Below are 57,671 nucleotides of genomic sequence, written 5' to 3'. Positions count from 1 at the left end.
AAACCGTTACCGCCGAGGTTGTAATCATTCCTGACCTTGCAGATTCTCTTGCTTTTCAAAAATGGTTACCTTCTGTGAAAGGTAAGTTTGTGATGATCAGTATGAATCAGCCAACAGGGCGCCCGGATTACAACTGGAAAGAATTTGCAACTGAAGAGTCATTTGAAAAAATGAAAAAGAACCGTGACTTGCAGACTGAGGCATGGACAAAACGAATTGCAAAAACAGGACTGAACGGACGTACTTTACCGGGAGCATTGGAGAAAGCGGGGGCGGCTGGTATCGTGATGTCGTATTGGTCTAAGGGATTCGGGGCTAACAAAATTTTTGGTGCCAATACAAAAAAAATCCCGACCGTGGATATTTCGCTTGAAGATTATGGTCTGCTGTATCGTCTGGCCGAATCCGGAAATACGCCTAAAATAAGTGTAAAAGCCGATTCAAAGGAATTGGGAATGGTTCCTACTTTCAATACGATTGCAGAGATTAAAGGGAGTGAAAAACCGGACGAGTACGTAATTCTTTCGGCGCATTTCGATTCGTGGGATGGCGGAACAGGAGCAACGGACAACGGAACCGGAACGATCGTGATGATGGAAGCGATGCGCATTTTAAAGAAAATATACCCCAATCCTAAACGTACTATTCTGGTCGGACACTGGGGGAGTGAAGAACAAGGGCTGAATGGCTCCCGCGCTTTTGTGGAAGATCATCCTGAAATTGTTAATAATATTCAGGCAGTATTCAATCAGGATAATGGAACGGGCCGGGTAGTGAATATGGCCGGACAGGGTTTCCTGAACTCATATGAGTATCTGGGTCGCTGGCTGTCGAAAGTACCTGATGGAATCCGTTCTCAGATCGAAACCAAATTTCCTGGTGCACCGGGTGCCGGAGGTTCTGATTTTGCCTCTTTCGTCGCTGCCGGAGCACCTGCATTTTCACTCAGCTCGCTGAACTGGTCGTATGGAACGTATACCTGGCATACCAACAGAGATACGTATGACAAAATTGTATTCGACGATGTAAGAAGTAATGCAATTCTGGCGGCGATACTGGCTTATCAGGCAAGTGAAGATCCTGCTAAAACCTCTCGTGAGAAGAGTATTTTGCCACTCAATTCAAAAGGAGAGCCGGGAGTATGGCCCCAGCCTCAGAAAGCAACACGAAAAGGTGGTGCAAACTAGATTTTTTCGCACAACTTATGTGACCGGTAACTTTGGGGATAGTCCTGAGGGTACCGGTTTTTTTGTTTTCACCAATTCATAATTTGAAATATCGTATATCTTTATAGGACAAAATCCGATCCACTATGCGCACTATTCTACTGATTTTTAATCTCTTTGTTTACAGTTGTTTATTGGCTCAAAAGGACGCTCACCTGGTTGATCCGGCAATGGCGGACTTATCGACAGAAGATATTTCCCGCATAGAGATGCACCGTCACGAGAAACAGATATCTGCCAGAAGTATGGCATCTCTGGCGTCTTCTAATTTTGATGTGAAATATTACAGAGGGGAATGGGAGGTAGATCCGGAGGTGAACTATATCAAAGGAAAACTGACGGCGTATTACGTGATGACCACTGCGGGGAATTCTATTTCATTTGACCTTTCCGGCGCATTAGCGGTTTCACAAGTAACTCAGCGATCAACAACTTTGTCTTCTATCCAATCTGGTGATGAGCTTCAAATTACATTTCCGTCCAATGTGCCAGCTGGAACACTGGATTCTGTCAGCATTACTTATGAAGGCGCTCCCGTAAGTTCGGGCAATGGGTCTTTTGTCCTTAGAACACATGGTAGTCCGGCTGTTCCGGTGATGTGGACATTAAGCGAGCCATTCGGAAGCCGGGATTGGTGGCCATGCAAAAACGGATTGGATGACAAGGCAGATAACGGGATTGACATATTCATTACACATCCTGCAGCATACAAGGCTGCGGCCAACGGTGTCCTGAAAAGCGAAACAGCAGTTGCCGGGAATAAGGTCGTGACGCATTGGCAGCACAAATATGCCATTGCCAGCTATCTGGTATGTTTCGCAGTAACCAATTACACGGTATTTAATAACAGCGTTACCATAGGTTCAGCCCAGCTCCCGATGCAGACACATTGTTACCCGGAGAGCCTGGCAGCGTTTCAGGCCGGAACCCAAAATACACTGGACGGACTTCAACTGTTCAGCAACTGGTTCGGAACTTATCCTTTTATGAATGAAAAATACGGGCATGTGCAGTTTGGATGGAATGGAGGTATGGAGCATCAAACCAGCTCATTTATGTTTAATCTGAGTGAGAATCTGGTGATGCACGAACTGGCGCATCAGTGGTTTGGAAATAAGATCACTTGTGGAAGTTGGGAAGATATATGGTTGAATGAGGGTTTTGCAACGCATTTAGCCAGTATGTACATGGAGCATAAATATCCGTCAGATACCAGAACAAGAAGACAGGGTGAAATAAATCTGATCACTAATTCTGCTGGTGGTTCTGTTCGTGTAGATGATGTGAGCAATGTGAGCCACATTTTTAGCAGCAGGCTTAGCTATTATAAGGGATCCCATTTGTTATACATGCTTCGCTGGATTCTCGGGGATCAGGTATTTTTCAATGCTGTTCGCAATTACATTGATGATCCGTCGCTCGTTTTTCATTTTGCCCGAACCCAGCACTTGAAAGCACATCTGGAAGCGGCGAGTGGTAAAGACCTGACCTATTTTTTCGACCAGTGGTTTACAGGGCAGGGATATCCGTCTTATCAATTGGAATGGTCACCAACGGGTTCTTCCGTTCAGTTTAAACTCAGCCAAACTACCTCACACAGTTCGGTAAGTTTTTTTCAGCTGCCTGTACCTGTTTTGTTCCGGAACGCAACTACAGGGCAGGAAAAACTTGTCGTTGCCAATCACACTTCAAATGGTCAGACTTTTACTGAAAACCTGGGTTTTGCTGCAGAAACTGCCGTGATTGATCCTGACTATTGGCTGATCACCAGGAATAATACTGTAACTAAAGTGGATACACCGCTTCCTGTGGTATTTACTTATTTAAAAGCAAATTGTGGATTGGAAGGAGTTGCATTGAACTGGGGAACCGCATCCGAGGTGAACGCCGATTATTTTGAAATTGAGAAAAGTAATGATGGGATTTCGTGGGAAGCTATTGGTGTTGTAAAGGCTGCGGGAAGCACCACGCTTGCTCAAAATTATGCTTTTACCAATCTTTATTCTGGTCAGCTCACTTACTACCGTATTGCAGAACATGCCGATGATGGCAAGGTGATGTACAGCCGAATCCTGCAAAGCGATTGCAGGGAAGCATTGCAAGATTTAAATATTTCTCCTAATCCTGTTGCGTATATGGTGAAAGTGAAAAATGGACCTGGAAATGTATCCATCAAATCCTATTACGTTTACGATGTCTCCGGTCAGGTTGTAATGAAAGAGCAAAACATAAAAGACGCTGAGACAAAGAAGGGGAATATATCTGTTTCAAAACTTAAACCCGGTTTATATCTTTTACAAATAGAAACCGGGAAAGGAGAGCTGCCCCGGTCTTTGAAGTTTTTGAAACAATAAGCCATTTGTTCAATTACCATCAGGTTTCACAGCATTCGCTAGTGGGCTTTGCGGGAAATCGAACGTATCGATTGGCGTAGGTGTAGCAGGGTCATAGGCAGGAATTCCGGGCACCAGATAAGACGCAAGCTGACTGTCTGCTTTCCGGATGCCTTCAATGATACAACGTGCCAGCTGATAGGCTCCGTAGTTACTGAAATGCGTATTGTCTGCAATAGGATCCTTTCTGCCGGGGATGGTATTGGCTGCTACATGAACAAAAGCTTTTTTCGATTCTTCTTCACCCAGGGTCTCCCAAAGGATTTTACTCATGGCATTCAGATCAATAAGAGCTACCTGGTGTTCTTTCGCAGTGAGCCTGACCGCCTCAGGAAAGTCTCCCAGCGTATTGATGATATGTCCCGTTGAATCAAAATTGCGTCTGTGCATAGAAGTAACCAGTAGAGGAATTCCGCCTTTAGCCCGTGTTTGTTCAATGAGTCCTTCGAGCAAGGCTTTGTAGCCTACAAAGGGCTGAAGATCTTTCTGTTTCTGGTCGTTATGAGCAAACTCAATAAAAAGGTAATCACCTTTTTTCATTTGAGAGAAAATTTTGGCAGATCTTTTTGCACCGTTAAAACTCCGGAGCGATTCTCCTGATTCAGCATAATTGGCAACCACAACGGAACCTGGCTGGAAAAAACGTGGAATCATTTGTCCCCACGATGCATAGGGCTCATTCGCCTGATCCACCACTGTTGAGTTTCCTGCAAGAAAAATGGTTTTTGCCGTTTCGTTAGGTACGATTTCCAGTGTGCAAATCTTAGGCTGTTTCCCGGTAAACTCAAAAGTGAGCTGATCGTCCCAGTGGAGATAATCCAGTTCGCGTGGTTTAAGCGCTATTTTTTCAGTTTCATTGATTTTGGGAGAACGCAGATTTACCGTAAAATCCGAACTCTTAAATTCGCCTTTGGAAGTCGCAACGCCTTCAATCATTAATCTCCTGCACTCTACCTTCACAGTAGTATGAGAGGTGCCGTTGGCATCACCGGTCAGTAAACGAATATCGTAATTACCCTCAGGTAGTTTTACAGAAAAGAAAAAAGCCGAGTCGGCTGTTATATAATCATTGCGAAGCTGATCCTTCCCTTTTTGACTGATACTTTTAATCTGTATGCCGGAGAGAAATCCATAGCCTTTTTCGCTGGTATAGCTATCCTCAGGTGTGATGCGGGTATATCCTTTTTCAGTTTTACCAGTACCAAAATCAAAACGCAGTGGTTGGGCCACTACGTTCTGAACTATTCCGGTTAGTATAAAACAAATCAGGACATTACTTTTTTTGAAGTAACTGAACAGAGCTGTCATTAATTTCAAAAGATTTGTTGTTCAATAAAGTGATCACTTCGGCACCAGCCATGATAACCGGTCCGTAGCCATGTGCCGCATACGGACTGATAGGACGGTGGTAGTAAAATGCAGGATCAAAGCCCATTCCGGTTCCTACGCAGGTACCTTCAACTTGTCCTTCCTTATTGATTTTGGTCGACACCGCATTCCATGCAAGAAGCGTCATGGGTGCATAGGTCAGCCCATCTATCCAGCCGTTGTTAATAGCCTTAGCAATAGAATAAGCATAAATTGCCGTTGCCGAAGTTTCCAGATAAGAATCATTTCGATCAAGCAATTGGTGCCAGAATCCTGAACCGGACTGGTAAGAAGCCAGCCCTTTGACATGTGCTTTCAATAGTGCCAGTATTTTTGGACGACCCGGATGGTTTGCAGGAAGTACATCCAGTAGTTCCACTTTTGTGAGGATTCCCCAGCCATTCGCGCGCGCCCAGTGAAACTGCGGATGTTCGGTCATGCCTTCTACCCAACCGTGCATGTATACACCCTTCTCTTTATTGAACATTCTGTCAGAAATCTGTAAAACCTGCTTTACAGCTTCATCATAATACTTTTTCTCACCGGTGAGTTTTCCCATTTGAGCCAATGCGGGTACAGCCATAAACAGGTCGTCGAGCCATATCGTATTCGGTTGAGGGCGCATTCTTGCCAGCGATCCGTCTTTCAGCTTATGCTCTTTATTCAAAATGTAATCAATATGGCTATCAATCAGCGGTCGGAAGTTTCCTTTGCTACCATCACGCGTTGCTTTGATCATCGCGGCACACATCGCTCCGCAATCGTCCAGCGCATGCGGGTCTACCAATCCGCGTAACGGACCCGAAGTGGCCCAGTCAGCATGCTCCTGACTCGTTTTTTTGAAATATGGAACGGATTCAGCGATGAACTGCAGTCGTGTATCGGAGTATTCCTTGAATTTGGGATCTCCTGTTACTTTGCTTGCAAGCAGCATGGCAGCGTAAGTCACGCCCCATTCGTAGCTCACAATACGGTAATCTCCTTTTTGTAAAGCTGTATTCTGGTCAATTTTAGTCAGATCTGTCACTGCCTTTCCTGTCTTGGAATCGACAAAAGCGGCGGGAGTAACCTTGCTCAGATAGCCATGAATACGGTTAAGGTCATTAATGATATTTTCCTTTTTTACGATGCCATAAGGAACCGGATAATCAGGTTGCAGCAGGTGCAAAGGTGTGTTGGAATCGTTGGCTTTGGTTTCGTTGCGTTGCGCAAAACAGTTGCTGCCAAATGTAAGTAAACCACATAGTAGGGCACTTGCAGCGACATGATTTTTAGGTAAATAATTGAGCGGCATAAAGGTATAATTTGGGTCTTTGTAAGGTTTACAAATATGCTTAAAAAGAAGTGATGCACAGTCACGTACTCACCTGCTTCCTGAATTATTCTGCTGTACCTGTTGCCTTTGCAAAAAAATAAGCTAAAAATCCCTTCACTATTTTTAGCTTTGGTTTTGTCAGAAACTAAAAGATACACAATGATCATTCGTCAGGTAAATCATACAGAGGAAGATACACTTATAATAAAGGTTTTCAGAGAAGGGCAGGAGCCTTCCAATCAGTCGATGTTCAGGGCTGAAAAAGGTGAAATATGGTGGTATTCCTCTCAGGAGCTTTGGCTGGGATTGGGAAAAGACTTAAAGCTGCCTAACCTGCTGAAGGTATTCCGTTCCTTATTTTTCAAGAGAAAAGACAGGTGGCCCGCTCATATTATCCTGGATGCGAGGATATTTTCAATTGAAGAGATAGAACTTGCGGTCAACGGCATTTTATTGGCAGGTTACAACTTACAGTTGTACAAGTCTGAACCTAAATTACCAAGCCCTTTTTTTGGTGTAAAAGGACAACTTGATATATGGAGCGAACAGGATTCAGAAGAAACAGGTCGTGCCATTGATCTTGCTCAAAAAACAGCCGCTGTACAAGTACGGATTATGGATCTGATGAATGCGCCTGCCAATTACAAGACGCCGCAAACATTAGGGCAATGGGCAGTGGACTCTGGTGAGGCCAATCACTATGGTGTTACAATCCTTGACAAGAAAGATCTGCAACAAATGGGCATGCATGCTTTGCTGGCAGTGAGTAAGGGAAGTGATGTTCCACCTGTGATGATTGTTACGGATTATAAGCCGCCTCATTATGAAAAAACAGTTGCGTTTGTGGGCAAAGGCGTCACATTTGATACTGGCGGTATTTCGATTAAACCGTCGGCCAACATGCATCTGATGAAGAGTGACATGGGAGGGGCTGGTGCCGTATTAGGGATTGTTGAGTTAGTAGCACAGCTTCAGATACCGGTTCGGGTGATTGGCATTATTCCTTCTACTGAGAACAGTGTAGATGGGTCAGCAATGAAGCCGGGAGATGTGATAGGATCGTATGCCGGGAAAACCATTGAAGTAATTGATACCGATGCAGAGGGCAGGTTAATCCTTGCTGATGGCCTGGCTTATGCTGTAAAGCATTTTAGTCCGGATATTTTGATTGACCTCGCAACTTTGACGGGTAGCGTCATCCAGACTTTAGGATATGAGGCAGCAGGTTTGTTTACGCCCAACGATGATCTGGCGCGTGAGCTGACTCTCGCTGGTGAAAAAACAGGTGAAAGGTTGTGGAGACTGCCCGTGTGGGATGAGTACAAAGAGGAAATCTCGTCGGATATAGCTGATCTTAAAAATTACCACGGAAAACCATTGGCAGGAGCTATTGTAGCTGCTAAGTTTCTGGAAGTATTTACGGCTTCACATGGGGCATGGGCCCATCTGGATATAGCGGGAACCGTATTTGGGGATAATGAATTTGCTCCCGGCAGAGCGGGAACTGCTTATGGTGTAAGGTTGCTGAGAGCGTTCCTGTATACGCTGACGGCGAGGAACTAGCTTCAATGTTTTCTGAATATTAATTCAGTATAATATGTGGCTTCTTGCTTGCGTATCTGGTAGTTTTTGTTGAATTTGAGAAAATAAGCATGAGCTGAGAGAAAAAACAGTTGATGTCATTATTCACCGATTCGCAACTATATGAGCCACACTTTGACCTTCCTTTGCATCTCGACATTTTTTAAAGGGAATGACTTCCTGAAAGCCTGTAAAAGTGCCGGTAACACTGTTTTTCTGCTCACTGCTAAAAAACTGGAGCACAAACCCTGGGCAAGAGAAAGTGTCGATGAATTCTTCTACATAGAAGAGCAGGAAAATGGTAGCTACAATATGGATGACATCATTACTGGCCTGGCCTATGTGATGAGAAGCCGGCCTGTAGACAGGATTGTGGCATTGGATGACTTTGATGTTGAAAAAGCAGCTCATCTGAGAGAATATTTCCGGATACCGGGTATGGGGCAAACGACAGCACGGTATTTCAGAGATAAACTGGCTATGCGGACAAAAGCTGCTGAATCGGGTATACTGGTTCCGGGGTTTTCAGCTCTTTTCAACGACGAGCAGATTAATACATTTATTGAAAAATACCCGGGCCCCTGGATGATCAAGCCAAGGTCTGAAGCATCAGCTACAGGTATAAAAAAAATGCATAATGCCGAAGAACTTTGGGAAACTATTCATAGCCTGGGAGATAACCGGCATGCGTATCTTGTAGAGCAATTTAAGCCTGGAGATGTATATCACGTTGACTCCATTTCTTACAATAGCAGAGTTATTTTTCTTTGGAGCAGTAAGTATTTGTCGCCACCCTTTGATGTCGCACATGGCGGAGGAATTTTCAGATCGGTAACCGTACCGTTTGACTCATCAGAAGAACATGCGCTGGAAACATTGGCGGTGGATTTGCTCAAAGCATTTGGACTAAGGCATAGTGCATCGCACACGGAGGTGATCCGTTGCCACGACGATGGTAAATATTATTTTCTGGAAACTTCTTCAAGGGTGGGAGGAGCACATCTTTCTGAAATGGTAGATGCCTCTTCAGGCATTAATCTATGGAGAGAATGGGCTAAGATGGAAACCGCAGAAGCAAGAGGTGAGGGGTATAAACTACCTCCGGTACGAAAGGATTATTCGGGCATTATCATATCACTTACAAAGCAGGAATACCCTGATTTGTCGCCATTCAGTGATCCTGAAATTGTATGGCGGATGGATGAACCTTACCATATAGGTTTGGTGGTGAGGGCGAAAAGCAGGGAAAGGGTGATGGAGTTGCTGGATAACTACGCCGGTATTATTCAGAAGAAGTATCACGCTTCGGCGCCTGCTCAGAAAAAGCCGACACATTAATATTTTACCTGACTCTCGCGGTCAACTCTAATATTTGGAGCATTTTTGTATTGAAACAGCATCCGGCCTCAGAATTGAAAGACTGATCGGGCCGGATGCTGTTCGTTTTTAGTCAAAAAATAGCACGATCCGACAGCAGTTTATGCGTTTTACCAGTCCGTTTCTTTTATTGATTTCTGTTCTTATTTTCTTTAGTGGCTGTAAGAATAAAGATATAGAACCCCGTAACCAGATTCTGAAAGAAGGACTGTCGTATGAGCTGGACAAAGCTGCGCTGGTGGGTTATGGTAAAATGAATGAAGGTGACTCAGGCTATAGCCTGCATCTTTATCTGATGTCTCCGGATGTCTCGATTGCAGGGCGAAATGAAGTTCCCGACTCACTGGTTGGTAAAGGACATTTACTCAGTTTTTCCATGTTCAGCAGTTCGGAGCGGGAGTTGGTACCGGGTACTTATCAGTTTGATGGCTTTGATACTGCCAATCCGGAAACCTTTGGGAATGCTTATACTGTCTTCAATGTAAATTATACCACCAAAACCGGGAATGAAAATAAACTGATTGCCGGAAAAGTGATTGTGAATAGAAATGGCGATACGTACAAAATCGACTTTGACGCTGTAGATGATACAGGTAAAAAGTTGAATGGACACTATACTGGCGTGGTTTCGTATTTTAAAGGGAATTGATTATTTCTACTTCCATATTCCGGAGTATATACAATAGCCTTAATCTCCCTTAACAAACTTCGAAGTAAAATGCCACGTCTTACAGGTTGAATCTGGTGAAGATCGTAATTCGAAGGTATAGGCAAGTGGCGAGTTGCAACGTGTTGTTCCTACGTATCCTACGTAAATGAAACGATAATCCTTTAATATACTATCCGGAATGACAACGCTCCGTGAATCAGAGATAGTCATAAAGGTTTCATATAAAGTATTGTCGAGTGTATCTTTCTGAAATGAAATTGCCCAACTGATACGTCGGTTTTCCCGGGCATGCAGTGCAGTCAGCATCAGCCCCTTTGACGCGTCATAACATTCTGATGAAGTTAAAATCTCCGATAACTGTTCGCAATTATCCTTAAGCTGTAAATTTTCACACCCTGATAAACCAACAAATAAAAGCAAAGACGGTATAGTATATCGTTTCATCATGTAAAGTTCAAAGATAGACCCACGAAAGATAGAGTCACGAAGTGAACAAATGGTTGTATACCTTAACTGTTTTTTTATAAGTTCTGGATTGGATGTAAACAAAACAAACCGGCTCAATGAACCGGTTTGTGAATATAGGTAATCAAATTATTAGGGCAACTTAAATGCCTGACGGCCTACCAGAAGCCAGCTGCCTTTGGTTTTCTGAAATACCAATAAAACTCCAAGCCGTACTGTTCCCGGCTCTTTACCTTTGTTATGCGTTTCACCGATCAGTTTGTGGCGAACTAACGCAACATCGCCTGAGATTGTAATCGTTTGCTCACTCAGGTCAATTTTTGTAAAATTCGATTCATCACTGACAATTGCACGAACAAACTCCTTTTGGTCTTCCAGTAAGCCATTGCTATGTCCGTAGGTCAATTTCGGGGACGTAATTTTATTCAATTCAGCCTCATTGGCCTCCACGATAGCAATCTTCAGTTTCTCTACTGCTGCAGCTACTGCCTTTTCGTCAGCACTCTGGGCAAAAGATACCAGTTGAATTACCGCCAGAAACAGAATAGTCAGAAATGTCTTTTTCATTTTTATAGGTTATGATTGAACGAATGAATTTACAAAAGCCTTTTCTTAACAGCTAACAGCTAACAGCTAACAGCTAACAGCTAACAGCTAACAGCTAACAGCTAACAGCTAACAGCTAACAGCTAGATTTTCACCTGCTCCATCTTCGGTGCAAAGAGATGCATCACCAGCCAGGCAAGTAAATAAGCACAGCCGCAAATGATGAAAATAATATTGTATCCAGCTCCTATATTACCCAAGGCTTTGTAATTGTCAAGAATGATACCAACTGTCAACGGGAACAAAATACCACCCACTGAACCAGCCATGCCACCAATACCTACTACAGAACTCACTGCCTTTTTAGGGAACATATCGGATGCCGTGGTGAAAATATTAGCACTCCACGCCTGGTGAGCCGCCGCCGCCAAACTGATCAGGAATACTGCCTGCCAGATATTTGTGGTGTACTGTGCCAGCATAATCGGCATCACAAGTAGGGCAAATATAAACATTGAAGTTTTTCTTGCACGGAAAATCGGCCATCCTTTGTTAATCAGATATCCGGAAAGATACCCTCCGCCGATGCTACCGATCGTGGTGGCAGTGTAAACGATTACGAGTTCAAGACTTGGCTTTGACAAATCAAGTTTGAAAGCTTCTGCGAAATAAGAAGGCAACCAGTAGAGGAAAAACCACCAGATAGGGTCGGTAAGCATTTTTCCGAAAACGAAAGCCCATGTCTGGCGCACTTTGAAAAGGTCAAGCCATTTTACAGGAGCTTCTTTGCTTGTATCGACTTCGTTATCGCTAAGAATGTACTCAATTTCAGCGGCGTTGGCACGTGGTTGTTTCTGGGGTATCTCGTAATATTTGATCCAGAAAAACAGCCATACAAAACCTACAGCTCCCGTGATCAGAAATGCTTCTTCCCAGCCATAGGCGCCAAGAATCCAGGGAACCATAATGGGCGCTACTACCGCTCCGATATTAGCACCAGAATTGAAAATTCCGGTAGCCAGTGCACGTTCTTTCTTAGGGAACCACTCGGCTGTAGCCTTAATCGCAACCGGAAAGTTACCTGCTTCTCCAAGTCCCAGCAAAGCACGCATGAAACCAAAACTGAATGTACCGGTGGCAAAGGCGTGGAGCACCGCGGCTATACTCCATACCACCACCGAAATAATGTATCCTAATTTTGTACCGATTCTGTCAATAATTGCTCCAAAACCGATCAGAGAGATAGCGTACGCAGCTTGGAAAGCCATTACGATATGACTGAAATCAGACTCTGTCCAGGCAAATTCTGCTTCAAGAGTCGGTTTTAACAAGCCGAGTACCTGCCGGTCGAGATAATTGATTGTTGTTGCAGCGAAAAGAAGCGCCACAACTCGCCAGCGGTATTTCGTCATTTGGGTTTCCATGTAATGCAATTGAGATTAAAGAATGAGTAATAGATTTTAAACCCTGTCCGGAAAGGCAGGATGGTTAATTCGGGTCTTGTAAATATGAGTTCGGAATGATCTCAAAGCCTCCATAGCTCCCTGCTCACGTATCCATTCCAGATAGAGGACGACACTCTCTTTGGTTGCCCCTGCTTTTGAAAGATCTTTTCCCCAGATGGCGGCATCCTTCAGAATAACATCGACCATATCAGGCAGTGATTTGATTTGCCATTTCTGGTGAAAGTAAGCAGCCTTAGGATCCTGAATAAGATAGGGTTTTCCATTGCTCAACCCGTAAAAATTATCTCCGTCCTTTCGGGTAGGTTTCATGAAATAGATATAAGCTGCCAGTCCGAACGTGATGTATTCAGGATTTTTGCCAAAAAGTTGTTGAAAACTTTCAAAAGATGGCATTACCCGTGAAAGCAGTTTGGCAGAATAATTCGATGTGATATTCAGCCATTTGTGGTCGATATGAGGATTTCTGAAACGATCTATTACCAATTTGCTGAATGCCGGTGCGGTTTCTGGGTCGGTAGGATAGGAGAGAGAAGGTGAAATTTCGTTCTCTAGCAAAGTGCTCAGGAAATCTGAAAAATAAGGATCTTCCATCGCTTCGAGTACCGAAGTGAAACCACACAAATGTGCCAGTCCGCCGCCAAGTGTATGAGCTCCGTTCAGAATCCTGAGTTTCATTTCCCGATATACACTGATATCCGGCTGGATTACAACGCCTTCATCTGCCAGTGCAAAGGAAAGTACTTCTTTCACTCGTTCGTCGCCTTCAATAGCCCAAAGATTATACATTTCTGTGGTGATCAAAAGCTCATCCTGATAACCCAGTTCTTCTTCAATTTCTTTTCTGGTTACAGCATCAGGCTTTCCGGGTACGATGCGGTCTACCAGGGAGTTACAGAAAGAATTATGCTGTTCCAGCCAGTCGATAAAGTTACTTTCGAGGCCGTTGCGATGCGCCAGTTCAAGCACAATCGACTCTAATTTGGAGCCATTTTCTGATATCAGCTCGGTTGGTACGATCACCAGTCCATGATCCGGACTACCGCTGAATGCTACGAAACGGGCATACAAAAATGCCAGCAGTTTTCCCGGGTAGGAGAGTGGAGGCCATTGGTAAATATCGTCCGGCGAAAGCTGTATACCCAGTTCGGTAGTATTGGAAATAACGACACTGATTGCAGGGTTTCGTGCGAGATCAAGTACAAGCGACCATTGTGTTCGGGCAGAAAGCACCCTGCTAATCGCAGAACAAATGACGTTTTCTTCAGCCAGCCTGCCATCTTTAATTCCACGACTACAAATCGTGTAAAGGTTATCCTGTCTGTCGAAGGCTTTGAGATCGCCTTCATCTGTAGACTTAACGATCACAATTCGTCCGTTAAACAAACCTTCACGATTTGCTTTATCGATGTAATAGTCGGACAAGCCTCTTAAGAATGCACCCGTACCAAACTGGAGCACTTTTTCAGGCAGTTTAAATACGTCGTCCGTCGGTACTTCTACCGAGGGATGTCCTCTGAGTTGTCGCAGGTTTTCACGGAAAAGATTGCTCATACGCACATCCGGTCATAGGTGTATATTTTGATTTATTTGGGCTGCCATTCTCCCTGTTTTTTGGATAGCAGTTTGGCGGGCCAGGTTCCGTAATAAGCGTAACCAACCCGTCTTTCATTTTCAATCTCACTTAATTTCTCCCGCTTGATACCATCCCGCCCGCAGAAGAAAGGTTTCCCGGTTTCCAGGTCATAGAATCTCGCCCAGATGCGCTCGCCTGGAGCCTCCATCAACACCACATCCTGCCCTTTAGGCTGTGCAGCGTCTTTTATTCTTTTTGTCTGGTAACCTTCAATAGCTGCGGCATCCAGCCATGTTAGTGCTCCAACTATTGCTTCTTTGATTTCCGGAGTAGGATTTGGAATTTCCATCAGAAACCGGGTGATATCCACACTCTCTCCGGCACTGAACGAAGCCAGTTCAAAAGCACGGGCATTGGCTGGCTTGTAGGTGATGTGATCATGCTGCGCGCACCAGACTGTAGGTTTTCCGTTCACACGGATTTGTGTTTTGAGGATGCAGTCAATACCGGCTTTTACTGCAGATGCTGAGGCTGTTTTCAGTTCTTTATTAATAATCCCGTATTCTGCCTTACCTGCTGCTACTGACTCTAATACCCGAAGTGCGTTGAGCATGGCGTCGTCATTGTATGTAATATGTTTACGGTAGCCGCTCGTATCAGGGAAGAACTGAGGAAAACCTCCGTTTTTATACTGCATTTTTAACAAATAGCGGATACCGGTTTCGGCAGCATTCAGGTATTTGGTATTTCCCGTTTGTTCGTATGCTTTTACCAAATGCCGGATTTCTCTGCTTGTTGCATGATTGTCAATCGTGGCATCCTTATGGTTGTAGCTGATTTTAATTCTTTCAGTAAATTCAGGACTCCATGCATAATTGTAATTGAATGCTTTTGTGTCAATTTGCTTCGGCCAGCCGCCGGAAACTCTTTGTGCGATCAACATTTTTTCAGCCGTCGAATCAACAGCATTCTTTGTTATGTCAGACAATGGAACTGACTGACCGGCAAAGGTATTAATGGTGCCAGTCAGTAGAGATATTCCCAGAAAAAATGTTGAAAGCCTGTTCATCGAAGTTCTATTTAGAAGCCTGTTTCAGTAACCATTGTGCCAGATCTTTACCTGCCTCGAAGTTTTCGAAACTGGTGTCGATACGGCGGCCGTCGGTATATTCATTATACAACCATGGATCTCCGACCGCGAATACGGTTCCCTTGCCGTATTTTGAAATACCAAAAATAATGTCGCCCTGATCTGTCAGTCCCGATTTTGCGGGTGCTGTTAAAGTCAAAGGCGAAAGCTCCTTGATATATATTTTGGAAGCAGTTTTAAATATAGGGTCTCCCTTTGGAATCATCAGTCGGCCTTGCTCGAACTGCGTTCCCTGCACCATATTCCGGTTTTTGTTTGAGAACTGTATACCGAATACTTTGGCCAGTTGATTGAAATGCGGGATCTCGCAGTTGGCTGTGTCGTTGGCCATCAATACCAATACACCACCTGCTTTCACCCATTTTTCAATCGCTGCAATATCTTTTGCTTGTACAAAATTTGGCTCAGCTGTTTCCTTTTTTGTATCCGGATCAACGATGATGTAAACGCTCAGATTTTTAAGATTTTCCGCAGTAGGTGCAGCAGGTACTGAAACGGTTTTGGCCCCCAGCTCACGGAATGTATTTCCCCATAGCCAGAAACCGGAATGGAACCTGTCTTCCCATGTATAATGGAACTGCTCCTCCTGACCATTCAGGTTTTTTCTGAACTCACGGTTGAAATGGTAATCCAATCCGACAGTTTTACCTTTCCCAACCGCGTTTTCGGCTGCAATTTCTATTTCAATGCTTGCAAAAATGAAGGGCCCGATTCCTTTCAGATCGTTTTTACGGATCGGTTCGCTCAGGTAGTATTCATAAGTTCCATCACGATAGGGAGTTCCACCCAAGCCGCCCACACTTACAGTTTTGTTCAGGCTCACCAGGCCATCTGCTTCAACTTCCACAAAGTTTTTAAGGATACCATCAAAACCTTTTTTTGCAACAGCAGCATATGTGTCAGGAATGTATCCCAGGCGTGATGCTTTTGCAAGTGCATACACAAACATGCATGAAGCAGAAGCTTCAAAATAGTTGCCCTCTCTGTTGCCCTGATCTACGATCTGGTACCATACGCCGGATGTTTTGTCCTGGTATTTGGCCAGAACCGGCGCCAGTCTTTTGATGTAACTGATGAGCTGAGCACGCTTAGGATGGTTCTCAGGGAAATATTCAAGTACATCCACAATGGCTATAGCATACCAGCCAATAGCACGTCCCCAGAAGTGAGGTGATCGACCTGTTTTTTTATCTGCCCATTGCTGCTCGCGACTTTCGTCATAGGCATGGTAAACCAACCCTGTTTTTTCATCAACCGCATATTTTTCGATTAACTCAAACTGCTTTGCAATGTCGTCGAAATGCTCAGGATGGTTGAAAATTTTGCTATACTCAGCAGCGAACGGCTCTCCCATGAAAAGACCATCCAGCCACATCTGGTACGGATAGCGTTTTTTGTGCCAGAAACCACCTTCTTTGGTTCTCGGTTGTTCTTCCAATTGCTTCCAAAGCAAATCAGCCGCCTTTTTATATTTATCCTTATTAGGCAGCGTTTGCTGATACAAGGTCAGCAAGGCACGTCCCGGAGGAATGTTATCGATATTGAAGTCATCGAATTTATAAGAACGAATGCTTCCGTCATCCTTCACATACTGATCAATGTCCTTACGGATATAATCGAAATATTTGCCTTCGCCGGTGCGGTACCATACCTTCTCGATGGCTTTCAGCATTAATCCCTGTTCATAATCCCATCTGGTTTTTGTGTTTTTACCAACCAGAATGGAGTCCTTGTGGCGGGCAATGAATGAGTCAGTCATACGTCTCGACCAAGTCATATCCTGGGCAAAGGAGCCTGAAGCCAGCAAAATGCCGCAGAGCAGCAAAGTAAAACTTCTGAAGTTCGGGGTATTGATTTTCATTATAAACATTAAAAGACGATGTAAACAGCTGTGTTTGGGATTACGTGTAATGGCTCTCTATTCTTTGACAAAATCTTCACGCATCGGCGTGAAAACATCTATAAGTACACCAGCTTCCAGGCATAACGCACCGTGGACTACATGGGGTGGAATGTAATAGCCGTCACCCGCTTTGAGAACCCCTTTTTTTTCTCCGATGGTCATTTCAAAGGAGCCGGATTCTACATAACTCATCTGGGTGTGGTAGTGACTGTGTAAAGCACCAATTCCTCCGGTTTCAAAAGCTACTTTTACCATCATCACATTTTGGTCATAAGACATCACCTTACGCTTCACGCCATCACCCAGGTCTTCCCAGGGAATATCATTATCGTTGATGAATTGGTTTTCAAACAATTTCATAAGTCAATTTTATGATTGATATATCTTGATGATTCGGTCATAATCTCATTTATTACGGTGCGCTGCACCTTTGTCGTTTGTGGTCGTTATTGCTCTACAAATATTACGGCGCTCTGCGCCTTATACCGGAAGGCGCAGAGCGCCGTAATATTTGTAGAAAAGGTTTCAGTGGATGATTTGTCAGGTGCAGCGCACTGCAATAGACATTTTCCTACGGCACTAAAAGACCACCTTATTTTTAGTATGCTACTTTCGGCTGAAAACCTTCTCGCTGGCGTTGCCTCCAAACTGCACCGCCTTTTTCGCTTTCTTTTCGTCAGTGTTAATCAGTTTGATGGATTTAGATCTGTCGCCGGTTACGTTCAATAGCAGATCACGTCCTTCAGCGTATTGTATACCGTCCATCGTCACATTCGTGCTATTCTGAATCTGCATCACTGTCTTGTCTTTTGTAAGCAACGTTACATTTTTCAGGTTGATATTTTCACCTTCAATACAAACAAAACCCTTGTTACTTTGCAGTACGGCATTTTCGATGGTGATATTCTTGATGCTCATTTCAGGAAGTCCGCGTACCAAAATTCCTGTTTCAGCACCCTTGGCAACCACATTACGGATATTGAAATTCTTGAACTGAGGTGTACCATCATTGACAGGTTCTGACTTCATCACGGGTAATTCGTTTTTCTCTCCTAGTTGCGGAACGGGATCTTTCGCCATATAGTACATGTCGAACAGAATGGCTTCGCCTGGAATGTTGGTCATGTTGATATCAGAAACAAAAATGTCTTCCACCACACCACCACGTCCTCGTGCCGTTTTGAAACGCAGTCCTACATCGGTACCAAGGAAATTACAATTGGTGATAAAAATGTTTTTCACACCTCCCGACATTTCGCTTCCGATCACAAATCCTCCGTGACCGTGAAATACGGTTGAATTTTGTACAATGATATTTTCGGTAGGCACGCCACGTTTACGTCCTTCTTCATCACGTCCCGATTTGATACAAATACCATCGTCACCAACATCAAATGTACAATTGTCGATCACTCCGAATCGGCAGGATTCCAGATCGACGCCGTCACCATTCTGGGCATACCACGGATTGCGTACCGTCAGATTGCGAAGTGTAATATGCTCGCAAAGCATAGGGTGAATATTCCAGGCAGGAGAATTCTGGAAGGTTACGCCATCCAGCAAAATCTTTTTGCAATTGGTGAAACGCACCATGTTCGGGCGAAGAAAATCTTTGAATGGAGCAACGTTCGTTTCATTAAAACCGGCTGCGATATTTCCCGCACCTTTTGTATTATTACCCAATAATGACTTTTCTGAAGGATACCAGATACGCTGGTCCTTGTCGACTAAGCCACCGGAAGCAACCAGTTTTTTCCATTGTCCGTCGGTTAATTTTTCTCTTTTTACAGCGCGCCAAACCTGTCCGGCTCCATCCACAATTCCACCGCCGGTAATGGCGATATTAGTGGCATTGGTAGCGCTGATAGGCGACTGGCAACGAACTGCATCCAGCCCTTCCCAGCTTGTTTTTACCACCGGATAATCGTCGTAGTTGTCGCTGAATTGTAACAATGCACCTTTTGAGATATGCAGATTGACGTTATTTTTTAGAACGATAGGACCGCTCAACCAGAAACCATCCGGAATAAGTACAGTACCGCCGCCTTTCGCTGAGCAGTCGTCAATAGCTTTGTTGATGGCTACCGAATTCAACTGTACGCCGTCGCTTTTGGCACCGTACTGAATGATATTAAAAGTGTCTTTTTTGAATGCCGGAACCAGTACTTTCGGTAATTCATAAACGTATTTGTCGGTCGTGCCGAAATGTTTCAAAGACTTTGCCAGTTCAGGAATCTGGTTTTTGATGCCGTCTGCCACGATGCCTGCCATGACCGAAGCGCCATAACCTGAAAAGTGTGTGTCGTCGATCAAGCCTTTAGGAGCGCGGGCATACACGCCGCCTTCGAGATGCATGAAAAGCTCTTTGGAAGCTTCAGGACCCATGGATTTGATCACTTCACCGCTTTTGGTATGTAAGTCTATTACCGGTACCTTCAATTCCGAAGCAACTGCCTTCACAGCGGCAGGATACTCTCCGTGTGTGTCAGTAAATGCACCTTTCTCATCAAACCTTCTGCGCATCACAGGTGTGATCAATACCGCTTTTCCACCTTTCGCCTGAGTTTCTTTTACAAAGCGGATCAGGTTTTTACGATAGTCTCCATTCGGAGCCGTGAAGCGGGTTGTATCCTTGTCTTTCTGGTCGTTATGTCCAAACTGGATGAATACATAATCACCGGGCTTCAGGTCCTTCAAAACGGCTGTCCATCTTCCTTCATTGATAAAGCTTTTGGTGCTTCTGCCATTCTGTGCATGATTTTGAACACTTACTTTATCTGTCTCGAAATAATCCTGCAACACCATTCCCCAGCCGGTTTCAGGTGCATCGCCAGGCTTTTTGGTTGATAAGGTCGAATCCCCGATCAGAAATACCTGTATCTGTTTTTCCGCAGGCCGGAATGCAAAGAAGATAACAAAAGAAAGTAAGAATAATTTTTTCATGCAATTGACTTATTTCAATACGAGAATGAGAGCTACCTGATTTGTGAATCAGGTGAGTAAGACGAGTTTAGAGGTATTAATTATAATTATCAAACATTAAATTGTGTTTAATTGTGCAATCGTTGTCGGGAACGTTGCCAGAGACAGAAAACGGACTATGAAATGGTCAGAATATCACATTTCACTGATTTGTTTGCGGTTTATTGGTTTTTGAAGACAGGATGTGGTGATCTCAAAACTAGGATTTTACTTAGATAGAGTATTGCCACAGATGCACGAATGTTGAGCTAGAGATGATTGTTATTTTGAAAAACTGCGAATTGAAATGCTTTGCCGTCTGCGACGGTATTGGAAGTTTGATTGGTTTACCGTCACAGACGGTAGTTTATTTGGAGTTCGAAGTCTGGAGACTTGGAAGAACTATAAGAAACGAAGGGTGAACCTCTATTCTCAAAAAAAGCCGGACAAGTCGCAAAACTCATCCGGCTTCCAAAAAAAGGTCAAGAAAACAATCTATCTCAAATCTCCGATCAAGACAGGATCCATATCTGTATAATCCTTATTCTCTCCGGCCATTCCCCAGATGAATGAATAGTTGGAAGTTCCGCACCCTGAGTGGACAGACCATGGTGGTGAAATGATTGCCTGGCGGTTGGCTACCCATAAGTGGCGTGTTTCGGATGGTTCGCCCATCAGGTGGAGTACACGTTGTTCTGCAGGTACGTCAAAATAGCAATACGCTTCCATACGGCGGTCGTGCACGTGTGATGGCATTGTGTTCCACACGCTTCCTGTTTGCAATACGGTTAATCCCATTACCAGCTGGCAACTTTGGATGCCATCCAGGTGAATGTATTTATAGATCGTACGATGGTTGGATGTCTCCATACTTCCAACGGTTACCGGAGTTGCATCTTCTTTGGAGAAGTGGCGGGTAGGGTGGGTGTGGTGTGCTGGCGATGAAAGCAAGTAAAATGCAGCCGGGTTTGCGGAATCTATACTTGTAAATGTTACCTCTTTCGTTCCTTTTCCTACATATACACAACCCAGTTTGCTAATATTGATGGTCTCGCCATCCGCAATAACCTGACCGTCTCCACCGATATTGATGATGCCAATTTCGCGTCGTTCCAGGAAATACTCTGCGCGTAGCGAGGCAAATGTTTCCAGTTTCAGCGGACCATTCGCTGGAATTGCTCCGCCGATCATTACACGATCGTAATGGGAATACACAAATGAGATTTTATCAGTCTCAAAAATGTTTTCTATCAAAAAATTCTCACGTAAGCTTGCGGTATCCATCTGGGAAACCTCCTTACGACTGCTTTCAAATCTTATTTGCATGTTGTTAGCTATGAGCGGTTGGCTATTAGCTTTTAGCCGAACCTGTTTTTGTTTATCTATTTTGAGAGGTAAAGCTATTTGAGACTTTACATCTGAAGGACTCTAACTCCTATAACTTCTTGTTTTTGACTTCTCGCTATATCCGTTCAGCCCGCCTTTGGGCGTGCAGACCGGATCTATCTCCCCATCCAGCCTCCGTCTACGGTCAGCGTTACGCCGTTTACGTAGCTGGCAGCATCTGAGGCGAGGAATACCGTCGGTCCTTTAAAGTCTTCCGGCAATCCCCATCTTCCGGCAGGGATGCGATCCAGGATTGATTTGCTTCTTACAGGGTCGTTTCTTAATGCTTCGGTATTGTCGGTGTTGATATAACCCGGCGCAATGGCATTTACGTTCACACCTTTTCCGGCCCATTCATTTGCTAAAGCTTTCACAAGCCCGCCGATTGCACTTTTGGAAGCGGTATATCCGGGAACATTAATGCCTCCCTGGAACGTAAGCAACGAAGCAGTGAAAATGATTTTACCATAACCACGCGCGACCATTTCTTTACCCAATTCACGGGATAGTATAAATGGTGCATCCAGATTGATGTTCAGTACCTGATCCCAATATTCGTCGGAGTGCTCTGCTGCAGGCTGGCGCAGGATAATGCCGGCGTTGTTGACAAGGATATCAATCTTTGGATGATCCTGTTTTACCTGTGCAATAAATGAATAGAGTTTTTCGCGACTGTTGAGGTCAACCTGGTAGGCGTAAAACTTACGTCCCGCAGCGATCACTGCTTTTTGGATGTCACTTTCTCCGGTGGGTAACGATGACGATATGCCGATTACATCCGCGCCTGCCTCGGCCAGCGCTTCAGCCATGGCTTTTCCGATACCTTTGTTGCAGCCTGTTACGAGTGCAGTTTTTCCCGTAAGGTTGAATTGATCAGTAATGCTCATTAATTGTAGTTTGAAATGGTTTTAATGAAGTAAAAACGAGTTAATTAAAACGCGTCTCAACTGGTAAGTCTGCTTCATCGGCGGCGATTTTAGAGCTAATTATTATAAATATCAAATAAAAAATTGGCTTTTTATTTGCACACGTTACCGGGAACGTTGCCGGGTTTTTATTTTCTGGTCAGGATTTTATGTCCACAAGGCAGATTCAAATCGGGGTGAATGCTTACAGAAGCCGTCTTGGTAAAGCAGAGCTTCGGTTTTGAGTGTGTTTTCCTTGTACAATTGCTGCGAATGTACATAATTGACATCTGTTTAGTGAAAAATGTAGTATATTCCATATCAGTATAGAAATATGATATTTTTATACGTTTGATTTGGATTAATTCGACTTCCATTGGAGACAATAACAATAAAAGATATAGCCCGGGCGCTCAATTTGTCTACATCTACGGTTTCGCGTGCGTTGAGAAACAGCTATGAGATCAACGCTGAGACGAAGAAGCTGGTGATGGAGTATGCCGAAAAAATGCACTATCGGCCCAATCCTATCGCTTTGAGTCTTCGGGACAGCAAGAGTAAATCAATCGGGGTTATTATTCCTGAAATTGCCAACAACTTTTTCTCCCAACTCATCAATGGTATTGAGTCCATTGCTTACAGTTTGGGTTATCACACCGTTATTTTTCAGAGTCACGAGTCGTATGAGCGGGAGGTAGCGAATACCAATTATTTGGTTTCAAGGAAAGTGGACGGTTTGCTGGTTTCACTATCCAGTCTTACCACTGATCTTGTTCATTTTGAAGAACTGATTGAAAAAGGGATGCCTATTGTGTTTTTCGACAGGGTTCCTAATGATATTGAAACGCACAAAGTGGTGGTAGATAATTTCCTTGGAAGTTATGAAGCAACCGAACACCTGATCCAGTCGGGAAGAAGACGCATTGCCCACCTCACCAGCCCGATTTATCTTTCCATAGCTACAGAAAGACTTGCCGGCTACAAGAAAGCACTGGAGGATAATGGCATTGCTTTCGATGAGTCATATGTAAAATATTGCCATCATGGCGGAAAGTTAACTACGGAAAACGAAGCTGCTATGCAGGAACTGCTGAGTATGCCTGAACCTCCTGATGCAATTCTGGCGGCCAGCGACAGGCTTACATCGGGTTGCCTTTCTGTTCTTCACAAAAATCACATCCGCATTCCTGAGGAGATTGCATTGGTTGGTTTTACCAATATTGGTGTAGCTGATTTGCTTAATCCGCCACTCACTGCAGTAGTTCAACCCGCCATGGAAATGGGGCAACAGGCAGTAGAGCTATTGATCCGACTGATTGAAAATCCTAAAAAAATCAGCAAGTTCGAAACCCGCTCATTCAAAACTTCACTCATGGTCCGGGAGTCTTCTGCTGGTAGTCGTAGTTAATACATCCGATAAATTTCTGTTCTTATGAATGGTCCTAAAACCATCAGTTTACCGCTGGATGGTGGTTTATTCAATTTTCGTGTGGCAGGTGCTGCCATTTGGAATGATAAGATTCTTCTGCATAAAACACCTTCGGATAATTTCTGGAGCCTGCCTGGCGGACGGGTTGATATGTTTGAGTTTACGAGGGATACGTTACTTCGTGAAATGATGGAAGAAACAGGAATTGCAGCGGAAGTGACGGATCTCATGTGGGTGGTTGAGAATTTCTTTGCTTACGACGGAAGGCAGTATCACGAGGTAGGATTCTACTATAGAATGATTTTACCGGAATCGGAAAGTCAGGAAGATTTCTCTGCCGTAGAGGCAGATACGGATTTACTCTTCCACTGGCATCCAATCGATAAGCTCCATGAGATAATGGTATATCCTGATTTCATTACAGCTGATATGATCCGGAATTCTGAATCAACAAGACATATTTCGCTAAGCTTTAAAGATCTTCACATCATTTGATGCACTCCCCGCATGCTGGTAATACCGTTCAATCATTTTTAATAAAAATTATTATCCTATTAACTTTGTAGATTAAGTAGTCTTATTTATATTTGCCCTATATCTAATTCAACCCTGGCAAGTATGTATTACGAAATTGAAGACGAAGTAGGAAACATTTCTACGCTGCAACTGAGAGAGAGACAAGAAGAGGAAGAGATTGAGGTGCACAAATCGGGTGATATTGCACCGTTGTTTTATCTGAAACCTGATGAGGGTTTTCAGATCACTTCCATATCAGGCTCCAACGAATCCAGGTCGTTGATAGAATTATTGAGATCGCGTCCGGTGGTTTTGAGCTTTTACTGCACTTGCTGGGGAAGCTATGCGCCGAAGCATTTGCGGATGTTGCAGGAAATAGCACCAAAGATCGAGGCTTTGGGTGGGCAATTGGTGGTATTATCTAATGAGTCGCCCAAACATATTGAACGTCTGTCCAAAAAACTTGATACAGAGTTAGCTATATATCATGACCGCGACCGCAATGTAGCCCGGACTTATGGTGTATATTCGGAAACGTCGCCGATTTGGGATCGTATTGCCGGGATATCGGAAGAGGTATTTACGCCTTCTCTGTTTGTAATTGGTAAAGACAGACGTATTTCTTACGCCTTTGTAGACGAGAATTTTGACCATTCACCTGATGTAAAAACGATCCTGAAAGAGGTATATACATGGAGGAATAAAAAGTAGTATCACTTTATCCTATTCATACCCGTATCATGCTCGCTGCTATCAATTATATTTGAAGCAGGGCAAAAGCTGATACGGGTTTTTTGTGCCCGCCTAATCAATTTTATTATATCAGAAAATGAGTGCTTCAGACACAGGAGTAGTCCTGAAATCAAAGCTTCCCAAGGTAGGGACAACTATTTTTACCAGAATGTCCAAACTGGCTGAGGAATATAAAGCCATTAATTTATCTCAGGGCTTTCCCGAATTCGATTGTTCACCAGAGCTTCAGCATTTATTAGGCAAATATGTTGGTTCAGGTAAAAATCAATATGCACCCATGGCGGGCATTTTACCCTTGCGGGAAGCCATTTCTGAAAAGGTATACAATGCATCTGCACTGACTTACCATCCTGAAACTGAAATCACAATTACCAGCGGTGCTACCGAAGCGCTTTATGTAGCAATAAGTACGGTGGTGCATCTGGGTGATGAGGTGATCGTATTTGAACCTGCGTACGACAGTTATGTGCCTGCAATTGAAATGAATGGTGGCATTCCCGTTTTCGTGACGTTAAGCCCACTTTATGACGAGATTGACTGGAACCAGGTAGCTTCTCGTTTCTCTGAAAAGACCAGAGCCGTAATTATCAATACACCTCACAATCCTACCGGAAAGGTATGGTCAAAGGAGGATTTGAAAGCACTTGGCGAACTGGCACAAAAGCATGATGTGATCGTGATCAGTGATGAAGTGTACGAACATATCATTTTTGATGAGCATCTACATGTCTCAGCTTCATCCATTCCTGCTTTAGCGGAGAGAACATTTATTTGTGGGTCTTTCGGTAAAACCTTTCATATTACGGGATGGAAGGTGGGTTATTGCCTTGCGCCGAAATTGTTGACTGAGGAGTTCAGAAAGATCCATCAGTACGTCGTTTTTAGTGTGAACACGCCGGCGCAGTTTGCCATTTCCGAGTATTTGTCGGAGCCTGCACATTACCTGGAACTGTCAGCATTCTATGAAGCCAAACGGGATTTATTTGTACAGGCTATCGAAGGAACCGGGTTGGTGGTGAAACCATCTGAAGGGAGTTTTTTCCAGAATGTGTATTATGGAGATTTATCGGAAGAGCACGATTTAGCCTTAGCTGAGAGATTGACCCGTGAGGCTGGAGTCGCTTCGATCCCGCTATCCTCATTTTATTATTCCAATTCAGATTACAGAGTACTCCGGTTTTGCTTTGCCAAAAATGATGATACGCTCTACAAAGGCGCAGAATTACTACGGCAGGTCAAATGGTAGAGTAAGGTTTTCATAATGAGGTATTTGTATGTTAGTAAAAGTGTCGTATATTTATGTGACAAAATTCGGTCATCATGAAAACGATCAACTATAGGAAGCCGGAAAGTACCCCATTGCAAGTGGCAGCAGAGCCAGCGGTTCTATATCTTACCAAACATCAGGCAGCCACATTTGCGATTGAGGATTTTAATACTTTGTCAGAGAAGCTGCCATTTACACAAGCCGAATGGGCTGCTATCCTGCACATAAGCGACAGAACGTTACAACGTTATCTTAAAGAACAGAAGCCATTTGAGGGGCTGTATGCGGAGCATTTGTATCAGCTGGAAAACATGGCGGTTCTGGGGATTCAGGTATTTGGAAATGAAGTGAATTTAATTGAATGGTTGCGTAGTGAGAAGGTTGTTCTTGACGAAACCATTGGTTTTTCTACTCTTCATTCCTTCTGGGGTGTGAAGCTGATCTGTAATGAACTGGGGCGTATCGAATACGGGGTATATATATGATGGTGTATCGGTTGGCTGCACTGGAATATATTCAGGACCAGTCTGGTACAGGGGCTAAATTATTCGGAGGGAGATGGAACCCGGTTGGTTTGCCGTGTTTATATACAAGTGCCCACGTTTCCCTGGCCTTTCTGGAAAAGTATGTTCATGCGAAAGCAAAGGAAAACATGAGCCGGATAGGATTGCTGAAGCTCGAACTACCCAACGATACAGATTCTATTTTCCACCTGGATGAAACTCAGCTGAAACCCGGCTGGCATAAAGATACTGAATACTCCCAGTGGCTTGGTGGCCAGGTGTTGGGAGATTCGTCAATTCTGGCATTTTCAGTTCCTTCGGTAATCATTCCAACAGAAAGAAATTACATATTGAATCCGCTTGCTTCGGATTTTAACATGGTTAAATTTCATCCTGTCACATCGTTTTCAACAGATTTCAGGTTGCTGAACCGATTACTTTCCTGAGTTATTTTTTGAAAAGTAGTGCTTTAATTGGCTGAATTCGAGTGATAATCAGCGTTGGAATCAGGAGAATCAGCGCTGAAACCACAATGGTTACAATATTCACAAGTGCAAATACGGGCCAGTCGAATACGATGGGCACGGTGTCCATATAATAATTGACGGGATCCAGTCTGATCAGATTAAACTCGTGTTGCAGCCAGCAGAACAACAATCCAACTGCATTTCCAATCAGAAGTCCTTTTCTTACCATGTGTAATCCCACCTGGAAAAAAACCATACGGATTTGGCCGTTAGGGCTGCCAAGCGTTTTGAGCAAACCTATAAGAGGCGTTCTTTCCATGATCATTACCAGCAGAATAGAGATCATATTGAAACATGCCACAAAGAGAATCAGTCCGAGAAATACTGCTGTATTACGATCCAATAGAATAAGCCAGTCGAAAATCTGTGGAAAACTGGTAGTTACTTTTTGAAGATAAACCGCGGGAGGTAGTATTTTTCTCAGTCTGTTGGAAACCTCGTCCAGTTTCTCAAAATCCTTTACATATATCTCATAAGTACCCACAGAATCCGGTCCCCAATTGTTGAGTCGCTGTACCAGTCCAATATCGCCGATCATCAGAATATCATCAAATTCTTCCATCTGCGTATTGTAAATTCCTGCTATGGTAAGTTTGCGCGGACGTGGCGGATTCTGAAGAGAATACATGATTACATCGTCGCCGGATTTGAGCCTGAGCTGAGATGCTATTTTCTGACTGATGATTACCTCGGAGGAATAGCCGTAATTGATTGATGATGAATCTTTATAGGTGAGAAGATGCCCATCTACAAGGTTTTTTTCGAATGTTTTCCAATCATAATCTTTACCTACTCCTTTCAATATAACCCCTTTAATCTCATCTGGCGTTTTGAGTATACCTGATTTTTTTGCCACCATCTGCCAGTGCGCTATTTCAGGAATTTTGGGAAGTTCTTCGGCTATAGGATTGTTAATATTGAGGGGACCTTCCTCGTAAGTATTGCCCATTACGAATGCACTGATGTTGATGTGTGCACCGAAGAGGAATATTTTTTGCTGTATGGTTTGCTTGAATCCGAAAAGTACCGCAAAAGCAATGATTCCGACTGTTACGCCTATGGCAATACTAGCTGTTCCGATACGGGAAACTGTTGCAGAAAATGAGCCTGCCTCATTATGGCGAATTCGTTTGGCGATGAATGAGGGAAATTGCAAGGATAGTGAGTCGGTTAAGTTTTTACGATTGGCAAAAATAGGAAAAAAAATTCCGGCACAGATGGTTTTTAGTATACACAATGCTTTGAAATGAAACCAGAAGGCTGGCAGCAGTGCGGTTGGTTACAAGTCCTTCTCCTTATTTTTTGTTAAGTTGCAGACGGATTCTATCAGACTTTTTACACAATTCTACAACAGATCGCATAGCATATGCCACAAATTAAAGTTGCTTCGGGTGTGGTGAATCAGACGCCAATGGCATGGGGCACCAACACAAAAAATATTATATCTTCGATTGAAGAAGCCAGAAGACAGCATGTAAGTATATTATGTTTGCCGGAGCTCAGCATTACAGGATATGGATGTGAAGACTATTTCTTTGCGCCGGATCTGGTGGAGCAAGCGGAAAGATGTCTTTTGGATATTGTGCAGGAGACAACCGGAATAATTGTGGCAGTGGGATTGCCTGTCAGGCACAACAACAGCTTGTATAATGCGGCCTGCCTTATTTCCAATAAACAGATTGTCGGGTTTTACTGTAAACAGAACCTGGCCAATAACGGGATTCATTACGAGGCCCGATGGTTTCGTCCCTGGCAGCCTGGAGTTGTAGATGCTATAGAGATCAATCAGATGACCTATCCAATCGGAGATGTTATTTTTGATCTGAGCCGTAGTCCGTTACAGGGGGGATCAAAAGGTGTCAGAATTGGATTTGAAATATGTGAAGACGGGTGGGTAGCCAACCGTCCGGCTCGCAGACATTATGAGCGCGGGGTGGACATTATTCTCAATCCAAGTGCTAGTCATTTCGCTTTTAATAAGTTCATGACCAGGGAACGGCTGGTTGTGGATGCTTCCCGTACATTTGCCTGTACTTATATTTACACCAATTTGCTTGGAAATGAGGCAGGTAGGGCGATTTATGATGGTGATGCAATGGTGGCCTCTAACGGAGAATTGCTTGTGAGCAGCCCACGTTTCAGCTACGAAGATTTTCTGGTTACTACGGCTGTGATTGATACGGAATATACCAGGTTGAGTCAGATTCAGAGTATTATAGCGCCACCGACAAAAGATAAAAGCTGGTTGGCGACGGGCCGTTTTGAATTCCCGGATATAGAGCCTGTATTGCCGCAAGTGGCAGATATGGAGCCGTTTGAAAAAGGTGGAGCTATTAAAGAAGAGGAATTTGCAAGAGCAGTTTGTCTGGGCTTGTTTGATTATTTAAGAAAGAGCCGCTCAAACGGTTTTACAATTTCACTGTCAGGAGGTGCTGATTCTTGTGCCTGTACTGCCTTGTGCGGACTAATGATCCGTTTGGCTGATGAGAGTATCGGGATTGATAGGGTGAAAGAGAAATTGTCCTACATCAAAGCTATTCAGTCGGCTAAGACAGAAGAGGATCTGGCATTGGTTTTAATTCAGAATATTTATCAGGGTACGGAAAACAGTTCAGAAGATACGCTCGAATCTGCCCGATCTCTGGCACTTTCTATAGGCTCAAAGTTCTATAATATCAATATCAATGGTTTGGTAGAAACCTACAAAGGACTGATAGAAGAGCAGATAGACAGAAAGCTGAGTTGGGATCAGGACGATATTGCACTTCAGAATATTCAGGCGAGGGTACGTGCTCCGGGTGTATGGCTGCTTACCAATCTTACCAATCATTTACTTCTGGCGACATCGAACCGTTCGGAGGTTGCAGTGGGCTATGCAACAATGGATGGAGATACTTCCGGTAGTATCAGTCCGCTGGCCGGGATTGACAAGCATTATCTGAGACATTGGTTGCGCTGGCTGGAAAAAGTGGGCTGCGAGGTAAAAGGGAAGCACATTCGTATAGAAGGACTGCAGAAAGTAAATAGTTTGCAACCAACAGCGGAATTACGTCCTCTGGATAAAAATCAAACAGACGAGGCAGATTTAATGCCTTACGATTTTCTGGATGCATTGGAAAAACTGGCCATTCGTGATAAGAAGTCGCCGGTAGAGTCTTTCAAAGGGGTAGTAGTTCGATATAAAGATGTATATGAAATTGAGCGGATTCATTATTGGACGGAGCGGTTCTTCAGGTTATGGAGCCGTAATCAATGGAAACGCGAACGTTATGCACCTTCCTTTCATCTGGACGATCTGAATCTTGATCCGCGTTCCTGGTGCCGATTCCCTATTTTATCTGGTGGATTTGAAAAAGAATTGGCGGAACTGAATGAGTATGTGAAAGGGAATGTAAATGTGGGAAACAGGAAGAGGATTGGATTTTAGAGTAAAACAGGAAAACAATAAACTATAACAGCATGTGGCTGGCGGGAAATTCGTCAGCCACATCTTTTTTACATCTTATTACAAAACCGAATCCCAGCCTGAATACCGACCCAACCAAAACTTTTAGCATAATTATCTGGCTTTTTACCGAGCCAGGTTGGGCGGAGCAGATGATCGGAGATATCAATATGGCCAGGTTCCGATGCGCTATACCAGTTCAGTGAAGGGCCGGCAAAGAAGGCAAATCGGGATCCAAGCTTTTTTTCAGCACTCATTGAAAGACGGAATAACCCCGCCGGCACATCATCTATTTCCTGACCTTTGAATAAAACTGCATTCGCGGTGAGATCTATATTGAGTCCCCAGCCTTTACCAAGGTTTTGAGCAGTACCCAATCCATAACCTATGGTTCCCATTTGTTGCTGATCCGAGAAACCGTTGATGCCGAGTGCGAACACATTGTAAAAGCGGGATACACCCGTTTTGAAATTAAAGGAAAAACGGTCAAATTCATTAGAACCGAATTCGTACCGTCGGTAACCTCCGTATCTGACAAAGCTGAAAAATCCGAACGGGACTGTTTGTGAATAATTGGCATAGTTAACTGCACCGATCTGATGTCCTGATTCAACAGTATGAGCATAGTTGTATATCCCTCCAAGCTGATAACCCCTGAGGGTCCCGACAACCACATTCCCAACACCTGCAACCTGGAATCCTCTGAAATTACGTCCTGTATAATTGATCAGGTTAGAACCCTGAAATCCTGTGAAATTACCCAGCGTAAGATTGATCATAGTGCCGTACTGGAATCCCGTTACGTTATTCCCAACCACATTGCCAATACCTGCCAGCTGAAATCCGGTTACATTTCCTCTCACTACGTTAAGGAAAGCGCCCAGCTCAAATACGTTCACACCAAGAGAATAACCTGCGAGAAAGTTAAGGGAAATATCATTCACCACATTGCCACTCAGTTGACCATTGGTTCCCAAAAACGGTAAAACCGAAGCCTGGAAAGGTCGGTGGAGGGTATCTGTGATGTTACGAATGTTGATAGCTTGTCGGGCAGAAGCAAAGGCATTTTGTACCTCTGTTTGTAGCGTAATGTACGTTTTCTTCAGGTTTTCATAACGGAGTGCGTCCGTTCTGCGCGCCTCGGCAATCTGGGTGGAATCCAACTTCGGATAGCTGTATTGTGGAATCGTCACCAACTGATGAAGGGAATCCGCCCGCTGATTTATTCTGAGAGATTGAATTTCGAGCGGTCTGAGCGTATCGGGATTCATGCCAATGGGCATATAGGCATCCTTTCTGCCCGGTAATGGGATAGATCTGGCGATATAATCCTCTTTTCTTACTTCAAGGCGTAAAGAAGTTTTGGAAACAGGAAGCCTTATTTTGTAAAAACCGTATTGATTACTGATTGTCGATGCAAGGGTGACGGATTCATAAATACTGGCGTTCGCCAATTTCTCTCCTGTTTTTTCATCAATCACATATCCGTTCAGGTTGAAGTTTTCAGGTAACGCATCTTCCTTCTCCGCAGGGGCACTTTGCAGGATAATGTATTTGCGGCGTTCCTTATAAACCACTTTTCCTTTGAATATCTCATTCAGTATTTCTCTTACACTCTGATTGTTTGCTGTGATCGATACGGTTTTTCTTACATCTACGGCATCGGGACTGTACGAAAAGCTGAAACCGCCCAAATCTCCGATTCGCTGGAGAACCTGGTCTATCGGCTGATTGCTAATGCGTATGGAAATTTTTTTCTCCAGGAAATCCTGCGCATATAAAGCTTTAACGCTCAGAAAAAAGCCGAAAAGGAAGAAAATAAAAAGGTATTTGTTCTTCAAAACAGGAATTGTTTGTGATGGTAGCAGAAAGATTACTGGCAACTGTTTCCGTCGAGCCAATAGATATTTCCTTCCTTTCTGATTTTGAGATTCATGGTTTCGGCAATTACTCCCAAAGTAGCATCTACAGGCTCTTTTTCGAACCGTATCGTCAGTCGGCATTGTGCAGTTTTTTCATCAGACAAACGCAAATCTATATGATAGCCATTTCGGATAGAAGAGACAACGTCCTCCAGATCGGTGGCAACAAAGTCGTAAACCTGAGTCCGGTATCCCATTTTGTTTAGATCAGGCAAAATACTTCTTACAGTGTCTTTGGCAACAATAGCACTTTCACCTTCGCTTAATTTGATATTTGTCTCGCCTTTTGTAACTGAAACTTTGCCCGTTTCCACATCCACGCGCACAGGCTCTTTGGCGTAGGCTTTTACGTTGAAAGAAGTCCCCAATACTTTCACTTCCGTACCATTGGCATCAATTACAAACGGATGTGCTGCATCGGGCCGTACATCGAAAAAAGCTTCTCCCTTTAATACTACTTTTCTTTCTGTCCCTTCAAAATGCTCAGGATAAGTGAGAGAAGAATTGTAATTCAAGAAGACTTTTGAACCATCAGGCAATATTTCTTCCCGGGTGTTTTCAATCGTGGCGACTTGCAATGACTTGTTCGCGGCCGGCTGCATCATGTACCAGCCATACGACATCATCAATGCCGCAATGACCGCTGCCGCCCAGAATATTACAGGTTTTCTTTTATTAGTAATTACAGGTGATGCGTTGTTTAAATTTCTTATTTTGATGCTCGCGTCTGATCCGCTGGGAATCGCGTCCATCTTGCTCTTCACCTTCTTCCACGCCAGATCGGTATTCACAGGGAATTTGCCCTGCTGCATTTTTTCGGTTTGCTGCCAGATAATTTTATATCCCTCAAATTCCTGTACATGCGTTTCCGATATCGCAAGCCAGTCTTCAACCTGCTGTATTTCCGCCTCGGATGCTGTTCGGGCAAGATAGCGTGCCAACAACTCTTCCGGTATTTGATCATGAATATTCATGGTTACGGTTCGATTAGTTGTTGGATAAATAAATAAAAAGAAACGAACATCGAAGGCAGGTAAGCAGCCAATTCAATGCGTAGGATTTTCAATGCTTTTCCGATCTGATTTTCTACAGTTTTGATAGAAATCCCCAATTTGTCAGCAATTTCCTGGTATTTAAGCTCTTCAAACCGACTCATCCGAAATGCTTTCTGGCATTGTTCCGGTAGGGTGCTCACGGCTATTTCAATCCGTTCTTCCAGTTCATTGGCGTGAATAGCTTCTGTTACAGGATCATAGGATTGTGTTGAAAAATGAAGACTGTGATCGCGGTGTGCTTCTCGTACCGTAGCATGCTTGAACCGGTTGAGGCAATGATTGTGTACTGCTCTGTACAAATACGATTTCAGTGAAAGCGTGATTTCCAGTTCGGAGTGTTTCTCCCAAATCGTAAAAAAAACGTGTTGCACCACTTCTTCTGCCTCGTCCTGGTCTTTCAGTAAAGAACAGGCATACTGGCATAACCTTTCGTAATACTTGCGAAAAGTTTGCTCAAATGCCTTCTCATCACCCTGCCTGATTGCAGTGACGACATCCGGGTCGGTTGGGTGCAATGTTTTGTACTTTTGGTTTGGCGCCAAAAATATGAAATCTCTTTCGATTACAGTGTTTCTAAATACAAGAGCGGTCGCAGACACGGTTATAATCTCTTTTTGACCCTATGACAATTCATTGAGGTTGAACCCCTATCGTTGGAAGGGGCACAAGAAGAAAATTACAGGCAATAGAGCTGTCGGCAATCTGCTTTTTGGCTACATACGTTGTTTGAAATAGAATAGCACGGGCCGGCAGATTATTTAATCATGCCATATTTCGCGCGGGCAGCTTTTTTGGACATGCCGTCATAATGCCACCATTCCGTCGTATTTTGCGTAAAGCCGGATTGTGTCATGGCTGCGCGAAGAATTTTTCTGTTAGCTATCTGTTTGGACGTGAGTTTGCCTTGTCGCAGCATTTCAGCTTCTGAACGAGGATAGGCAAGAGGTCCGAAGAAATCATATTTTGTTCCCATATCCAGCGGCACACCTTTCTCATCGGCGACTGTAAGATCAATAGCACAACCAAAATTATGATTGGATCCGATTTTAGGATCTGCCACGTATTGAGTCTTACTAGCTTCCGGTATTTTCAATAAGTCCAGCGCTTTCCAAAGTTCGTATTGGACCGAATTTGGCCGGGCAGCATCGTATACAAGAAATTTATAGCCGGGGTTGGCTTTTTGTAATAGTTTGTGTGCCTGCACAAGGCGTGCTCCCATTTCGGGTTGCAGGTAGGCACGGGTAAGGTCACCATATACATCTTTTCCCACAAAATTATCTGTTGTAGAATATTTCAGATCAACGAGAATTGCCGGATCCAGTTCCTGAATATTCACCAGACCCTGGCTGATCATCCGTTGTTCTACTTCGGGCAATTTTACGGTTGAGCGCACTTTACTATCCTTCTGCCCAAAGCTGCTCAGGAAACCCATACTGCAAACGAGCAGCAGTGCAGGGCGCATAAAAAAATGAATACCTTTTACCATAGCCGGCAAAGATATTCATTTGTGTAAAAGGACAAAACAGATCCTGTCCGGTAGTATCAGTATCTTTTCAATTTGAAACTGGTAAGGCCACCTTCGTAATTGATCGTTATTTTATTTATAGCCTTATCGTATCCATTGGTTCTGTACAGGCCATCACTAATTTTTTCCAGTCCATCCAATTCTTTCGAATTGAGCGCGCCATCTATCCGCATTTCACATCCGCTTGTCTTTGGGATTTCAAGTTTTACGGAGGCAACACCTGCTTCAATATCTACTGCTGTTCTGGAGTATTTATCGCCCAACTTTATGTCCATGTCCGCTACACCGGTACTTACTTTCAATTTTTCCAGCTGATAATCAGTGAAATCAAAATCTCCTTCGCCAGCTCCTATACCCATATCGATAGTCCAAACCGGTTTTGTATTCAATCGGATTTTCGCCTCATTGGACATTTTGCCATTCTTGATCTTGATATTACCTTCCTCCATTTTCAAATTCACCGTTGCGCTGTTTTCCAGCTTGTTTACTGATGTGTTGGAAAGAAAACCGATAAATGTACTGCGTGTGGATGCATCAAACAATTTATCCGTATCACCATTCAGCGAAAAGGAGCCAGCGCCTCCTTCCAGATTGAAGGTTGCTTTTTGAACAAAGTCTTCCATCTCATACTGGAATGACCGGTTAATGGATTTGCCATCTTTGCGGCCACGATCTTCCAGATAAGCGTTGTCATCGTTGTTGTTATCCTCGTTGTCGTTGTCACGATGATGTCTTCTATCGTGGTGATCGTCATCATCCCAGTCAAAATTCCAGTTACGGTTATTGAACTTGTCGTTGGTCTTATTCGCCAAACCGCCAAAAACGGCCAGTGTGATCAGCAGGGCAACCAGTCCGCCAGATGCACCACCTGCGGTTCTGGAGATAAGCAACACGACACCTGCGAGTATTAGCAGCACCGGCCAGTAGGGAAATACCTCGTTCCATTGAATATGGATCAGATTCATGTTTCTCAGGAGCCAGAATGTCCCGAACAATACCAATAATCCTCCCCAAACAATACCTCTGGATGTTTTCATGGTTTATATGTTAGAATGGTTTGAAGTTCCGGAATTGAGAAAGTTTTTGACTAGCAGCAAACCTCCGGCGACGATCATGATGATTGGGGTTAAATAATTCCCGAAGTCAAAATCAGTAAGTTCCTGGATCAGAAACAGGGAGCCGACAACAATCAGCATGACTCCCCAGAAAATGTTTTTAAAGTTCATGGCGCTATGTTTTAATGGTTAATTATCAATTATTATGGCGGCTTTGTCCAGCCTAATTCACTTTGATAATCTGATCATCATCTTCATCACCTGGCTTTTTATTTTCAGGATCTTCCGGGAAATGAGAGGATGTACCTGATGATGAAAATGGTCTGTATGGTTGTGGATCCGGTTCAACAGGAGCCGGGTCAACAGGCTCTGTCGGAGGCGGAGTGGTCGGATATACGGTCTGGTTACTTTCCTGCGTTTTATCACGCTGACGAAGGATCAAAAATGCACCTACGGCGATCAGTGCAATCGGCCAGAAATAGGATTTGATCTGATACCAAATGGGCAGGTCATCAATCAGCATCATTGCTCCAAATAAAATCAGGGCTCCGCCAAGGATCATAACAGTCTGATCGGAACGTTTCTTATCAGATGCCGGATCGGCTGTTTTGAATGTATGGGAATCGAAACTTACAGTATTGTCATAGGGAACAGATGGTCCTGTTGGTAACACTGCCCACAAAATGATATATAAAATCCCTGTCCATCCGAAACTTGGAGGTAGCGGAAGAAATAACATTACAACGAATAAAACGCGGATAATGACAACGTCTATCTGAAAATATTGAGCGATACCGGATGCTACTCCTCCGAATACTGCCTGGTCTGGGATGCGGTGCAATTTCTTTTCCATAGTTGGTTCAGTGTTTATTTGCAATCAAAGGTAGTTGGTAATGCAAGATACTGTAAACTGGAAAATTATTATCGGTAATGTAGCGTGTTGAAAGGTTATTTTGAGTGGTAATTTGAAATTTTGAGAGGATGATCAGCCCGCTTTGAGTGATGAGCGGGCTGACCAATATGTTCTATGGCTTTCTCCATAAAGAATTTCAGAAGAGAAAAAGTGCTTTTATTGCTCTTCAAGTGCCTCCAGTATATCCATCATACTGCCGAAGTCTTTATAACCTGGCCGGATTTCTTCACTTCCCCGCAACGCGATGCCCAGCTTAGGGAAAAGTTCAGTGAGTGCAGTTACTGAGAATTCGTTGTCTAGACCAAACCCAGTAAGCATGGGATATTCATCAGAAAGGTGACCTAAAACCTGCATCCAATCTTCGGAAAGTTCGGCATCATTGTCACTTTCTAAAAGAAAATGAGAGACATCGGACTCATAGCGGCTTAGAATGGATTCGATCTCTGACGCATCGTAAGTATCAACACTCACGCGCAGTAGCAGAGGAAGATTTAATTCACTGTGCAGATAGCTCAAAATTCCCGGATCTTCCACCTGTACAGCATGAACCGGATACTGATTCAATAATTCAATGATTTTTTCAGGATCTTCCTGAGCAGTTTCTGCCACCAGTGTAACACCGGCAAGCCAGGAACATATATCTTCAAACTTCTTAGGACTTATATAATTAGGAGACTCTTCGTCAATGGAAAAACCAAGCATTTCAACACCCATTCCTGCACAATAGCGGGCATCGGAAAGGTTAGTAACGTTGCTGATCTTTACGGTTCTGGTAAGCATATTCGGTCGTAGTTTATCGCGCAAAGATAAACCATTGCGCTAGAAAATGCAGGGTATTTACAATCTGTTTAGTTTGGAAAGAGTAGACTTTATTATCTTGCCACAGTTCTTAGCTACAACTTCTCACGTTCCTATTTTAATTTATCAGCGTTGAAAATAATTAAGGTTCTTTCGTTCTTAATCTTTACTCTTTTGCTTTGCGCATGTGTAAAGCACATGCCTGCTCGCTCCTCCGTAACAGAAAGGTTCAGTAACGACGACACTTCTGATGGTGTAGTTTTGATTTCTTTTTCAGCCCCCAAGAATCTTTGGTTCTACACTTGCAGCATTGAGATTATAAATGTTGATACAAAGGTCCGGACATGGCTATCGGGATCATTTCTTCAACCGGATTTAACAGATGATTCAGTAAAGGTAGTGTACAAAGCTGTTGAACTTCCCGAAGGAGACTATCACATACTTAACTGGCAAATTTATCGTGGACAGTCGAAGTTTGTTCCACTCGGAATTTTTACGATTCCTTTTACAGTACGGAGTGGTCATATCAATTATATTGGAGATTACATGGGGTTATTAAAAAATAAAGCTGGAAAAACACCGGTTTTTATGCCACCGACAGATGTGTATTTTGAAGTTTCAGACAGGTTTAATAGCGATGCAGACATGTTTGAGAGCAAGTTCAAACATTTGGATCTAAGTAACGTCTTGAATGCAATGCCCGATTTTAGCGGGAGTAACACAAAATACAGTTTAATGTATTTGAAAGGAATAAATATTCCTTGAATGACTAATGAATCTTGAAAGCAAAAAGCGGGATGGGCATTGCTACCACCCCGCTTTTTGCTTTCAAGAATTATCACTTCGCCGAGAACTTGTATACCGTAGTAGTGCGGTAAGTATCTCCCGGTTTCAAAGAAGTGCTTGGAAACTGTGGTTGATTCGGAGCGTCAGGATAGTGCTCTGTTTCAAGGCAAAGCCCGAATCTTTTTCCGAACGTGGCACCTTTACCTTTCAAACCGCCATCCAGAAAGTTACCTGTGTAGAACTGAACTGCAGGTTCTGTAGTGAATACCTCCATAAAACGACCGCTTTCAGGATCTTTTACCGTTGCAAAAGGAATCAGGGCTTTGTCTGTGCGGTTGATCACCCAGCAATGATCGTAACCTCCACCGTTTTTGATCTGCTCGTCGTCAGTTTTATCAATACCTGCGCCTACTACAGTAGCTTTTCTGAAATCAAATGGAGTGCCTTCTACTGCTCTCAGTTTACCTGTTGGGATCAATTCTTTGTTTACAGGCACAATGCTGTCCGAAAGAATCGTTACTTCATGTCCCAGAATATCACGTTTCAAGCCAGTAAGGTTGAAGTAAGAGTGGTTTGTCAGGTTTACAACCGTTTCTTTGTCTGTTGTGGCAGTGTAATCAATGCTCAAAGAGTTGTCGTTAGTAAGTGTATAAACCACAGTTACATTAAGATTTCCCGGATATCCTTCTTCCATGTCCTTACTGGTGTATTCCAGCTTCAAACCCACCGTGGAATCTTCCTTTACTTCAGTTGCTTTCCACAATACTTTGTCAAACCCTTTGATCCCACCATGCAGCGAATTCGGTCCGTTATTGATTGCGAGTTTATATTCAGTTCCGTTCAATGTGAACTTTCCGTTTGCAATGCGGTTACCGAAACGCCCTACCAAAGCACCGAAAAACGGGTGCTCGCCCAGGTACGGAGCCAGAGAGTCAAAACCTAGCACAACATCCGCCCATTCTCCTTTTTTATCAGCAGCGGTGAGTTTCGTAATGATACCACCATAGTTAGTGATATTTACAGTCATGCCGTTTTTGTTTGTCAGCGTATATAAATCTGCTGTTTGTCCGTCGGGAAGTTCTCCGAATACTTCTTTCGAAATGGTACTGATCATCTCTTGTTTATCATTGGTTTTTGAGCAACCAGCCAGAGCGAGTCCAACCAGCGCCGTGAATAAATAAGTAATTCTTTTCATGCGGCGGATTTAGGTTTAAGATTGATATTAGGTTAAATTGAGCCTGCTATTCTTAAACAGCCTCAGGTTTTAAAGGCTAAGTTCCTCGGTACCATTTGTGATCTTTACACGATAACATGGCAGATCTATGCCAAACGCCGATTTGTAGCCCTGCTTCATTTTATCTTCAAAAGCATCAACACTGTCTTTTTTAATCAGATTAATTGTGCAGCCACCAAATCCGCCTCCCATCATACGTGCTCCGAGAACATTTTCATCGTCGATGGTTTGGTCCACCAGATAGTCCAGTTCAGGGCAGCTTACTTCATAATCATGCTGAAGTCCCTGATGTGTTTCGTACATTTTCTTTCCGAAGCTTTCCAGATCACCGGCAACGAGCATAGCGCAAGCATCGGTCACGCGTTGAATTTCATGAGTGATATAGCTGCATCTACGATATACGACATCGCCCATTTCATCCTTATGCGTCTCAACAGTTTCAGGAGAGACATCTCTCAGGCTTTGGATAGTCGAATCATACTTTTGAAGAATCGCAATTCCTTTTTCACATTCCTGGCGTCGTGTATTGTATTCTGAACTGGCCAAAGAGTGTTTCACGCTCGTGTCGCAGAGTACCAAAAGATACTCATCCATCGGGAACGGGTAATATTCAAATTCCAAACTTCGGCAATCCATCTTCATTACAGATTCGTTTTTGCCAAATGTGGAAGCAAACTGATCCATGATACCACTTTGCAGTCCAATGAATTCATTTTCCACTTTCTGCCCCATTTTCACTATATCCCACTTCGTCAGGCCCAATGAAAACATCTCATTCAGTGCAAAAAACAGACAGCACTCCAAAGCAGCAGATGACGACATGCCAGCTCCGGCGGGAACGTCGCCGCCAAAAGTAGCCTGGAAACCACCAATTGATTTGCCTATTTTCTGAAGCTGATCTATTACGCCAAGCTGGTACAATGGCCACGACTTTTTGGGTTTTGATAAGTCGTCCAGGGTGAAGGTATACGTATCGTTGAAATCTGCCGCGTGCAGCATTACCTGGTTATCACTACGCGGGGTAATCACAAAATATACTGCTTTGTCGACACCCGCAGGCAGTACGAATCCATTGTTATAGTCGGTATGTTCACCGATAAGGTTTATTCTTCCCGGTGAACGAAAAATGCGTGGTGCTGGTGAATTTTCTGATTTCCCGAAATGGCTGAAATATTTTTCTCTGATCTGTTCGGCTACGCTTACTGATGTAATAGACATGCTGTTAGTTATTGGGCATAAATGGTAATATCCGGGTCAATATCCTTTTCCCAGATTAATCTGGTCAAATATATCACTGCCATTTTCTATTGCAAAAATGTTGTTGAGGAATAAATCTACTTTTCCCAGATGTTCATCCGACCGGCCACCGCCTGTATGCTGTGTGAGTAGCACGTTTTTCATGTTCCAAAGAGGATTATCTTCCGGAAGAGGTTCGACTTCGGTTACGTCCAGCACTGCTCCGTCAAGATGACCTGTATTGAGCGCTTCGATTAACGCCTGTTCATCAGTGGTGCTACCACGACCAACGCTGGCATACACGGCTCCCTTTTTGATGGTTTTAAAAAAATCTGCATCAGCAAATTTTACAGCCGTACCAGGCAACGTATTGATGACAAGATCTGCGTGAGGTAGCTCATTGAAAAGCTCTTCGCGACTTCTCAGAGTCGCATCTGGTGATGTTCGGGCATGCAAATGAGTGGAACTGCCAAATCCTTTAAGAATATCATTCACGGCTTGCCCGATTGTACCGGCGCCCAGAATGATTGCGTTTTGCCCATGCAGTATGCGAAGGTCAGCCCGTAGTTTTGCACCCACCCATTCAGATTTCTGCTGCAGAAGGATCAGACTATCAAGCCCCCGGTACAGGGCGAGCACTCCGCCAACTATTGTTTCAGCGCAGGGGCGGGCAAACCAGTTGCCCATGTTTGCTACCTTCACCTGATCAGGTAGAGAAATTGATGCGTACTGGTCGAAGCCTGCAGAGTCAAGCTGCCAGAATTTCAGATTTTGAGAAACATTTTCAAACCAGCTCACAGGTGGGTTACCCAGAATGAAATCTGCTTTTTGGAATATATTTTCTGCGTCAGCATCTGATGCCAGCTGCGCGTGAAAATGAATTTCATGTTTTGGAGATAATGCATCAGTAAGTGTGTTGCGAAGAGATTCCGTAAGTGTTGAATGGCAATAAATAATCATTGTTTTACTGTTTGCGGGAATCTGATCCCATGAATATGTTACTTATTATTCCTGTATATGACCAGCCAAAGGGCAGTCAATAATAACAGTAGTTCCTTCACCGGGCAGGCTATTGATGAGGAATTTACCCCCAAAGGAATTTGTCCGTTGTTGAAGATTGACGAGTCCGTTACCAAGGTTTTCTTTTTCCTCATGTACAAATCCTATACCATCGTCCTGTATTGTAAGCGCAAGATTACCCACTTCTACCACTATACTGATAAATACATTCTGAGCCTGGGAATGTCTTACAATGTTATGGAGAATTTCTTTGTAGACCAGGAAAAGGTTCCGGCGACTTTCGTTTGGGATACGTGAATTAACTTCCTGGGACGGGAAATCGAAGTGCAATGCAATGGGATGATGTTCGAATAAGGTGTAGGCTGTTTCTTTAGCTCTGAACGTGAAGTTATCAACAGAGTTATGAACTGAATGAAGGCTCCAGATAATTTCTCTCATGCGGGTAATCACCTTTCTGGAAGTCTCTCCGATCAGATTAATCGTCGGCTCAGCGGCAGCTCCTGAGCCATTCAGTTGCTTAATGGCGGCATAGCTCATCACACTTATACTGCTCAGGTCAGCCCCTAGCTCGTCATGCAAATCTCTCGAAATATCGTCTCTGATACGTATCAATGCAGATTGTTTTCTTTCATTTTCAAGTAATTGCTCAATCAGCTGCTCTTGTACCTGTATTTTATCCAGCTCATTTTTTCTGTTCTGGACAGACATGCCAAGCGTAAAACATAATACTTCGAGTACAACTCCGATTTCCATGTATGTTACAGGAAATGAAAGCGCTCTAACAGGATTTCTGTCAAAAATTTGAGGGAAGAAATTGGTGGTAAGTGCGAACAGACAACCCAGTACAAAGAAAAGAGATCCGGCGATAAAGTAGCCTACTGCTACTTCTCTCAGTTTAAGTATGCGCGGCACCACTACAAGCGCACCCAGCGCCAAGAGGCATCGGAAAAAAATATACGTATTGCTTTTTACTACATTGGTAGCATCAGCGAGATAAAAACCCAGATCTACCGCAATCTCGATAGCAAGGATTATATTCATTGCTCTGAGAATCTTATGACTGAGGGGATCGAGCCGGGGAATATCAATAAGCAAAATGGCAAATCTTATATAGAGGAGAAAGGCAAGTGATTCAACAGCAGCTACTTTGAAATTTGTACCCGGCAGATAATCTGCTTTGCCATAATCAATATCATCCCAATAGAAGGTGACGATCATACAAAGTATGTAGAGTGCATATTGCCAATAAATAGGTTTACGATGCTGGGTGTATGAAAATAAAGCATACAGCGCCATCATAGATAACATACCATCAAAAAACAGCCGGAGCTGCGGATAGGGTATGGCAGGAAACATGCTGTCGGTTAGGGGATTAGATCAACCAACAATTTACGCAAGAATCCGGTGAATTACCTAAAATTTTTGCTTCAATAGGAGAGGTGTTTAGTCAACCTTCTTGTAGGAGTAAGAATAATCAGGGGCAATCTGAAGAATCAATTTGCCTGGCTCAATGATATAAGGCACAGTACGGTTTGCCAGTTTGCTTAGATATTCACTTTCGAAATTCATATTTGGGCAGGCCATAAGAGTACCCGTAAAACGTCCGAAACGAATCCGTTTTCCTTCTACTTCCATCGAACTGCTGAATTCATTACAGCCTGCAAATGCAAAAACCTGATTCAGAGCAAGATTAAGCTCCATACGTGGAAGACCCTTGGGGAAAGTAGTAATGTCAAGTCCGGTTTGGTTGATACTTTCCAAAACCCATATATCATTTAGGCGGTAGTCCGACAGATAGGAACCGCAACCTGTAAAGCGTTTGTCGCCGTAGTTTACCTCTACGCTCTTGGGGAACTCTTTGCCCGACATACCATCTTCGCACGGTTTGTCATATATAATCACTTCGATCGTTTTCCTCCCCGTTTCGACCTTATAACTGGTAGCCGCCGCGTCCTTTACCTTTACACCATAAGGAGTTGCTATTGTGATAGAATCTCCTTCCAGTATTTTAAATGTAAGATTCTGATCAATATTGATTTCCAGCGACCAGAATGGCTCATTGCCAGATGCCACGAAATCGACTCCGTTTTCCAGCTTATTCATCAGCTGATCAGTATATTTCGCCGGACCTTTATCTCCGTAATCCAGCGGTGGGGTATGGTTACTTACCCTTTGCTGCTGGCTGCAAGCCGTGAACAGAAATACTACCAGAACTACATTTACTAAGTTTTTCATACGGATGTCTTTTCCGGATATATCAAATGATGCTGAGGATTTATGGACTGGTTATTATTTTAGTTTTGCTAAAAGTTTTTTACCCCTTGATCGGAATGCTGCTGTTTCAAACTCAATGTTCTCCTGAATGACAAGTTTTAGCTCGTTTCGGATTTCAGGGTATAACTTCGAAAGATTAAAAATTACATGTAAAGAAAAGGCTTTTATAGCCACTGCAGTGTGTTTCTTCTGGATAAAATCAAAGCAAGCATTTAAAACTTCACCATGAAATTGCTCCGGAATTTCGATGTCTTCTAATATTCTGAGGCTATTGCGGATAACAGCGTCATGAGCCTCAGGTCTGGATATCTGACTAACGATAATATCTATGTAAGGTTGTATCGCTTCCGGGTTTTTCTGTGCTACCCAACTCAAACTCCAGGCGGCTCTCTGCGTAAGACGTGTATCGCCGGATGTAAAACAATCAATTAACTCACCCAGTACCATCTCAGATCCGGCTGCATCTGTGGCTATTTGCATTGCCTGTGCTTTTGATTGAACCTGGTATTTAAGAAGCTCTTCCCGGATATTCATTGGTATTAAATCCTGTCAGATTTGTAATAGCTGCTCCAAGATAATGTATTTTGATAGAATGAGGGTAATGATAAGTATAAAACTGGTTTCTCATTGAAACAAAAAGGTCCCATGCACGAGCATGAGACCTGAATGGTATTGGATGGAAAGGATCAGAAATTGTTATCTCCCACCATATCTTCCGGTTTTACCCAGGCGTCAAATTCTTCGGGAGTTACATAGCCCAATGCTACAGCAGTCTCTTTCAGAGTAGAACCGTTTTTATGAGCTGTCTGTGCAATTTCGGCAGCTTTATAATATCCGATTTTTGTATTCAATGCTGTTACAAGCATCAAAGAATTGTTCACGTGTTTTTTGATATTTTCATGCAAAGGCTCAATACCTACAGCACAGTTATCATTGAAAGAAACGCAAACATCGCCGATCAGTCTTGCAGAGTGAAGGAAGTTATAGGCCATCAAAGGTTTGAACACGTTCAATTCGAAATGACCATTTGAACCTCCGATGCCGATTGCCACGTCGTTACCCATCACCTGTGCAGCCACCATCGTCATCGCTTCACATTGCGTAGGATTTACTTTACCAGGCATGATAGAGCTTCCTGGTTCATTGTCAGGGATATAGATCTCACCGATTCCCGAACGTGGGCCGGAAGATAACATCCGAATATCGTTCCCGATTTTCATCAGACTTACTGCAACAGTTTTTAACGCTCCATGCGCTTCCACAATCGCATCATGCGCAGCCAAAGCTTCAAATTTGTTTTCTGCTGTTACGAAAGGAAGTCCGGTTAGGGTAGCGATATGTCTTGCTACATTTTCCGAATAGCCCGCAGGTGTATTAATTCCCGTTCCAACTGCCGTACCACCCAATGCAAGCTCAGAAAGGTGAGCAAATGAGTTATAGACTGCACGCAGACCGTGATCTAATTGAGAAGCATATCCGGAGAATTCCTGACCTAATGTCAAAGGAGTCGCATCCATAAAGTGCGTGCGACCGATTTTTACCACGTTACGGAATGACTCAGCTTTTGCTTTCAGCGTATCGCGCAATTTTACGATACCCGGAATGGTAACATCTACCAAAATCTTATATGCAGCGATGTGCATGGCAGTAGGGTAGGTGTCGTTGGAAGACTGTGACTTATTAACGTCGTCGTTAGGATGCAGAACCTTGGTTTTATCGGAAAGATCGCCACCCTGCAATACGTGTCCCCGGTAAGCGATTACTTCATTACAGTTCATGTTGGACTGCGTTCCGGATCCTGTTTGCCATACTACAAGCGGGAACTGGTCATCCAGCTTTTCCGTCAGGATTTCATCACAAACCTGACCGATCAGATCGCTTTTTTCCTTTGGTAAAACACCAGCTTCATAGTTGGTAATGGCAGCAGCTTTTTTAAGATACGCAAACGCTTTAATAATTTCCTTCGGCATCTTGTTGATATCCTGTGCGATAGGGAAATTTTGGATTGAGCGCTGAGTCTGTGCACCCCAGTATACATGGGCAGGAACCTGCACTTCTCCCATGGTATCTTTTTCTATACGGTATTCCATTTGATGATTTTAAATGAATGGGTAAAAGGTATAATTCACAAGTGGGGTAAAGTTAGGGCTGCAAGCGGAGTTTTTGGTATTTTTTATGGAGAAATGTTTCTTCTGGAGGTCAAAATGACGCGGTACTGCCAATCCTGAAATATCTTGTCGGAATTAAAAGAGCGAAATGAAGCCGGAAACTGAAACAGAGAATTACCATTCCATCTTGCTTATTTTCAGCTTTATGTTTGATTTTAGCCGATTCAACACGTTAATGATCAAGGGCATTTGACTTAACTCATACATTTAGGAGCCTTTTCTGATTCGAAACTCTTAAATCAATAATTCGATGTCCTCTAAAATCCTCGTTACAGGAGCAACCGGAACCATGGGCAGAGCCCTCGTTCAAAACCTATTATCAAAAGGTCTGGCATTTGACGCAGCGGTGCGGGATGTAGAACGTGCAAAAGTACAACTGGGAATTTCCGACCATCTCGTTTATTTTGATTTTGAAGATCCATCTAGTTTTGAAAAAGCTACAGATGGTGTTGATAGTGTTTTTTTGTTGGGACCGCCGTTCAATCTGGAGATCGTGGATCTATTGTCTCCGTTTATTGATTTTTTAAAGGAAAAGAGTATTAAAAAGGTGGTTTACCTTTCTGCGCTGGGGGAGGAAATTATGAAAAATCTGCCCTGGCACATCGCGATTGCAGAAAAACTGCACAATGACGATTTTGATTATACTGTGCTGAAGCCTTCTGTTTTTTCTCAGAATTTCAAAAACTATGCAGGTGACATGATCATGAAAGACAATGTGATTTTTGTAACTGCCGGAGAAGGTCGTGTTGCCTTTATTGATGCCGACGATGTTGCAGAAGTAGCTTCCATTGTTTTGACAAAGGATGGACATAGTAAGAAAACCTATCCGCTGACAGGCCCGGAGGCTTACACTTTTTATGATGCCGCTGAAATATTGACGGAAATTATGGGAATGCAGATTTTTTATCCGAATCCTACTGATGAGCAATTTGTTGCCGGACTAACAGCCGCCGGAATACCCGACGACATGATTCAGTATATGCTGCGGGCATATGGCATGATGGCCAACAATAATACTGACATCATCAATAATGTGGTAGAACAAATAACAGGTAAAAAGCCCTCCTCTCTTAAAGATGTGTTAATCCGTGACTTCGCATCCTGATTAACCTGAAAATTGCAATTAAGAAAAGAGCGGGTATATACATGTACCTGCTCTTTTTGCATTTAGAAGGTCAATGGCAAGGGACTGGAAACCGGAATGAAGCCGGGTCTGCTTTGGCTAATAGGATTTATGCGATTAACTTGCCGCCTCATTTGGCATAGGGTACTCGTAAATTGTCATTTATAGTCAGGTTTAGTCATTTACAGTCAGTTGATACTTTGCGATACCTGACAATCAATGACAACGCCTGAGCATACGCGGCAACCTACCGATGAATAACCATTTAATGTTTTAAGTTTTGACTTTAGAAGAAAGAATCAACAAATCGGAAACCAGCGTTTTTAAAACAGTTTTTCCAAATAATACGAATCATTACGATACGCTTTTCGGGGGAACGGCCTTATCTATGATGGACGAAATTGCATTTATCACTGCCACTCGTTTTTCCCGCCTGCGCTGTGTTACCGTATCATCCGACCGTATCGATTTTACACATCCTATTCCAGCCGGAACCATCATTGAGCTTGTCGGACGTGTAGAGCATGTGGGTAATACAAGTATGAAAGTGCGGGTGGATATTTTCGTGGAACATATGTATCACGAAGGCCGGGAGAAGGCGGTTTCGGGGATCTTTACGTTTGTTGCGCTTGACGAAAGCCATAAGCCGACCAAAATAATTCGTGACTGAAAATTTGGATAGTATAATGACGCCTCGACAACTAATTTTTAGATTAAATGGCTTTATTTGTTGAGAATTAGAATTGCTTATGCATAAACAGCCGGATTATATTTCTCAATTGGATGGTCTTCGGGCGATCGCGATTGCGCTTGTTATTATTTTTCACTGGTTTCCTGAGGGTGAGGGGATTAATCGCATTGCCAACGGCCCCTTAGGAGTTACACTTTTCTTTGTTTTAAGTGGATTTCTGATCACCAGAATCCTCCTGGCCAATAGAAATTATCTCGGAGAACAGGGCTTTGCAGGAGTTTATAAGAACTTCATGATCAGGCGGATGTTACGGATTTTTCCGCTCTATTATCTTACACTGCTGCTGGTCTGGCTGGTGCAGTACGTTTCTTTTATTCCAAAGATATCTACACAGCTTTATTCCAATCCGTTATATTATGTCCTGTATCTGTCAAACTTTCTGATAGAAAAACTGCACGACTGGTCGGATGTTTTATCTCCATTCTGGTCGCTGGCTGTGGAGGAGCAGTTTTATATTCTGTGGCCGGTTGTTATGCTTATTACACCTTCTCTATATGTGAAGAGGGTGATTATCTCGACTATATTCCTGGGTGTAGCATCCCGACTGGTTTTTTCGGTATACAGTCTGGATGAAGGGGTACTGATGCCAACTTGTCTGGATGCTTTCGGATTGGGGGCACTTTGGGCTTATGTGTTGTACTACAATAATGCACCTGAAAAATTCCTGAGAATACTGAAAATTGCTGCGCTACCTGCTTTGTTACTGTTCGTAATAATATGCTTCGGGTATGGTGGAATTATGCTAAAGACAATTCTTTTCCGTACATCCATGTCAGTTTTCTGCTTATACCTTGTTGCTACAGCCAGTTATGGAAGTGGTTTTAAATCCATCTTTGGTAAGATACTGAATACCTCGCCATTGAAGTATATCGGAAAGGTAAGCTACGGATTGTATGTTTACCATATGCTCGTACCCGCATTGGTAATACCTCTTATTGTCAAGCTTGCAGGGCGTTTTCTGCACATAGAGCTAACGGTCAATGGATTTACGGGAGTGTTGTTTGCTTTCGTCGTGTTGATGGTTGTCGCTTCTTTGTCGTGGTACTGTTTTGAAGCTCCGTTCAATAACCTGAAGCGGTTTTTTCAATTGAAACGTAACAAATAAGAAAACGGCACTGAAATTCATTCAGTGCCGTTTTCTTATTCTTATCAGGATTTCTTTTTCCGAAGAGATCTTTCATAAAGTAACTGAAGCATTCCATCTTTAAGACCCACGTCTGGAACGTGAATAATCTCAGCGCCAGCCCATTTCATAGCTGAAGTGTAAATATCTCCGGCAGGAACAATTACGTCGGCACGGTCAGGATTCAACTGAAGTTTATTGATACGATCATCAAGGGAGAACTGAGCTATGTAGTCCTTCATACGGGTGATTTCTGCGAGGCTGGTAGATCTGTCACTCAGTTTGGAGGATAGGTCAAACAGTTTGTTGATGTTACCTCCTGTGCCCACCGCCTGAATAGGTTTGGAAAAATCGACATTAGAAGTAATCCACTCCTGAACTTTCGGCCAGACATTTTTAGATTCTTTGCCTTCCAACAGGCGTACAGATCCAAGTTTGAAAGATTTTGCAATAATTTTTTTCCTGTCCTGATACAAATTCAGCTCTGTGCTACCTCCACCAACGTCTATGTGCAGGTACTGGCCTTCGCTGAGCGACTTCACAACAACGTTATTAACGAGCTCAGCTTCACGCTGTCCGTCAATGATTTGTATGTGAATGCCTGTCCGTTGCTCAATGTGTTCACGAACCTCGTGCCCATTGTCGGCTTCGCGCATGGCTGATGTGGAACAAGCCATATAATCTTCTACTTCATGAAGTTCCATCAACAGCTGGTAAGCCAGCATGAGCTTCATCATGCGATCTTCACTCAGAGCAGAGATCTTTCCTTGTGTAAATACATCGTGTCCCAACCGAAGGGGAAACCGGACATACTCAACTTTTTTCAAACGGGAAGTGCCCTCATCCTGCAGTACCGAAGATATTTGCATGCGGGCTCCATTTGATCCTATATCTATGGCAGCGAATTTCAAATGCTTATTGTAAGGATTAATAAAAAGCCAAAAATAGCGCTTTCAGACAAAAAACTCAAAGATCCTCGGGTTGGAGGATCTTTGAGTTTACATTTTTTTTCCGATCTGATACAATAATTTCATTTTAATGCCGGGACCCGTTTTCTGGGCCATGGGATTAAGCGGCTTAAAATAGCTGTAAAGATAGCCTTCGATCTGCACTACGATGGGATGCCAGCTTTTTTCAATTCCGGCGGTAAGATTCATAGAGTTGAAAAGAGGCAAGTCCATTTTTCGCTCTAAAGACTGATTATTGAACTCTTTGCCCGTCAATGGAAGCCAGCAGTCATAGGTGATTTTTTCTTTCCCGTTCAGGGTAATATTGGTTCCTGCTCCTACGAAATAACTGAAATCCTTAGTCACATCATTTCTGAAAGCTACTGTAAGCGGTATCTGTAAAAGAGTAGGTTTTACATTAATATTTTGTACCTGAAATGCCATCGGTACTTCTCCCGGATGCATTTGCTTGAAGTCGCCTTTGTTTTTATCTCTGAATATTTTTTCAGATTTAAAATTCATTGGTTTGATTTTCAGCCAGCTAAGTCCGGTTGTCAGGGAGAATTTTTTAGCTATCAGCACTTCTCCCACTACAGTTCTTACCTGATTATTTCCTTCAAACTGGAATCCTGCCCCGACTCTGTAAGGTGCTTTGATGTTGAATTGAGGTATAATGTTGTCAGCCTTCGCTGTCTTCTCCACCTTTTTATCTTCATCAACCGCGTCTTTGGTTACAGGTGCAGCACTTGCCAGCCATACTTTCCTGGTTTGGCGAGGCGACATTCTGCTTGCCAAGGCATATTTCATAGTACGACTACTTCCACTTTCAGTCGTTATCGGAGCTAATTCAGTAATATGGTCGAAATTTTCGTCAAGTGCTTTTGAAGCAAAAGAAGCGTTATTGACCGTTGGCGTGTTATGCTTATTGCTTTCAGTATCCTCTGCTATCTCAGGCTTACCTGTATGTTGCGCCAGTTCTGCTCTTTCTTTTGGAAGTCGGTTAGTAGTTGCTTCATAGCTATGTTCGCCTGCACCTGTCTTTGGTACAGAAGCCAACGCTCGTCCCGGAGTAGCACCAACATCGTTTTTAGAATGAGCATATATTTCTTTCCCGCTAACATCATCCTGGGGAGTAGCATCTGCCCATCTTTCCTGAGTATCCTGTTTAGAATAAACAAGTACCGGTTCACGAACTATTTCTTTCTGGACAATATACACAGTATCAGCCTTAGGAGCCGTTGGCGTAGCACTGATCAATCTGATCTCTTTTTTCAGTTCAGTCAGATCCCGCTTCAACTCATTCGTCTGAGACAGTTGGTTCGTATACATGAATGCCATAACAGTGGTCACCGAAGCCGCTGCCGCATATCCAAGCCATGAACCATATTGTTGCCAAAAACCAGGAGGATTATGAACCTGCATGTAACGCTGCATTTGGGCCCAGTTGTCCTCATGAAAGTCTGGTGAAATACTCTCTAATTTTTGACGTATAGTTTTTTCAAATTTATCAGTTTTCATTTCCTTTAAACGACTTTACAGCCCAATCACTTGGGAAGAGATGTGGGTAATATTTTTTTATCAAATGTTGCAAACGAGCCCTGGCACGTACATAATGGGAACGAACCGTAGCCTCGTTGATCTCCAGCATTTCCGCAATTTCCCTATGGTTGTAACCGTCAACTACATAGAGTAGAAATACATTTTTGTAAATCGGTTTGATCTCCTGGATTAATTCCAGAATTTCATTTGCGGTGATCTGGCTCACAACATCTTCATCAAAACGGGGGTATGGCGCATCTTCCAGAGAAACCATATCCTCATTGTATTTTTTGTGTTTACGATAATAACTTATGGCGGTGTTTACCATAATTGTGCGCAACCACGCTTTGAATGGATGGTTGGCGTCGTATCGGTCTATATTATTGAATACCTTCAAAAAACCTTCATTCAAAACCTCTTCCGCCTCCTCGGTTGTAGAAGTATAGCGAAGACAAATACTTTTAGCGTAGCCAAAGAACTGTTTATATAAAAGGCGCTGTGCCTGACTGTTGCCAGCCGAGCAAGCAGAAACGACTGACTTAAAGTCGTTCTCATCAAAAGATATTTTTCTTCCAAATAGCAAAGTTAGGGCGTCAAATTGTCAGGGATAATGTTTCTTAGAGTAAGTTACGCAGTGTATAACCTATCTGTTGCAGAGGAAGTAAAAAATTTTTTTATTTTTTTTTAGTGATGTTGCAACACAATTCCCGGAGGTGACGTAAAGGCTATATGAACCGCGGGGAATTGCGGTTTTGAAGTGATAAAACAAGGTTTCGGCCTTATACAGATATATAAGATTTTTGTTAGGGGTGAGTTGGAATACGGTGCTGGATCTTCTGGTACCGTATTTATTTTTTGTGTACCTGCATCTCCAGCTCTGAGGAATTTTTAATTTCTCCCATCACAAACAAACTATGTGTACTTCCGATATTTTCCAGTGATCCGAGTTTTTGCATCAGAAACTGCTGGTACTGAGACATATCCTCAACTATAATTTTGAGCAAAAAGTCATAGTCACCTGATATGTTGAAACATTCTGTTACCTCAGGCATGGCAACCACTGCTTTCACAAATTTTTCACCCATCACTTTAGAGTGTTCCTTTAAAGCAATGTTACAGAATGCCATCAGCTTCTTACCGACCTTTTCACGATCAACAAGAGCTACATATTTTCTGATAACACCTTCCTTTTCCAATCTTCTTACACGTTCGTAAACTGGTGTATAGGAGAGGTTTAGCTTTTCTGCCAGTTCACGTGTTTTTAAAGTTGCATCCTGCTGAAGGTATTGAAGTATTTTCGCGTCTGTTTCGTCGAGATTGTGCATAGATAGAATATCTTTATTCACTTTTAATCCATCCAAAGATGCGATAAATTATGGTAAAACGAGTTTAAGTCCAGACTAATAATCTGATTTTTTTCATTTTATTGAATAAAACATCTATTGCAGTAAATTTGTATTATAGAAATATTACATACTGCATTTCTGCCGTATGTAAGCCAATTGAACTAACGGAAATTGAAATAATGGTAGCTACAAAGCAAAATGATATTCGTGAAATTTTGAAGAGTCGTATTCTGGTACTGGATGGTGCCATGGGTACGATGATACAACGCTACAAACTAGAAGATTATGATTACAGCGGTGAGCGGTTTAAAGATTGGGCGCATGACGTAAAAGGGAATAACGACTTGCTTTCGCTCACTCGTCCCGATGTAATTAAAGAAATACACGCAGCCTATTTTGAGGCAGGCGCTGATATTGCAGAGACAAATACATTTTCGGGGACTACCATTGCCATGGCTGACTATGGAATGGAAGAGCTCGTATACGAACTGAATTTTGAGTCGGCCCGTCTGGCGCGTGAGGTAGCGGACGAGTTCACTGAAAAAAATCCGGATAAGCCACGTTTTGTAGCAGGATCGATAGGGCCAACGAACCGTACCGCGTCCTTGTCGCCGGATGTGAACAATCCGGGGTACAGAGCTGTAAGTTTTGACCAGCTTGTTGAAGCTTATTACGAACAGGTTAAAGGCTTGACGGACGGAGGAAGTGATGTCCTTTTGGTAGAAACTGTTTTTGATACATTGAATGCGAAAGCTGCTCTTTTTGCAATCGATAAATTTTTTGCTGATGCTAAACTTGGTAAAGTAGAGCGGCTCGCATCCTGGAGAGTAGGTGAGGATGGAGCATTGCCTATCATGGTGTCCGGAACAATTACCGATGCCTCAGGAAGAACACTTTCGGGACAGACAACGGAAGCATTCCTGACATCCATCTCGCATTTGCCTTTACTTTCAGTAGGACTCAACTGTGCGCTCGGAGCAGATCTGATGCGTCCTTATGTACAGATTCTGGCAGATCACTCACCATTTTTCACATCGGCTCACCCGAATGCGGGGCTTCCTAATGAAATGGGGGAATACGACGAATCGCCTGAGCAAATGGGTGAGGTGGTTGAAGGATTTCTGAAAGACAATCTGGTAAATATAATTGGTGGCTGCTGCGGTACCACACCGGGGCATATCCGTGTCATTGCTGATCTGGCTGCGAAGTATACACCAAGACCAGTCGATAATGCAGACCCGATTCTAAAGTTGTCGGGTCTGGAACCGATGAACATTACACCGAATGCAAACTTTGTGAACATTGGTGAAAGATGTAACGTGTCGGGTTCTAAAATGTTTGCCCGTCTTATTCGTACGGGTGACTACGACGCTGCACTTTCTGTGGCGCGCGATCAGGTGGAGAATGGAGCGCAGGTGATTGATGTTAACGTGGATGAAGGGATGATTGATGGGGTGGAGGCGATGAAGACATTCCTGAACCTGATGGCTGCGGAACCTGATATTTCCCGTGTGCCATTGATGATCGACTCCTCTAAATGGGAGGTGATCGAGGCGGGTTTGAAATGCGTGCAGGGGAAAGCGATCGTGAACTCAATTTCACTTAAGGAAGGAGAGGAGAAATTCAAAGAATTGGCACGTAATGTGTTGCGTTACGGAGCTGCTGCCGTAATTATGGCTTTCGATGAAAACGGTCAGGCTGATAACTATGAACGCCGTATTGAAATATGTGAGCGTGCCTACCGTATTTTGGTTGACGAAGTGGGTTTTCCGGCTCAGGATATCATTTTTGACCCTAATATTCTTACGGTTGCAACGGGTATGGAAGAGCATAATAATTATGCAGTCGACTTCATCAATGCAACAAGATGGATCAAAGAGAATCTGCCTTATGCCAAGGTTTCAGGTGGTGTATCCAATGTTTCTTTCAGTTTCAGAGGAAATGAGCCTGTAAGGGAGGCTATACATACCGCTTTCCTTTACCATGCTGTGAAGGCAGGAATGGACATGGGAATTGTGAATGCAGGCCAGCTGGGAATCTATGATGAAATTCCGAAGGAAACCCTGGAACTGGTTGAAGATGTATTGCTTAACCGCAGAGAAGATGCAACCGACAGGCTTATCACTTTTGCAGAAACAGTGAAAGATAAGGGAAAGGTTGCTTCGGGACCTGATCTTACATGGAGAACTTTACCTGTTGCAGAACGTATCAGTCATGCGCTTGTGAAAGGCAACGCAGATTACATAGAAGAAGACGTGGCAGAATGTCTGCCTATGTTTACACGTCCGCTGGAAGTGATCGAAGGACCGTTGATGGATGGGATGAGTGTAGTAGGAGATTTGTTTGGTGCCGGAAAAATGTTTCTTCCTCAGGTAGTGAAATCTGCAAGGGTCATGAAAAAAGCTGTGGCATATCTGCAGCCTTTTATTGAGGCTGAAAAACAGGAAGGATCATCTTCAGCAGGGAAAATATTGCTTGCCACTGTAAAGGGTGATGTACACGACATTGGTAAAAATATTGTGGGGGTAGTACTGGGTTGTAATAATTATGAAATTATTGACCTCGGTGTGATGGTGCCAACAGATAAAATTCTTGCTGCTGCGATTGAACATAATGTAGATATTATCGGTCTTTCTGGATTGATCACGCCGTCTTTGGACGAAATGGTGGGTGTAGCGAAGGAAATGGAACGACGCCAGTTTAAAATGCCGTTGCTGATCGGCGGTGCCACTACTTCCCGTATACATACTGCCGTAAAGATTGATCCTAATTATTCAGGAGCAGTAATTCATGTGCTGGATGCCTCCCGGTCTGTACCTGTTGCAGGAAAGCTGATTCAGAGTGACGTGAGCCAGGCTCAGGTGTTGCTTGATATCAAGAGCGAATATGCCAAGTTACGGGAAGATCATGCAAAACGCGGAGGAGAGAAGGCGCATTTACCGATTGACAAGGCTCGTAATAACAAAGCAAAAATTGACTGGGCTAACTTCACTGCAAGACGTCCTGAGTTTTTGGGAACCAGAGTTTACGATGATTACAGTCTATCTGAAATCGCTGATTATATCGACTGGACTCCGTTCTTTCAGACCTGGCAGCTCCATGGGAAATACCCGAAAATATTTGAGGATAAAGTGGTAGGAGAAGAAGCTTCCCGTTTATTTGAGGATGCTGCGGTTCTTCTGGGGCAGATTATCAGAGATAAAAGTTTGAAAGCCAAAGCAGTTATCGGATTCTGGCCGGCTAATTCCATTCAGGATGATATCGTGCTTCATTCATTTGAAGAAGCAGGTGCTGCGAGCGAATCTCACGGATCGCATCAGCATCTTGAATATAAAATCAGTCAGCCTGCATTGGATAATCTGAGCGCCGGAGAACTGGTGAACGATACATCAATTGTATTACATCATTTACGTCAGCAAACGCAGAAGGCTGCCAATCTGCCTAATTATTGTCTATCAGATTTTGTTGCCCCTCTGGAAACCGGACATACCGATTACGTGGGTGGCTTCGCTGTGACAGCGGGTATTGGTATTGAAGCATTACTTGAGAAATACGATAAAGATCATGACGATTATAACAGCATTATGGTGAAGGCTTTAGCAGACCGCCTTGTAGAAGCTTTCACAGAATTGATGCACGAAAAGGTACGTAAGGAAATCTGGGGTTACGCATCGGCAGAATCGTTTACGAATGAAGAGCTGATCAAAGAAGCTTATTCGGGAATTCGTCCTGCTCCCGGGTATCCTGCCTGCCCGGATCATACCGAAAAAAGAATGTTGTTTGATATTCTTGAAGCAGAAAAGCTGGGAATTGAGCTTACTGAAAGTTTTGCGATGTACCCGGCCAGCAGTGTGAGCGGGTGGTACTTCTCACATCCTGACAGTCGTTATTTCCCGGTTGGAAAAATTCATAAAGACCAGGTGGAAGATTACGCGAGAAGGAAAAATATGCCGGTTGAGGAAATTGAAAAATGGTTATCCCCGGTTTTGGGATATTAACATACAGTTTTGAGATTTGCAAGCGCCCCGGATCACTGGATCCCGGGCGTTTTTTTGTGTGTGTCAGGCATGTTCTATATCTATAGGGTGCAAGTCCCGAACGAGAGTTGCAGTACTTATCGTTAGCTGATGG

At 43.4% G+C, this 57,671-nt stretch carries 49 protein-coding genes (1 of these 49 running past the window's edge); 17 read left to right on the top strand and 32 right to left on the bottom strand.

The window, feature by feature from the left end:
- Both DSL64_RS25635 and DSL64_RS25630 read left to right on the top strand, forming a co-directional pair.
- Window positions 1–1,187 carry the 3' portion of a M20/M25/M40 family metallo-hydrolase gene (locus DSL64_RS25635; RefSeq protein ID WP_115833813.1) on the top strand. The gene continues 364 nt to the left of window position 1, outside the view, so 1,187 of the gene's 1,551 nt are visible here — the last part of the coding sequence; its start codon lies beyond the left edge, outside the window; its stop codon occupies window positions 1,185–1,187.
- A gap of 125 nt (window positions 1,188–1,312) precedes the next feature.
- Entirely contained in the window at window positions 1,313–3,580 is a 2,268-nt protein-coding gene (locus tag DSL64_RS25630) for a M1 family metallopeptidase (protein ID WP_115833812.1), read from the top strand.
- Window positions 3,581–3,589: 9 nt separating this feature from the next.
- Here the strand turns inward: DSL64_RS25630 and DSL64_RS25625 are convergent, their stop codons facing one another.
- Both DSL64_RS25625 and DSL64_RS25620 read right to left on the bottom strand, forming a co-directional pair.
- Complete coding sequence (locus DSL64_RS25625; protein ID WP_115833811.1) at window positions 3,590–4,927, bottom strand: rhamnogalacturonan acetylesterase; 1,338 nt, start codon at window positions 4,925–4,927, stop codon at window positions 3,590–3,592.
- Window positions 4,893–6,281, bottom strand: a complete 1,389-nt coding sequence (locus tag DSL64_RS25620) for a glycoside hydrolase family 88/105 protein (RefSeq protein ID WP_115833810.1) — start codon at window positions 6,279–6,281, stop codon at window positions 4,893–4,895. The genes DSL64_RS25625 and DSL64_RS25620 overlap by 35 nt, the downstream gene beginning before the upstream one ends.
- Before the next feature lie 180 nt (window positions 6,282–6,461).
- Between DSL64_RS25620 and DSL64_RS25615 the strand changes: the two genes are divergently transcribed.
- The 3 genes from DSL64_RS25615 to DSL64_RS25605 all read left to right on the top strand — a co-directional run bounded on the left by DSL64_RS25615 (window position 6,462) and on the right by DSL64_RS25605 (window position 9,909).
- Complete coding sequence (locus DSL64_RS25615; protein ID WP_115833809.1) at window positions 6,462–7,865, top strand: leucyl aminopeptidase family protein; 1,404 nt, start codon at window positions 6,462–6,464, stop codon at window positions 7,863–7,865.
- 141 nt (window positions 7,866–8,006) lie between these two features.
- Window positions 8,007–9,221 (top strand): ATP-grasp domain-containing protein, encoded by a 1,215-nt coding sequence (locus DSL64_RS25610; RefSeq protein ID WP_115833808.1) that lies wholly within the window; start codon window positions 8,007–8,009, stop codon window positions 9,219–9,221.
- A 142-nt stretch (window positions 9,222–9,363) separates the two neighbouring features.
- Entirely contained in the window at window positions 9,364–9,909 is a 546-nt protein-coding gene (locus DSL64_RS25605) for a hypothetical protein (protein WP_115833807.1), read from the top strand.
- Window positions 9,910–9,948: 39 nt separating this feature from the next.
- On the opposite strand, the gene DSL64_RS28865 is transcribed toward DSL64_RS25605, so the two are convergent.
- From DSL64_RS28865 to kduD, 10 genes are all read right to left on the bottom strand, one after another.
- Window positions 9,949–10,236 carry a hypothetical protein gene (locus tag DSL64_RS28865; protein WP_147300419.1) on the bottom strand — a complete coding sequence of 96 codons (288 nt, stop codon included), beginning with the start codon at window positions 10,234–10,236 and terminating at the stop codon, window positions 9,949–9,951.
- Between the two features lie 291 nt (window positions 10,237–10,527).
- Window positions 10,528–10,962, bottom strand: coding sequence for a nuclear transport factor 2 family protein (locus DSL64_RS25600; RefSeq protein WP_115833806.1), 435 nt, complete (start codon window positions 10,960–10,962; stop codon window positions 10,528–10,530).
- Window positions 10,963–11,084: 122 nt separating this feature from the next.
- Window positions 11,085–12,365, bottom strand: coding sequence for an MFS transporter (locus DSL64_RS25595; RefSeq protein WP_115833805.1), 1,281 nt, complete (start codon window positions 12,363–12,365; stop codon window positions 11,085–11,087).
- Window positions 12,366–12,401: 36 nt separating this feature from the next.
- Window positions 12,402–13,958, bottom strand: a complete 1,557-nt coding sequence (locus DSL64_RS25590) for a tagaturonate reductase (protein ID WP_115833804.1) — start codon at window positions 13,956–13,958, stop codon at window positions 12,402–12,404.
- A 32-nt stretch (window positions 13,959–13,990) separates the two neighbouring features.
- Window positions 13,991–15,049, bottom strand: coding sequence for a pectate lyase (gene pelA, locus DSL64_RS25585; protein WP_115833803.1), 1,059 nt, complete (start codon window positions 15,047–15,049; stop codon window positions 13,991–13,993).
- 7 nt (window positions 15,050–15,056) lie between these two features.
- A complete protein-coding gene (locus DSL64_RS25580) occupies window positions 15,057–16,991 on the bottom strand; it encodes a glycoside hydrolase family 88 protein (protein ID WP_374755846.1) in 1,935 nt (644 codons plus the stop codon).
- 57 nt (window positions 16,992–17,048) lie between these two features.
- Window positions 17,049–17,393 (bottom strand): cupin domain-containing protein, encoded by a 345-nt coding sequence (locus tag DSL64_RS25575; protein ID WP_115833802.1) that lies wholly within the window; start codon window positions 17,391–17,393, stop codon window positions 17,049–17,051.
- Between the two features lie 246 nt (window positions 17,394–17,639).
- The gene (locus DSL64_RS25570; RefSeq protein ID WP_115833801.1) at window positions 17,640–19,976 is read right to left on the bottom strand and encodes a glycosyl hydrolase family 28 protein; all 2,337 of its coding nucleotides are present in this window, start codon (window positions 19,974–19,976) and stop codon (window positions 17,640–17,642) included.
- Window positions 19,977–20,489: 513 nt separating this feature from the next.
- Window positions 20,490–21,320 (bottom strand): 5-dehydro-4-deoxy-D-glucuronate isomerase, encoded by an 831-nt coding sequence (gene kduI, locus DSL64_RS25565; RefSeq protein ID WP_115833800.1) that lies wholly within the window; start codon window positions 21,318–21,320, stop codon window positions 20,490–20,492.
- A 176-nt stretch (window positions 21,321–21,496) separates the two neighbouring features.
- Window positions 21,497–22,267: a 2-dehydro-3-deoxy-D-gluconate 5-dehydrogenase KduD gene (gene kduD / locus DSL64_RS25560; RefSeq protein ID WP_115833799.1), complete on the bottom strand. Its 771-nt coding sequence runs from the start codon at window positions 22,265–22,267 to the stop codon at window positions 21,497–21,499.
- A 394-nt stretch (window positions 22,268–22,661) separates the two neighbouring features.
- Here kduD and DSL64_RS25555 point away from each other — a divergent pair, with 394 nt between their 5' ends.
- From DSL64_RS25555 to DSL64_RS25530, 6 genes are all read left to right on the top strand, one after another.
- The gene (locus tag DSL64_RS25555) at window positions 22,662–23,693 is read left to right on the top strand and encodes a LacI family DNA-binding transcriptional regulator (RefSeq protein ID WP_115833798.1); all 1,032 of its coding nucleotides are present in this window, start codon (window positions 22,662–22,664) and stop codon (window positions 23,691–23,693) included.
- 24 nt (window positions 23,694–23,717) lie between these two features.
- Window positions 23,718–24,209: an NUDIX hydrolase gene (locus DSL64_RS25550; protein ID WP_115833797.1), complete on the top strand. Its 492-nt coding sequence runs from the start codon at window positions 23,718–23,720 to the stop codon at window positions 24,207–24,209.
- A 123-nt stretch (window positions 24,210–24,332) separates the two neighbouring features.
- Window positions 24,333–24,941, top strand: coding sequence for a redoxin domain-containing protein (locus tag DSL64_RS25545; protein WP_115833796.1), 609 nt, complete (start codon window positions 24,333–24,335; stop codon window positions 24,939–24,941).
- Between the two features lie 118 nt (window positions 24,942–25,059).
- The gene (locus DSL64_RS25540) at window positions 25,060–26,229 is read left to right on the top strand and encodes a methionine aminotransferase (RefSeq protein WP_115833795.1); all 1,170 of its coding nucleotides are present in this window, start codon (window positions 25,060–25,062) and stop codon (window positions 26,227–26,229) included.
- 74 nt (window positions 26,230–26,303) lie between these two features.
- Window positions 26,304–26,735, top strand: coding sequence for an Xre family toxin-antitoxin system antitoxin (locus DSL64_RS25535; RefSeq protein ID WP_115833794.1), 432 nt, complete (start codon window positions 26,304–26,306; stop codon window positions 26,733–26,735).
- Entirely contained in the window at window positions 26,732–27,199 is a 468-nt protein-coding gene (locus DSL64_RS25530) for an RES family NAD+ phosphorylase (RefSeq protein WP_115833793.1), read from the top strand. Before DSL64_RS25535 ends, DSL64_RS25530 begins: the two co-directional genes overlap by 4 nt.
- Window position 27,200: 1 nt before the next feature.
- Here DSL64_RS25530 and DSL64_RS25525 read toward each other — a convergent pair whose 3' ends face one another.
- Window positions 27,201–28,436: an ABC transporter permease gene (locus tag DSL64_RS25525; protein ID WP_115833792.1), complete on the bottom strand. Its 1,236-nt coding sequence runs from the start codon at window positions 28,434–28,436 to the stop codon at window positions 27,201–27,203.
- A 210-nt stretch (window positions 28,437–28,646) separates the two neighbouring features.
- On the opposite strand from DSL64_RS25525, the gene nadE reads away from it, so the two are divergent.
- Window positions 28,647–30,707 (top strand): NAD(+) synthase, encoded by a 2,061-nt coding sequence (gene nadE / locus DSL64_RS25520; protein WP_115833791.1) that lies wholly within the window; start codon window positions 28,647–28,649, stop codon window positions 30,705–30,707.
- Between the two features lie 68 nt (window positions 30,708–30,775).
- On the opposite strand, the gene DSL64_RS25515 is transcribed toward nadE, so the two are convergent.
- The 8 genes from DSL64_RS25515 to DSL64_RS25480 form a co-directional block, all read right to left on the bottom strand.
- On the bottom strand, window positions 30,776–32,566 hold the full coding sequence (locus tag DSL64_RS25515; RefSeq protein ID WP_229217230.1) for an STN and carboxypeptidase regulatory-like domain-containing protein: 1,791 nt from the start codon (window positions 32,564–32,566) through the stop codon (window positions 30,776–30,778).
- Window positions 32,567–32,598: 32 nt separating this feature from the next.
- Complete coding sequence (locus DSL64_RS25510) at window positions 32,599–33,621, bottom strand: FecR family protein (protein ID WP_115833790.1); 1,023 nt, start codon at window positions 33,619–33,621, stop codon at window positions 32,599–32,601.
- 2 nt (window positions 33,622–33,623) lie between these two features.
- Entirely contained in the window at window positions 33,624–34,217 is a 594-nt protein-coding gene (locus tag DSL64_RS25505; protein WP_229217229.1) for an RNA polymerase sigma-70 factor, read from the bottom strand.
- 239 nt (window positions 34,218–34,456) lie between these two features.
- Window positions 34,457–35,188: a M15 family metallopeptidase gene (locus tag DSL64_RS25500; RefSeq protein ID WP_229217228.1), complete on the bottom strand. Its 732-nt coding sequence runs from the start codon at window positions 35,186–35,188 to the stop codon at window positions 34,457–34,459.
- 56 nt (window positions 35,189–35,244) lie between these two features.
- A complete protein-coding gene (locus DSL64_RS25495) occupies window positions 35,245–36,264 on the bottom strand; it encodes a toast rack family protein (RefSeq protein WP_115833789.1) in 1,020 nt (339 codons plus the stop codon).
- A 3-nt stretch (window positions 36,265–36,267) separates the two neighbouring features.
- On the bottom strand, window positions 36,268–36,453 hold the full coding sequence (locus tag DSL64_RS25490) for a LiaI-LiaF-like domain-containing protein (RefSeq protein ID WP_115833788.1): 186 nt from the start codon (window positions 36,451–36,453) through the stop codon (window positions 36,268–36,270).
- A gap of 52 nt (window positions 36,454–36,505) precedes the next feature.
- Window positions 36,506–37,135: a PspC domain-containing protein gene (locus DSL64_RS25485; protein ID WP_115833787.1), complete on the bottom strand. Its 630-nt coding sequence runs from the start codon at window positions 37,133–37,135 to the stop codon at window positions 36,506–36,508.
- A gap of 216 nt (window positions 37,136–37,351) precedes the next feature.
- On the bottom strand, window positions 37,352–37,975 hold the full coding sequence (locus DSL64_RS25480; RefSeq protein WP_115833786.1) for a hypothetical protein: 624 nt from the start codon (window positions 37,973–37,975) through the stop codon (window positions 37,352–37,354).
- 150 nt (window positions 37,976–38,125) lie between these two features.
- On the opposite strand from DSL64_RS25480, the gene DSL64_RS25475 reads away from it, so the two are divergent.
- Window positions 38,126–38,758 carry a hypothetical protein gene (locus tag DSL64_RS25475; RefSeq protein ID WP_147300418.1) on the top strand — a complete coding sequence of 211 codons (633 nt, stop codon included), beginning with the start codon at window positions 38,126–38,128 and terminating at the stop codon, window positions 38,756–38,758.
- 73 nt (window positions 38,759–38,831) lie between these two features.
- Here DSL64_RS25475 and DSL64_RS25470 read toward each other — a convergent pair whose 3' ends face one another.
- The 7 genes from DSL64_RS25470 to fumC form a co-directional block, all read right to left on the bottom strand.
- On the bottom strand, window positions 38,832–39,974 hold the full coding sequence (locus tag DSL64_RS25470; RefSeq protein WP_115833784.1) for an aldose epimerase family protein: 1,143 nt from the start codon (window positions 39,972–39,974) through the stop codon (window positions 38,832–38,834).
- 69 nt (window positions 39,975–40,043) lie between these two features.
- Window positions 40,044–41,231 carry a galactokinase gene (locus DSL64_RS25465; protein WP_115833783.1) on the bottom strand — a complete coding sequence of 396 codons (1,188 nt, stop codon included), beginning with the start codon at window positions 41,229–41,231 and terminating at the stop codon, window positions 40,044–40,046.
- A gap of 36 nt (window positions 41,232–41,267) precedes the next feature.
- Window positions 41,268–42,209, bottom strand: coding sequence for a D-2-hydroxyacid dehydrogenase (locus DSL64_RS25460; RefSeq protein WP_115833782.1), 942 nt, complete (start codon window positions 42,207–42,209; stop codon window positions 41,268–41,270).
- 45 nt (window positions 42,210–42,254) lie between these two features.
- Window positions 42,255–43,625: a sensor histidine kinase gene (locus tag DSL64_RS25455; RefSeq protein ID WP_115833781.1), complete on the bottom strand. Its 1,371-nt coding sequence runs from the start codon at window positions 43,623–43,625 to the stop codon at window positions 42,255–42,257.
- Between the two features lie 87 nt (window positions 43,626–43,712).
- Window positions 43,713–44,504, bottom strand: coding sequence for an META domain-containing protein (locus tag DSL64_RS25450; protein WP_115833780.1), 792 nt, complete (start codon window positions 44,502–44,504; stop codon window positions 43,713–43,715).
- Between the two features lie 54 nt (window positions 44,505–44,558).
- Window positions 44,559–45,077 (bottom strand): HEAT-like fold family protein, encoded by a 519-nt coding sequence (locus DSL64_RS25445; protein ID WP_115833779.1) that lies wholly within the window; start codon window positions 45,075–45,077, stop codon window positions 44,559–44,561.
- Between the two features lie 152 nt (window positions 45,078–45,229).
- Window positions 45,230–46,633, bottom strand: coding sequence for a class II fumarate hydratase (fumC, locus tag DSL64_RS25440; protein WP_115833778.1), 1,404 nt, complete (start codon window positions 46,631–46,633; stop codon window positions 45,230–45,232).
- Window positions 46,634–46,961: 328 nt separating this feature from the next.
- Between fumC and DSL64_RS25435 the strand changes: the two genes are divergently transcribed.
- The 3 genes from DSL64_RS25435 to DSL64_RS25425 all read left to right on the top strand — a co-directional run bounded on the left by DSL64_RS25435 (window position 46,962) and on the right by DSL64_RS25425 (window position 49,690).
- Complete coding sequence (locus DSL64_RS25435) at window positions 46,962–47,816, top strand: SDR family oxidoreductase (RefSeq protein ID WP_115833777.1); 855 nt, start codon at window positions 46,962–46,964, stop codon at window positions 47,814–47,816.
- 298 nt (window positions 47,817–48,114) lie between these two features.
- Entirely contained in the window at window positions 48,115–48,504 is a 390-nt protein-coding gene (locus DSL64_RS25430; RefSeq protein WP_115833776.1) for an acyl-CoA thioesterase, read from the top strand.
- Window positions 48,505–48,583: 79 nt separating this feature from the next.
- The gene (locus DSL64_RS25425; RefSeq protein ID WP_115833775.1) at window positions 48,584–49,690 is read left to right on the top strand and encodes an acyltransferase family protein; all 1,107 of its coding nucleotides are present in this window, start codon (window positions 48,584–48,586) and stop codon (window positions 49,688–49,690) included.
- Window positions 49,691–49,734: 44 nt separating this feature from the next.
- Here the strand turns inward: DSL64_RS25425 and DSL64_RS25420 are convergent, their stop codons facing one another.
- The 4 genes from DSL64_RS25420 to DSL64_RS25405 form a co-directional block, all read right to left on the bottom strand.
- Window positions 49,735–50,619, bottom strand: coding sequence for a Ppx/GppA phosphatase family protein (locus tag DSL64_RS25420; RefSeq protein ID WP_115833774.1), 885 nt, complete (start codon window positions 50,617–50,619; stop codon window positions 49,735–49,737).
- 87 nt (window positions 50,620–50,706) lie between these two features.
- Window positions 50,707–52,173 carry a hypothetical protein gene (locus DSL64_RS25415; RefSeq protein WP_115833773.1) on the bottom strand — a complete coding sequence of 489 codons (1,467 nt, stop codon included), beginning with the start codon at window positions 52,171–52,173 and terminating at the stop codon, window positions 50,707–50,709.
- Complete coding sequence (locus DSL64_RS25410) at window positions 52,163–52,777, bottom strand: RNA polymerase sigma factor (RefSeq protein ID WP_115833772.1); 615 nt, start codon at window positions 52,775–52,777, stop codon at window positions 52,163–52,165. Before DSL64_RS25410 ends, DSL64_RS25415 begins: the two co-directional genes overlap by 11 nt.
- Window positions 52,778–53,042: 265 nt before the next feature.
- Window positions 53,043–53,519 carry an Lrp/AsnC family transcriptional regulator gene (locus DSL64_RS25405; RefSeq protein ID WP_115833771.1) on the bottom strand — a complete coding sequence of 159 codons (477 nt, stop codon included), beginning with the start codon at window positions 53,517–53,519 and terminating at the stop codon, window positions 53,043–53,045.
- A gap of 200 nt (window positions 53,520–53,719) precedes the next feature.
- On the opposite strand from DSL64_RS25405, the gene metH reads away from it, so the two are divergent.
- A complete protein-coding gene (gene metH, locus DSL64_RS25400; protein WP_115833770.1) occupies window positions 53,720–57,538 on the top strand; it encodes a methionine synthase in 3,819 nt (1,272 codons plus the stop codon).
- The last annotated feature ends 133 nt before the right edge of the window (window positions 57,539–57,671 follow it).

Source organism: Dyadobacter luteus (assembly GCF_003383615.1).
GTDB classification, from domain to species: Bacteria; Bacteroidota; Bacteroidia; order Cytophagales; family Spirosomataceae; genus Dyadobacter; species Dyadobacter luteus.
This window is presented reverse-complemented; position numbering and strand designations above follow the sequence as displayed.

What these genes read in the sequence shown, in the direction of transcription:
- DSL64_RS25630 (WP_115833812.1), top strand. Translation starts at nt 1,313, where the DNA reads ATGCGCACTATTCTACTGATTTTTAATCTCTTTGTTTACAGTTGTTTA.
- DSL64_RS25625 (WP_115833811.1), bottom strand. Translation starts at nt 4,927, where the DNA reads ATGACAGCTCTGTTCAGTTACTTCAAAAAAAGTAATGTCCTGATTTGT.
- DSL64_RS25620 (WP_115833810.1), bottom strand. Translation starts at nt 6,281, where the DNA reads ATGCCGCTCAATTATTTACCTAAAAATCATGTCGCTGCAAGTGCCCTA.
- DSL64_RS25615 (WP_115833809.1), top strand. Translation starts at nt 6,462, where the DNA reads ATGATCATTCGTCAGGTAAATCATACAGAGGAAGATACACTTATAATA.
- DSL64_RS25610 (WP_115833808.1), top strand. Translation starts at nt 8,007, where the DNA reads ATGAGCCACACTTTGACCTTCCTTTGCATCTCGACATTTTTTAAAGGG.
- DSL64_RS25605 (WP_115833807.1), top strand. Translation starts at nt 9,364, where the DNA reads ATGCGTTTTACCAGTCCGTTTCTTTTATTGATTTCTGTTCTTATTTTC.
- DSL64_RS28865 (WP_147300419.1), bottom strand. Translation starts at nt 10,236, where the DNA reads ATGCTGACTGCACTGCATGCCCGGGAAAACCGACGTATCAGTTGGGCA.
- DSL64_RS25600 (WP_115833806.1), bottom strand. Translation starts at nt 10,962, where the DNA reads ATGAAAAAGACATTTCTGACTATTCTGTTTCTGGCGGTAATTCAACTG.
- DSL64_RS25595 (WP_115833805.1), bottom strand. Translation starts at nt 12,365, where the DNA reads ATGGAAACCCAAATGACGAAATACCGCTGGCGAGTTGTGGCGCTTCTT.
- DSL64_RS25590 (WP_115833804.1), bottom strand. Translation starts at nt 13,958, where the DNA reads ATGAGCAATCTTTTCCGTGAAAACCTGCGACAACTCAGAGGACATCCC.
- pelA (WP_115833803.1), bottom strand. Translation starts at nt 15,049, where the DNA reads ATGAACAGGCTTTCAACATTTTTTCTGGGAATATCTCTACTGACTGGC.
- DSL64_RS25580 (WP_374755846.1), bottom strand. Translation starts at nt 16,991, where the DNA reads ATGAAAATCAATACCCCGAACTTCAGAAGTTTTACTTTGCTGCTCTGC.
- DSL64_RS25575 (WP_115833802.1), bottom strand. Translation starts at nt 17,393, where the DNA reads ATGAAATTGTTTGAAAACCAATTCATCAACGATAATGATATTCCCTGG.
- DSL64_RS25570 (WP_115833801.1), bottom strand. Translation starts at nt 19,976, where the DNA reads ATGAAAAAATTATTCTTACTTTCTTTTGTTATCTTCTTTGCATTCCGG.
- kduI (WP_115833800.1), bottom strand. Translation starts at nt 21,320, where the DNA reads ATGCAAATAAGATTTGAAAGCAGTCGTAAGGAGGTTTCCCAGATGGAT.
- kduD (WP_115833799.1), bottom strand. Translation starts at nt 22,267, where the DNA reads ATGAGCATTACTGATCAATTCAACCTTACGGGAAAAACTGCACTCGTA.
- DSL64_RS25550 (WP_115833797.1), top strand. Translation starts at nt 23,718, where the DNA reads ATGAATGGTCCTAAAACCATCAGTTTACCGCTGGATGGTGGTTTATTC.
- DSL64_RS25545 (WP_115833796.1), top strand. Translation starts at nt 24,333, where the DNA reads ATGTATTACGAAATTGAAGACGAAGTAGGAAACATTTCTACGCTGCAA.
- DSL64_RS25540 (WP_115833795.1), top strand. Translation starts at nt 25,060, where the DNA reads ATGAGTGCTTCAGACACAGGAGTAGTCCTGAAATCAAAGCTTCCCAAG.
- DSL64_RS25535 (WP_115833794.1), top strand. Translation starts at nt 26,304, where the DNA reads ATGAAAACGATCAACTATAGGAAGCCGGAAAGTACCCCATTGCAAGTG.
- DSL64_RS25530 (WP_115833793.1), top strand. Translation starts at nt 26,732, where the DNA reads ATGATGGTGTATCGGTTGGCTGCACTGGAATATATTCAGGACCAGTCT.
- nadE (WP_115833791.1), top strand. Translation starts at nt 28,647, where the DNA reads ATGCCACAAATTAAAGTTGCTTCGGGTGTGGTGAATCAGACGCCAATG.
- DSL64_RS25510 (WP_115833790.1), bottom strand. Translation starts at nt 33,621, where the DNA reads ATGAATATTCATGATCAAATACCGGAAGAGTTGTTGGCACGCTATCTT.
- DSL64_RS25500 (WP_229217228.1), bottom strand. Translation starts at nt 35,188, where the DNA reads ATGGTAAAAGGTATTCATTTTTTTATGCGCCCTGCACTGCTGCTCGTT.
- DSL64_RS25495 (WP_115833789.1), bottom strand. Translation starts at nt 36,264, where the DNA reads ATGAAAACATCCAGAGGTATTGTTTGGGGAGGATTATTGGTATTGTTC.
- DSL64_RS25490 (WP_115833788.1), bottom strand. Translation starts at nt 36,453, where the DNA reads ATGAACTTTAAAAACATTTTCTGGGGAGTCATGCTGATTGTTGTCGGC.
- DSL64_RS25485 (WP_115833787.1), bottom strand. Translation starts at nt 37,135, where the DNA reads ATGGAAAAGAAATTGCACCGCATCCCAGACCAGGCAGTATTCGGAGGA.
- DSL64_RS25480 (WP_115833786.1), bottom strand. Translation starts at nt 37,975, where the DNA reads ATGCTTACCAGAACCGTAAAGATCAGCAACGTTACTAACCTTTCCGAT.
- DSL64_RS25470 (WP_115833784.1), bottom strand. Translation starts at nt 39,974, where the DNA reads ATGAAAAGAATTACTTATTTATTCACGGCGCTGGTTGGACTCGCTCTG.
- DSL64_RS25465 (WP_115833783.1), bottom strand. Translation starts at nt 41,231, where the DNA reads ATGTCTATTACATCAGTAAGCGTAGCCGAACAGATCAGAGAAAAATAT.
- DSL64_RS25460 (WP_115833782.1), bottom strand. Translation starts at nt 42,209, where the DNA reads ATGATTATTTATTGCCATTCAACACTTACGGAATCTCTTCGCAACACA.
- DSL64_RS25455 (WP_115833781.1), bottom strand. Translation starts at nt 43,625, where the DNA reads ATGTTTCCTGCCATACCCTATCCGCAGCTCCGGCTGTTTTTTGATGGT.
- DSL64_RS25450 (WP_115833780.1), bottom strand. Translation starts at nt 44,504, where the DNA reads ATGAAAAACTTAGTAAATGTAGTTCTGGTAGTATTTCTGTTCACGGCT.
- DSL64_RS25445 (WP_115833779.1), bottom strand. Translation starts at nt 45,077, where the DNA reads ATGAATATCCGGGAAGAGCTTCTTAAATACCAGGTTCAATCAAAAGCA.
- fumC (WP_115833778.1), bottom strand. Translation starts at nt 46,633, where the DNA reads ATGGAATACCGTATAGAAAAAGATACCATGGGAGAAGTGCAGGTTCCT.
- DSL64_RS25435 (WP_115833777.1), top strand. Translation starts at nt 46,962, where the DNA reads ATGTCCTCTAAAATCCTCGTTACAGGAGCAACCGGAACCATGGGCAGA.
- DSL64_RS25425 (WP_115833775.1), top strand. Translation starts at nt 48,584, where the DNA reads ATGCATAAACAGCCGGATTATATTTCTCAATTGGATGGTCTTCGGGCG.
- DSL64_RS25415 (WP_115833773.1), bottom strand. Translation starts at nt 52,173, where the DNA reads ATGAAAACTGATAAATTTGAAAAAACTATACGTCAAAAATTAGAGAGT.
- DSL64_RS25405 (WP_115833771.1), bottom strand. Translation starts at nt 53,519, where the DNA reads ATGCACAATCTCGACGAAACAGACGCGAAAATACTTCAATACCTTCAG.
- metH (WP_115833770.1), top strand. Translation starts at nt 53,720, where the DNA reads ATGGTAGCTACAAAGCAAAATGATATTCGTGAAATTTTGAAGAGTCGT.